General features: G+C 66.3%; 49 protein-coding genes, 1 tRNA gene and 2 pseudogenes (1 of these 52 running past the window's edge). 22 read left to right on the plus strand and 30 right to left on the minus strand.

Annotation, left to right across the window (positions count from 1 at the left end):
* Window positions 1–66 precede the first annotated feature (66 nt).
* The 4 genes from EXQ71_03870 (at window position 67) to EXQ71_03885 (ending at window position 2,719) form a co-directional block, all read left to right on the plus strand.
* Window positions 67–1,569 (plus strand): hypothetical protein, encoded by a 1,503-nt coding sequence (locus EXQ71_03870; protein ID MSO86645.1) that lies wholly within the window; start codon window positions 67–69, stop codon window positions 1,567–1,569.
* A gap of 15 nt (window positions 1,570–1,584) precedes the next feature.
* Entirely contained in the window at window positions 1,585–1,728 is a 144-nt protein-coding gene (locus tag EXQ71_03875) for a hypothetical protein (GenBank protein ID MSO86646.1), read from the plus strand.
* Between the two features lie 127 nt (window positions 1,729–1,855).
* Window positions 1,856–2,212: a hypothetical protein gene (locus tag EXQ71_03880; protein ID MSO86647.1), complete on the plus strand. Its 357-nt coding sequence runs from the start codon at window positions 1,856–1,858 to the stop codon at window positions 2,210–2,212.
* A 51-nt stretch (window positions 2,213–2,263) separates the two neighbouring features.
* Window positions 2,264–2,719 (plus strand): pentapeptide repeat-containing protein, encoded by a 456-nt coding sequence (locus EXQ71_03885; GenBank protein MSO86648.1) that lies wholly within the window; start codon window positions 2,264–2,266, stop codon window positions 2,717–2,719.
* 138 nt (window positions 2,720–2,857) lie between these two features.
* Here the strand turns inward: EXQ71_03885 and EXQ71_03890 are convergent, their stop codons facing one another.
* Window positions 2,858–3,424, minus strand: coding sequence for a hypothetical protein (locus tag EXQ71_03890; protein ID MSO86649.1), 567 nt, complete (start codon window positions 3,422–3,424; stop codon window positions 2,858–2,860).
* A 47-nt stretch (window positions 3,425–3,471) separates the two neighbouring features.
* Between EXQ71_03890 and EXQ71_03895 the strand changes: the two genes are divergently transcribed.
* Window positions 3,472–4,254 carry a hypothetical protein gene (locus EXQ71_03895; protein MSO86650.1) on the plus strand — a complete coding sequence of 261 codons (783 nt, stop codon included), beginning with the start codon at window positions 3,472–3,474 and terminating at the stop codon, window positions 4,252–4,254.
* A 4-nt stretch (window positions 4,255–4,258) separates the two neighbouring features.
* Entirely contained in the window at window positions 4,259–4,804 is a 546-nt protein-coding gene (locus EXQ71_03900) for an NUDIX domain-containing protein (GenBank protein MSO86651.1), read from the plus strand.
* Here EXQ71_03900 and EXQ71_03905 read toward each other — a convergent pair.
* The gene (locus EXQ71_03905; protein MSO86652.1) at window positions 4,740–5,684 is read right to left on the minus strand and encodes a sigma-70 family RNA polymerase sigma factor; all 945 of its coding nucleotides are present in this window, start codon (window positions 5,682–5,684) and stop codon (window positions 4,740–4,742) included. The two genes, EXQ71_03900 and EXQ71_03905, sit on opposite strands and share 65 nt — an antisense overlap.
* Window positions 5,685–8,218: 2,534 nt before the next feature.
* Here EXQ71_03905 and EXQ71_03910 point away from each other — a divergent pair.
* The 3 genes and pseudogenes from EXQ71_03910 to EXQ71_03920 all read left to right on the plus strand — a co-directional run bounded on the left by EXQ71_03910 (window position 8,219) and on the right by EXQ71_03920 (window position 9,571).
* Window positions 8,219–8,344: pseudogene (locus EXQ71_03910) on the plus strand (RNA-binding S4 domain-containing protein).
* Between the two features lie 97 nt (window positions 8,345–8,441).
* Window positions 8,442–9,392, plus strand: a complete 951-nt coding sequence (locus EXQ71_03915) for an ATP-binding protein (GenBank protein MSO86653.1) — start codon at window positions 8,442–8,444, stop codon at window positions 9,390–9,392.
* 103 nt (window positions 9,393–9,495) lie between these two features.
* Window positions 9,496–9,571 (plus strand) — tRNA-Val (locus tag EXQ71_03920).
* A 42-nt stretch (window positions 9,572–9,613) separates the two neighbouring features.
* Here the strand turns inward: EXQ71_03920 and EXQ71_03925 are convergent.
* Entirely contained in the window at window positions 9,614–10,591 is a 978-nt protein-coding gene (locus tag EXQ71_03925; GenBank protein MSO86654.1) for an enoyl-CoA hydratase/isomerase family protein, read from the minus strand.
* A 635-nt stretch (window positions 10,592–11,226) separates the two neighbouring features.
* Entirely contained in the window at window positions 11,227–12,270 is a 1,044-nt protein-coding gene (locus EXQ71_03930) for a hypothetical protein (GenBank protein ID MSO86655.1), read from the minus strand.
* Between the two features lie 156 nt (window positions 12,271–12,426).
* Between EXQ71_03930 and typA the strand changes: the two genes are divergently transcribed.
* Window positions 12,427–14,274 carry a translational GTPase TypA gene (typA, locus tag EXQ71_03935; protein ID MSO86656.1) on the plus strand — a complete coding sequence of 616 codons (1,848 nt, stop codon included), beginning with the start codon at window positions 12,427–12,429 and terminating at the stop codon, window positions 14,272–14,274.
* A gap of 6 nt (window positions 14,275–14,280) precedes the next feature.
* On the opposite strand, the gene EXQ71_03940 is transcribed toward typA, so the two are convergent.
* A complete protein-coding gene (locus EXQ71_03940; GenBank protein ID MSO86657.1) occupies window positions 14,281–15,180 on the minus strand; it encodes a 1,4-dihydroxy-2-naphthoyl-CoA synthase in 900 nt (299 codons plus the stop codon).
* Between the two features lie 29 nt (window positions 15,181–15,209).
* Between EXQ71_03940 and EXQ71_03945 the strand changes: the two genes are divergently transcribed.
* A complete protein-coding gene (locus tag EXQ71_03945) occupies window positions 15,210–16,169 on the plus strand; it encodes an aldo/keto reductase (GenBank protein MSO86658.1) in 960 nt (319 codons plus the stop codon).
* Window positions 16,170–16,190: 21 nt separating this feature from the next.
* The gene (locus EXQ71_03950; GenBank protein MSO86659.1) at window positions 16,191–16,616 is read left to right on the plus strand and encodes a hypothetical protein; all 426 of its coding nucleotides are present in this window, start codon (window positions 16,191–16,193) and stop codon (window positions 16,614–16,616) included.
* A gap of 82 nt (window positions 16,617–16,698) precedes the next feature.
* On the opposite strand, the gene EXQ71_03955 is transcribed toward EXQ71_03950, so the two are convergent.
* A complete protein-coding gene (locus EXQ71_03955) occupies window positions 16,699–17,214 on the minus strand; it encodes a PadR family transcriptional regulator (protein ID MSO86660.1) in 516 nt (171 codons plus the stop codon).
* 55 nt (window positions 17,215–17,269) lie between these two features.
* Here EXQ71_03955 and modB point away from each other — a divergent pair, with 55 nt between their 5' ends.
* Window positions 17,270–18,094, plus strand: coding sequence for a molybdate ABC transporter permease subunit (modB, locus tag EXQ71_03960; GenBank protein ID MSO86661.1), 825 nt, complete (start codon window positions 17,270–17,272; stop codon window positions 18,092–18,094).
* Window positions 18,091–19,146, plus strand: coding sequence for an ABC transporter ATP-binding protein (locus EXQ71_03965; protein MSO86662.1), 1,056 nt, complete (start codon window positions 18,091–18,093; stop codon window positions 19,144–19,146). Before modB ends, EXQ71_03965 begins: the two co-directional genes overlap by 4 nt.
* Window positions 19,147–19,153: 7 nt before the next feature.
* Here the strand turns inward: EXQ71_03965 and EXQ71_03970 are convergent, their stop codons facing one another.
* Complete coding sequence (locus EXQ71_03970; protein ID MSO86663.1) at window positions 19,154–20,083, minus strand: LytR family transcriptional regulator; 930 nt, start codon at window positions 20,081–20,083, stop codon at window positions 19,154–19,156.
* An 88-nt stretch (window positions 20,084–20,171) separates the two neighbouring features.
* On the opposite strand from EXQ71_03970, the pseudogene EXQ71_03975 reads away from it, so the two are divergent.
* Window positions 20,172–20,262 (plus strand): annotated as a pseudogene (locus EXQ71_03975) (chitin-binding protein).
* 139 nt (window positions 20,263–20,401) lie between these two features.
* Here the strand turns inward: EXQ71_03975 and EXQ71_03980 are convergent.
* The 4 genes from EXQ71_03980 to EXQ71_03995 all read right to left on the minus strand — a co-directional run bounded on the left by EXQ71_03980 (window position 20,402) and on the right by EXQ71_03995 (window position 24,415).
* Window positions 20,402–22,393 carry an ATP-dependent helicase gene (locus EXQ71_03980; protein ID MSO86664.1) on the minus strand — a complete coding sequence of 664 codons (1,992 nt, stop codon included), beginning with the start codon at window positions 22,391–22,393 and terminating at the stop codon, window positions 20,402–20,404.
* Window positions 22,394–22,425: 32 nt separating this feature from the next.
* The gene (msrB, locus tag EXQ71_03985) at window positions 22,426–22,833 is read right to left on the minus strand and encodes a peptide-methionine (R)-S-oxide reductase (protein MSO86665.1); all 408 of its coding nucleotides are present in this window, start codon (window positions 22,831–22,833) and stop codon (window positions 22,426–22,428) included.
* Between the two features lie 17 nt (window positions 22,834–22,850).
* Complete coding sequence (locus tag EXQ71_03990) at window positions 22,851–23,039, minus strand: hypothetical protein (protein ID MSO86666.1); 189 nt, start codon at window positions 23,037–23,039, stop codon at window positions 22,851–22,853.
* Between the two features lie 92 nt (window positions 23,040–23,131).
* Window positions 23,132–24,415 carry a M18 family aminopeptidase gene (locus EXQ71_03995; protein ID MSO86667.1) on the minus strand — a complete coding sequence of 428 codons (1,284 nt, stop codon included), beginning with the start codon at window positions 24,413–24,415 and terminating at the stop codon, window positions 23,132–23,134.
* Between the two features lie 196 nt (window positions 24,416–24,611).
* Here EXQ71_03995 and EXQ71_04000 point away from each other — a divergent pair, with 196 nt between their 5' ends.
* The gene (locus EXQ71_04000) at window positions 24,612–25,391 is read left to right on the plus strand and encodes an SDR family oxidoreductase (GenBank protein MSO86668.1); all 780 of its coding nucleotides are present in this window, start codon (window positions 24,612–24,614) and stop codon (window positions 25,389–25,391) included.
* Window positions 25,363–26,436, plus strand: coding sequence for a Gfo/Idh/MocA family oxidoreductase (locus EXQ71_04005; protein MSO86669.1), 1,074 nt, complete (start codon window positions 25,363–25,365; stop codon window positions 26,434–26,436). The genes EXQ71_04000 and EXQ71_04005 overlap by 29 nt, the downstream gene beginning before the upstream one ends.
* Here the strand turns inward: EXQ71_04005 and EXQ71_04010 are convergent.
* Genes EXQ71_04010 through EXQ71_04020 form a run of 3 tightly spaced genes read right to left on the minus strand, consistent with a single transcriptional unit; the run spans window position 26,433 to window position 29,323 of the window.
* Window positions 26,433–27,092, minus strand: a complete 660-nt coding sequence (locus EXQ71_04010) for a hypothetical protein (protein MSO86670.1) — start codon at window positions 27,090–27,092, stop codon at window positions 26,433–26,435. The two genes, EXQ71_04005 and EXQ71_04010, sit on opposite strands and share 4 nt — an antisense overlap.
* A gap of 7 nt (window positions 27,093–27,099) precedes the next feature.
* Entirely contained in the window at window positions 27,100–27,774 is a 675-nt protein-coding gene (locus tag EXQ71_04015) for an alpha/beta fold hydrolase (protein MSO86671.1), read from the minus strand.
* Window positions 27,775–27,793: 19 nt separating this feature from the next.
* The gene (locus tag EXQ71_04020) at window positions 27,794–29,323 is read right to left on the minus strand and encodes a hypothetical protein (GenBank protein MSO86672.1); all 1,530 of its coding nucleotides are present in this window, start codon (window positions 29,321–29,323) and stop codon (window positions 27,794–27,796) included.
* Window positions 29,324–29,412: 89 nt separating this feature from the next.
* Here EXQ71_04020 and EXQ71_04025 point away from each other — a divergent pair, with 89 nt between their 5' ends.
* Complete coding sequence (locus EXQ71_04025; protein MSO86673.1) at window positions 29,413–30,858, plus strand: glycosyltransferase; 1,446 nt, start codon at window positions 29,413–29,415, stop codon at window positions 30,856–30,858.
* 6 nt (window positions 30,859–30,864) lie between these two features.
* Here the strand turns inward: EXQ71_04025 and EXQ71_04030 are convergent, their stop codons facing one another.
* Entirely contained in the window at window positions 30,865–33,015 is a 2,151-nt protein-coding gene (locus tag EXQ71_04030) for a hypothetical protein (GenBank protein ID MSO86674.1), read from the minus strand.
* Window positions 33,003–34,160 carry a glycosyltransferase family 1 protein gene (locus tag EXQ71_04035; protein ID MSO86675.1) on the minus strand — a complete coding sequence of 386 codons (1,158 nt, stop codon included), beginning with the start codon at window positions 34,158–34,160 and terminating at the stop codon, window positions 33,003–33,005. The genes EXQ71_04030 and EXQ71_04035 overlap by 13 nt, the downstream gene beginning before the upstream one ends.
* Before the next feature lie 60 nt (window positions 34,161–34,220).
* On the opposite strand from EXQ71_04035, the gene EXQ71_04040 reads away from it, so the two are divergent.
* On the plus strand, window positions 34,221–34,955 hold the full coding sequence (locus EXQ71_04040) for a polyprenol monophosphomannose synthase (protein ID MSO86676.1): 735 nt from the start codon (window positions 34,221–34,223) through the stop codon (window positions 34,953–34,955).
* Here the strand turns inward: EXQ71_04040 and EXQ71_04045 are convergent.
* Window positions 34,952–36,451 (minus strand): NAD(P)/FAD-dependent oxidoreductase, encoded by a 1,500-nt coding sequence (locus EXQ71_04045; protein ID MSO86677.1) that lies wholly within the window; start codon window positions 36,449–36,451, stop codon window positions 34,952–34,954. The genes EXQ71_04040 and EXQ71_04045 overlap by 4 nt on opposite strands.
* Here EXQ71_04045 and EXQ71_04050 point away from each other — a divergent pair.
* Complete coding sequence (locus EXQ71_04050; protein MSO86678.1) at window positions 36,338–40,117, plus strand: DUF3367 domain-containing protein; 3,780 nt, start codon at window positions 36,338–36,340, stop codon at window positions 40,115–40,117. The genes EXQ71_04045 and EXQ71_04050 overlap by 114 nt on opposite strands.
* On the opposite strand, the gene EXQ71_04055 is transcribed toward EXQ71_04050, so the two are convergent.
* The 4 genes from EXQ71_04055 to EXQ71_04070 all read right to left on the minus strand — a co-directional run bounded on the left by EXQ71_04055 (window position 40,101) and on the right by EXQ71_04070 (window position 46,891).
* Window positions 40,101–42,023: a hypothetical protein gene (locus tag EXQ71_04055; protein MSO86679.1), complete on the minus strand. Its 1,923-nt coding sequence runs from the start codon at window positions 42,021–42,023 to the stop codon at window positions 40,101–40,103. The genes EXQ71_04050 and EXQ71_04055 overlap by 17 nt on opposite strands.
* 218 nt (window positions 42,024–42,241) lie before the next feature.
* A complete protein-coding gene (locus tag EXQ71_04060; protein MSO86680.1) occupies window positions 42,242–43,138 on the minus strand; it encodes a DNA-3-methyladenine glycosylase 2 family protein in 897 nt (298 codons plus the stop codon).
* Window positions 43,139–43,144: 6 nt separating this feature from the next.
* On the minus strand, window positions 43,145–44,764 hold the full coding sequence (locus EXQ71_04065; GenBank protein MSO86681.1) for an acyl-CoA synthetase: 1,620 nt from the start codon (window positions 44,762–44,764) through the stop codon (window positions 43,145–43,147).
* Between the two features lie 48 nt (window positions 44,765–44,812).
* Window positions 44,813–46,891, minus strand: coding sequence for a hypothetical protein (locus EXQ71_04070; GenBank protein MSO86682.1), 2,079 nt, complete (start codon window positions 46,889–46,891; stop codon window positions 44,813–44,815).
* 83 nt (window positions 46,892–46,974) lie between these two features.
* Here EXQ71_04070 and EXQ71_04075 point away from each other — a divergent pair, with 83 nt between their 5' ends.
* Window positions 46,975–47,865 carry a 2OG-Fe(II) oxygenase gene (locus tag EXQ71_04075; GenBank protein ID MSO86683.1) on the plus strand — a complete coding sequence of 297 codons (891 nt, stop codon included), beginning with the start codon at window positions 46,975–46,977 and terminating at the stop codon, window positions 47,863–47,865.
* Here EXQ71_04075 and EXQ71_04080 read toward each other — a convergent pair.
* The 8 genes from EXQ71_04080 to EXQ71_04115 form a co-directional block, all read right to left on the minus strand.
* Window positions 47,852–48,976 carry an acyltransferase gene (locus EXQ71_04080; GenBank protein MSO86684.1) on the minus strand — a complete coding sequence of 375 codons (1,125 nt, stop codon included), beginning with the start codon at window positions 48,974–48,976 and terminating at the stop codon, window positions 47,852–47,854. The two genes, EXQ71_04075 and EXQ71_04080, sit on opposite strands and share 14 nt — an antisense overlap.
* A gap of 14 nt (window positions 48,977–48,990) precedes the next feature.
* On the minus strand, window positions 48,991–49,464 hold the full coding sequence (locus tag EXQ71_04085) for a peptidylprolyl isomerase (GenBank protein ID MSO86685.1): 474 nt from the start codon (window positions 49,462–49,464) through the stop codon (window positions 48,991–48,993).
* Window positions 49,465–49,538: 74 nt separating this feature from the next.
* On the minus strand, window positions 49,539–50,543 hold the full coding sequence (locus EXQ71_04090; protein ID MSO86686.1) for an ATP-binding cassette domain-containing protein: 1,005 nt from the start codon (window positions 50,541–50,543) through the stop codon (window positions 49,539–49,541).
* Entirely contained in the window at window positions 50,543–51,640 is a 1,098-nt protein-coding gene (locus EXQ71_04095; protein MSO86687.1) for an ABC transporter ATP-binding protein, read from the minus strand. The genes EXQ71_04090 and EXQ71_04095 overlap by 1 nt, the downstream gene beginning before the upstream one ends.
* A gap of 23 nt (window positions 51,641–51,663) precedes the next feature.
* Complete coding sequence (locus tag EXQ71_04100; GenBank protein ID MSO86688.1) at window positions 51,664–52,584, minus strand: ABC transporter permease; 921 nt, start codon at window positions 52,582–52,584, stop codon at window positions 51,664–51,666.
* Window positions 52,584–53,543: an ABC transporter permease gene (locus tag EXQ71_04105; protein MSO86689.1), complete on the minus strand. Its 960-nt coding sequence runs from the start codon at window positions 53,541–53,543 to the stop codon at window positions 52,584–52,586. The genes EXQ71_04100 and EXQ71_04105 overlap by 1 nt, the downstream gene beginning before the upstream one ends.
* A gap of 52 nt (window positions 53,544–53,595) precedes the next feature.
* Complete coding sequence (locus EXQ71_04110; protein ID MSO86690.1) at window positions 53,596–55,209, minus strand: hypothetical protein; 1,614 nt, start codon at window positions 55,207–55,209, stop codon at window positions 53,596–53,598.
* Between the two features lie 180 nt (window positions 55,210–55,389).
* Window positions 55,390–56,805 carry a hypothetical protein gene (locus tag EXQ71_04115; protein ID MSO86691.1) on the minus strand — a complete coding sequence of 472 codons (1,416 nt, stop codon included), beginning with the start codon at window positions 56,803–56,805 and terminating at the stop codon, window positions 55,390–55,392.
* Here EXQ71_04115 and EXQ71_04120 point away from each other — a divergent pair.
* Complete coding sequence (locus EXQ71_04120) at window positions 56,804–57,610, plus strand: crotonase/enoyl-CoA hydratase family protein (GenBank protein MSO86692.1); 807 nt, start codon at window positions 56,804–56,806, stop codon at window positions 57,608–57,610. The genes EXQ71_04115 and EXQ71_04120 overlap by 2 nt on opposite strands.
* A 29-nt stretch (window positions 57,611–57,639) precedes the next feature.
* On the opposite strand, the gene EXQ71_04125 is transcribed toward EXQ71_04120, so the two are convergent.
* Window positions 57,640–57,671, minus strand: partial view of a glycerophosphodiester phosphodiesterase gene (locus EXQ71_04125; GenBank protein MSO86693.1) — the 3' portion only. The gene runs 736 nt beyond the window's last position; only the last 32 of its 768 coding nucleotides appear in the window; its start codon lies off the right edge, out of view — the gene reads right to left on this strand; the stop codon is at window positions 57,640–57,642.

Genomic DNA, 57,671 nt, shown 5'->3' on the forward strand with positions numbered 1-57,671 from the left:
TAGGGTTCGGTCGACAGTTTTCGTGGTCGATCCGGGGGAGTTCAATCGAAACGGTTTTGTGCGGTAGTGGTTGTTGCCGGGTTGGCGTTGTTGAGCGGTGTCGTTGCATTGTCGGGTTCAAACCCGGCCGGTGCCGGTCAGTTCCCCGGTAGCAACGGCAAAATCGCCTACACCGCTTATGGGCCTTTCGGTTACCACAACATTTATGTGATGAACGCGGATGGCACCGATCAAACCCGGGTCACCAACACCCTCGCCGGTGGCGAGTTGCCGTCGTGGTCGCCGGATGGCACCCGCATCGCATTCACCAAAATATCGATCGAGGACGACAGCGCAGCTATTTGGGTGATGAACGCGGATGGCAGCGGACAAACCCAGCTCACCGGTCGCTTGGACGCGTCCAGTCGCCCGTCGTGGTCGCCGGATGGCAACCGCATCGCATTCGACAGCCTTCGGGACGGCAATTTCGAGGTTTATGTGATGGGCGCGGATGGCAGCGGACAAACCCGCCTCACCAACAACCCCTACGACGACTTGGAACCGTCGTGGTCGCCGGATGGCACCCGCATCGCATTCACCAGCGCCCGGAACGGCTACTACGAGGTTTATGTGATGGGCGCGGATGGCAGCGGACAAACCCGCCTCACCAACAGCCCCGGTACCGACTTTGGCCCGTCGTGGTCGCCGGATGGCACCCGCATCGCATTCACCAGCGGCCGGGACGGCAACTACAACTACGAGGTTTATGTGATGAACGCGGATGGCAGCGGACAAACCCGCCTCACCAACAACCCCGTATGGGACTTTGAACCGTCGTGGTCGCCGGATGGCACCCGCATCGCATTTAGTTACGGCTCGTACAGCTGGTCCCAGGTTTATGTGATGAACGCTGATGGCACTGATCAAACTCTGGTGACGGACCCTGAAGCCGTGCCCGGGAGCGTCCACGATGGCAACCCGGCTTGGCAATCGGTCCCGGTTGCGCCGCTCTTGGCTGTTGCGCCCACAATCCAGCGCAACGCCACCGCAGGCAACGGCAGCGCGACGGTCAACTGGAGCGCGCCGTCGCCGAACGGCTCGCTGGCCGTCACCGGGTACGTGGTGACCCCGTACATCGGGTACTACGCGCTGGCTCCGCAGACGTTCACCTCGGCGGCGACCACCCAGACCGTCACTGGGCTCATGAACGGCGCCACGTACCGGTTCAAGGTGGCGGCTAGGAACGCCTTCGGCACCGGACCGATGTCGAGGATCAGCAACCCGGTCACACCAGCCGCGACCGCGCCTGGGGCGCCGACCATAGGTGCCGCGGTGGCTGGGGCCGGTGCGGCGACGGTGTCGTGGACGGCTCCGGTGTCCGATGGTGGTTCGCCGATCACGGGTTACGTGGTGACCCCGTACATCGGGTACTACGCGCTGGCGCCGCAGACGTTCACCTCGACGGCGACCACCCAGACCGTCACTGGGCTCATGAACGGCACCACGTACCGGTTCCGGGTCCGGGCCATCAATGCGGTCGGGACTGGTGGCTACTCGAAGGTGACCAACACCGTCACCCCGACGCCCTGAACCCCCCTCACCGCTATCGCCGTCACCGCCGGCGCCTTCCATTCGTGTGCTTTGATGTTGGGCGGGACCGTCAGATGCTGGGGCTACAACAACTCCGGGCAGCTCGGTAACGGGACCACATACCGCTCGTCGGTCGCGCAGCCGGTCATCGGGTTATAGGTCGTCGAGCCTCACCACCGTCGGCCCGGTCGACGGGGCCACCAGCGAAACCGGAAGCCGTTACCTGGCTGCCTACGAAACGCTCGCCTGGGCGGAGAGCCGCCGGGGTGACCTGGCTGCCTATGCGGTGGCTGTTGTGGAAGTGACCGCCGAGTACGAAACCGCCGAACACACACTGTTCGACGTGTACGAAGTGGACCGACTGGCGGTGGTCGGCGAGGTGGGCCGCAACGTGGCCCGCACGAAATGGTTGCGGGATCACGAGAGGATCACGCTCGACCTCATCGAACGGAAACGGCACCAGTGGCTCGACCTCGAACTCGACACGTTCGACGATCGGATCACTGGGGCGCTCACGCCGGATCAGGTGCCGGCAGGGTTAAGGCTGGCGAAAACGTGGGGCCGGGTAGTGCCACTGGTCGCCACGGATCGCCTTAGGGGGCAACGGGGCGGCCAGGAACCCAGTCATCAGCGGAGACGGTAGAGGCTAGGTTCGCCGATAGCAGTTACTAGCAATGAGGGGCTAGAGGTCGAAATGCTCGTGAATGGCTACACGATCGAACCCAACGCCAACCTGGCTGGCGCCGACCTGTCCGGTGCCGACCTGGCCGGCGCCGACCTGCAAGGCGCCAATCTGTTCGTCACCAACCTGTCCCGGGCCAACCTGTCCAACGCCATCCTGTCCGGCGCCGACCTGAGCCAAGCCGATCTGTCCGGCGCCAACCTGTCCGGCTTCGAACTGTCCGGGGCCGACCTGTCCGGCGCCAACCTGTCCGGCGCCAACCTGACCAACGCCAACCTGTGGGGCGCCACCCTGTCCGAGGCCACCCTGTCCGGCGCCAACCTGTCCGGCGCCAACCTGTCCGGCGCCAACCTGTACTACGCCCGCCTTTTCGGCGCCAACCTGTCCGGCGCCACCCTGTCCGGCGCCAACCTGACCGGATCCGAATGGGATGCGGTCACTATCTGGCCTCAAGGGTTCACGCCGTAGCGATAGGGCCACTGGTCGCCGGTGGGGCAAACGCCACCCAGCGGTGGTCACAGAATGGTCACGAGGAGTCCCCCTACGTCGAATCTAGGGCGAAGGCGTCTTTGGCTGGGCCGGGGCACCTACGTTGCCTGCCGGTGTCTAGGCGTCGTCGCCGAGCCAGCCGGGAGCCCGGTCGAGGAGGTGGTGGCTCACCTCGGCGCAGCGATCCAACACCACACACAGTTGTTCCTGACCGCTGAACACATGCGAGAGAGACACCTCGATACGAGCCACGACGGTGAGGCTGCGTTCCGAGGGGTCGGTGGCCGACGGGTAGGAATCGATGGCCGACACCTCCAGGGGGAACTCGGCTCCTCCCACACCGGCGAGGTCGGTGGCTAGCAAGAGGAGATCGGGACCGTGCGGAAGCGGTGGTAGCGACCAGGTGAACAAGAGAGGGAACCAAAATCCCTCGGGCGGATCGTCGTCCTCGGGCAGGGTCACGATGAGGTCCTCAAAGGACAGCAGCACGCGCGGGTCGACCTCTAAGGACAGATGGAGATCGAGCGGGCCACCACAGGCCTCTTCGGGGTGCAGGTCCACTTCCCAGGCCTGGCGCAGCGAGTACGTCTCTACGAAATGGCGTTCGTCATGCACATGGAAGCCGTGGTCCACGGCATGGTCCTTGAGGTCGGCGACGAATCCGGCAATATCGATGGCAGCCATGGCCCCCCACATTGCCACGCGCCCGGGAACCCGTACGCTAAAGAGCGATGAAAGACGAGATTCTCCTCGAGGTACTCCACGAAGCCGCCTCGGCGGTGAAGGTTGCGCTTTCGGGCTTGGCGGACTGGGGGAGTGCGGGTACCCACCCGGGGCAGTACCTCTCGGATCTGGCCGCCGATACCGCCGCTCTCGCCGTGATTGATCGTGCCGGACTCGGAGCCATGAGTGAGGAGTCGGGTCTGCATCACGCCGAGCGCTCGATCATCGTGGTGGTGGACCCGGTGGATGGCAGCACCAACGCCAGCCGAGGCCTGCCGTGGTACGCCACCAGTCTCTGCGCGGTGGATGGCGACGGCGCCCGAGTGGCGGTAGTGGTTGATCACTCCAGCGGCACCCGGTTTGAAGCCGTGCGGGGCGCGGGAGCCCGGGCCGATGGCGTGGCCCTGCGGCCCAGCGCCTGCCGCAGCCTCGGCGAGGCCATGGTGGGACTGTCGGGGTATCCGCCCGTCTGGTTCGGCTGGAAGCAGTTCCGGGCCCTCGGTGCCATTGCGCTCGATCTCTGTGCGGTGGCCGGCGGCCGCCTCGATGCCTATGTCGACTGCAGCCCCAGCGCCCACGGGGCCTGGGATTACCTCGGTGGTCTCCTCATCTGTGCCGAAGCCGGCGCGACCGTGGTGGACGCCTACGATCGGCCCCTCATCACCATCGATCATGCCGTTCGGCGCACCCCCGTGGCGGCGGCCACCCCGGCATTATTGACTGAGGCCGTGGTGGCCCGCCGTCGCTTCGCTGATCATGGGCCGTGGGCGGCGGAACGCCTCGTAACCTGACCCCGTGATCGCTTCCCTGCATCGTGGTGCCCTCGCCGTGTTCCGTCGGCTTCCCGTCCGTCTGCGCCGCCGGGTGGTCCGCACCATTGCCCCGTCGTTCACCGTGGGCGCCATCTGCATCATCGAGCGGACCGACGGAGCTCTCCTGCTGGTGCGCCTCAGTTACCGGGACCGTTGGGGTCTTCCCGGTGGGCTTCTCAAACGGGGCGAGACCACCGCCGAAGCGGCCCGACGGGAGGTGGCCGAGGAGGTCGGGGTGACGGTTCGATTGATCCGGGAGCCCCAGGTGGTGGTGGACGCCGACGCCCAACGTGTTGACGTGATCTTTCGGGCCGTGCTGGCCGAGGGGGTGGACCCAACGTTGGCCCGCCCCATGTCGCCCGAAATCTTGGAAGTGGGCTGGTTCCAACCCGACGCGCTTCCCGAGCTACAGACCGAGGCCAGTGGGGCGCTCGTGGTCGCCGCCCGAGTGGATGCCGACGGGCTCAGTTCCTCAGCGAGGAGACCAGGCGACGATGCTGGGCGGAACACGGATGGCGCAACTTCGTGAGTGCCTTCGCCTCAATCTGGCGAATGCGCTCACGAGTGACGTTGTAGCGACGCCCGACCTCATCCAGGGTGAGCGGGTGCCCGCCCTCCAGCCCAAAGCGGAGCGAGAGGATTTCCCGCTCTCGGGGATTAAGGAAATCGAGAAGGTTGTGGAGGTCGGACTTGGCCAGGGAAAGCGCGGCGGCGTCAAAGGGAGCCTCGGCGTTATCGTCGGCCAGCATGTCGCCCAGTTCGGCATCGTCTTCGCCGATGGGCACCGACAACGAGATGAGATCAGGAGACGCCTGGAGGGCCAACTCCACTCGATCAAGGCGCATCCCGGTGTCCTCCGCCAACTCGGCGGGTGTGGGTTCGCGCCCGAGCGTTTTGAGCAGGGTGGCCGAGGCCTTCGAGAGCACCGACATCGTGTCCACGAGGTGGGAAGGAAGCCGGATGGTGCGGGCCTTGTCGGCGATACCTCGGCCGATGGACTGGCGAATCCACCAGGTGGCGTAGGTGGAGAACTTGAAACCTTTGCGGTAGTCAAACTTCTCTACGGCTCGCATCAGCCCGAGGTTTCCCTCCTGGATCAGGTCTAGAAGCGTCATTCCCGTGCCCTGATATCGCTTGGCGATCGACACCACTAGCCGCAGGTTGGATTGGATGAAGGTGCTGCGAGCCAACTCGGCGGCCGCCACGTGCTTCTCGAGTCGCGTCTTGTGTGCCCGCGAGGGGGTGGTGGTGGCCAGTTCTTCCTCGGCCAGCCGACCGGCTTCGATGGCCTGCGCGAGTTCTACCTCTTGCTCGGCGGTGAGGAGCGGGAAATTACCTAATTCGCTGAGATACCGACGAGTTAGGTCGACCGTACCCTCACCCTCGGTGGGACGATTTCTCACCGACACGGGATCCTCCGTTAGCTGTGGCCCCTACCTTGGGGCTGTGGTCCTTCATCGACTGTAGAGGGCGGTTTCTGAACCAGTAGGGATGGTCTCAAGTGTTGGTTGTTCCCGGTCGATACCAAGCCAACGCCCGCTTTCGGCAACACGGACTGTGTTGGGAGTCGGGAACCCAACAACATGTCGACGAACTTGCCCTCTCGCCCTCGCCTCCGCAGCCTCCATCAGCGACTCACCATCACCCTCTCCAGCCGTGCGGAACGCGCGGCGTTGTTGCAACTCTTCGCCGCGCCATCTGGGGAGGCGAGCGGCGCGGTTTCGGCGGTGGTGCTGGACTCGGCCGATCTGCGGACGGCGACGGTGGGATTCACGCAGCGCCGGGCCGCCGACCGAGCGCAGCGCCAAGTGCGCCTGGCCGCGGAGGTGACCGCCGCGGGCGAGCAGCATGAAACGGCCTCGCGTGAACTGGTGGCGCTGAGCAGTCGACAGAAGGCTCTGCTCGACGGGGCGATATGGGTAGAGGAGACCGAAGCCACCGTCAGGAGCGGCCAGGAGGCACTCCAGGATGCCGAGGCCCTCCTGGACCGGCGGCGGCAGGAGCAGGCCGCGGCCAACCACGAAGTGGCCCAGGTCCTCCAGCAGCGCGAGGCATTGGAGGAGGCCATTAGCCGAGCCGATCGCCACCTGGATCACACACCAGAGGTGGGGATGGACGAAGGAGCCCTGCGGAGCGAACTCACAGCCGCCGGTCGGGCCGTCGAACAGGCCATCCGGGCCCACCACGATGCGGAGGTCTGTCTAGCGGATCGTCAGGCCACGGCCCCAAGAGGCACCCCGTTGGTGATCCTCGCATCCCCAGTAGTGGAGGCAACCTCGGCTCCGGTTGAACGAAGGGACGATCCCGTACTGACGGCGGTGGTGGATGCCCTCGTGGCGTTGCGTTCGGTTTCAGCGGGCTTTGACGAGGTGGATCCGACGGCCACGGCCCTCGCCGAGGCCTGGCGGGACCTAGAGGCCGACTTCGCAGAGCTGCCGGTGGCTGGTGTTGCTCCCAGCGAGGAGGAACTCCTCAGCGCCCGCACTCGACTGGCCGTGGCAGAAGCAGAGTTTGTTGAGATTGAGCGAGCCATGCGGGCCAACACCCTCAGTGCCCCAGAGCGTGCGGCACTAGACGCAGCTCATGCCGCGGTGGTGGAGGCCGAGGACCGGTTGGGTCGTCGCTGGGGGGCGACGGCTACGAGAATGCGGGTGGCTGAAGTGCGGGCCGCCGAACGGGCGCTGTTGGCCCACCACGGGTTCGCGGGCTACATCGATGTGGTCATCTCCGGCGGCCGCTCGGGCGTGGTGGATCCCCGCCACGCTGGCCTGAATCGCGAGCGCCAGAGCGCCGCCGCCGCCTTAGGTGCTCTCACGGAGGCCTCGGCGGGCTCGCCCGAGCACCAACACCTTGAGTCCGAGCGCCAGCGGTTGTACGCCATGGTGGTTGAGCTCCTCGGGGTGGACCCACTTGGCCGCACGCAGGAACTCCTCAAAGCACACCGACGGGTGGCCCCGAGCCTGCAGACCGACCTCCTGGAGGCCCTCGTCGCGGCAGGCATCCACCCCGCCGGGATCGATCTCGGATCGGCGGCCGCCGCCTATGTGGAGAGCCAAGGGGTGGTGCTCGACGGGGAGGCAGAGACCGACGGTGCGCGCCACGCGGCGGGGAGTAGTCAGAGCCATTCCGGGGCGGACGATCGGGATGAGATGACCTACGAGGTAGATCTTCGTTCAGCCGAGTGGGAGGTGGACCGCCTGGCCGAGGAACTCCAGTTGGCACGGGGCTCGGTGGCAGCGGTGGAGAGTGAACTCAGCCAACGCGCCAGCCAGGATGCGGCTCGCGCCGAGGAAGTGGAAGCCCTGGCGCTGATGCGTCGCCAACTTGACGGAGCCACCGGCTCCCTCGTGCTGGCCCAACAGGCCAGCGAACGCGAGATGGATCGCACCACGGAGGGTTTTGCCTCGGCTGAAGGGAATCTCGAAGCAGCGGCGTTGGTGGTTCGTGGCGTAGCCCGGAAGGTCCGGCAACTCGCCGAGGAACTACCCAGCGGCGAGCGGTTCGCGGGGGATCCGATGGAGGACCTCACCGGGTTGGTGGGCCGCCTCAAGCATCACGCCAGTTCATTCGACCCCGCCCGGAGCCAGGCCGAGACCGACGTTGCGACCACCTCGCGGCGCCTCGCTGACGCGCGTGCGGCTGCCCTCCTGGCCGACACGGTGGCCGATGAGGTGGTGGGCGAGGACCTGATCGCAGGATTCGAGACGGTGCTGCAGACCGCCAATCCCGATCTACTGGTGGTGCTCGACGAGCCGTTTGGCCATCTCGACGCTGCCGCCACCGAAGCGTTGCTCCACACCCTCGTACAGGCCGCCGACGACCGTCAGATCGTGATGCTCTCCGAGGACCCCACCATCCTGGCCTGGGCGATCGAACTGCCTGCCTCGGTGGGGACGGCGATTCCGGCGGCGATGCTCTGGCGAGATCTGGAGCACACCGCTCCTCCGGAGGTTCCGGCGGCCGTTGTTGTTCCGGTGGCCCCGGCGGCCGTTGTTGTTCCGGTGGCCCCGGCGGCCGTTGTTGTTCCGGTGGCTGTTGTTGTTCCGGCGGCCCCGCTGGCCCCGGTGGCCGCTCTCGCCCCCGCTGCCACCAACCGCCGCTGGGCGGGGCAACGGTCAGCTCTCGTCCAGTCCGACTAGGAGAATCCCGGGTTTCCCGTCATGCCGATGCTCACCCCCTCACCGATGCCCGTCCCACTGTCGTGGAACATGGTGTTGGCGATTAGCGCGGTTCTCCTGCTGCTGGCCCTCGTTCAGAGGTTCGGCCGATTGACCATGGTCAAGACGGACACGACAACGACCGGCGCATCGACGCTGGCCGTGCATCGGCCCATGCCAACCGCCGAGCCGGAAGGGACCAGCGCCGCTCCGCCGCGCCACACACCCGACCCCGGCGGCAGGGCCGACCAATCCGGAAAGGGCGACCCCACGCCTGGGCAGCGCCGAAGGGCCGAGTCGCGACGGGTGCTGGCCGGTAGCGATCTCCCGTCATCGCGTACGCAACCGATGCGACTGTCCGATGCCATGCACGAAGCCCGGGGGGAGGTTGAAGGGCACGAACGGGTAGAGGTGGGTCATTTCGACCCGGCGTCCATCCACGGCGTCGAGGCCCCGGCCCTGGTGCATGTGATGGCCGAACTCATCGAGAATGCCTTGTCGTACTCGCCGCCGCAACGGCCCGTCGAGGTGAGCGGGTGCCGCACCTCAGCGGGCTACACGATCCTGGTGACGGACCACGGTGGGGGCATGCTCGATAACGACATTGAGCGGGCCAACCATCGCCTCGCCGGTGAAGACTCCCAACGCGTAGTGCCCACTTGTTACCTGGGTCACCATGTGACGGGGCACCTCGCCCGTCGCATCGGCGTGGTGGTGGCGCTGAGCAAGGCTCCCGACGGGGGCATCACGGCTTGTATCGATGTGCCTGTATCCCTTCTCGAGGTGGAGCAGATCGCCAGTGCGATGATCCTGAAGTCACCTCGGACGCCCGTCGCGGTGGGTGATCGCTGCGCTGGCCATACGGCTCTGTTTCCGGTGGGTCCGTCGATGTACGCCATCGTGGCGGCCGGTCGACCCCGGAGGGACATTGACCCTGTGCGGGACCTGGCGGCTCGCTGAGTGAGGGCCTAACACCGTCTCGTTCCGAACCGGGGCGGCGTGGAGCGCGCGTGAACCCGCTACGGTGCCGTGACCACGGTCGGACCTCAATGGTTCGGTTCCCGGGCGTTTAGCTCAGCTGGTAGAGCAGCTCGTTTACACCGAGCAGGTCGTCGGTTCGAACCCGGCAGCGCCCACCACTTATGGCGATGGCGGCATGGGGCGCGAGGGGGTGGGAGGGGTTATCCGTCGCGCCGCAGGGCCTGTTGCCGGTGGGCGAGAAGCATCATCTCGGCATCGCTCCAGCTCACCTCTTTGGGCACCATGGCGTTGGCTAGGGCGGCACAGGCCCGTTTGGTGGATGAGAGGCTGAGCGGGTCCATCGACAGGAGCCGAGCCGCCATGGTGTGCACGGCCATGGGGAACTCGGCGTCGGGGTGGACATAGTTGACCAAGCCCCAGGCCGCCGCCTCGGCGCTCGTGAAGCGCTCGCAGAGCATCGCTACCTCCCGCGTGCGGGCCGGCCCCAACTCGCGCATCAAACGGGGCAGGGCCTGCCAGGTCAGGGGGAGGTCGAGTTCCACCTCGGGAATCGAGAACCAGGCGGAGGCGGCGGCGAGCCGAAGGTCGCAGCAGGTCAACAGCACCACACCACCACCGATGGCGAGGCCGTTGGCGGCCCCGATAGTGACTTGGGGGAGGCGATCGAGCATCTCGCAGGTTCGTCCCCCGAGGTGCGTCCGGGCCTGGCGGTCAAGGTCATTGACCGGGGGCAGCGGTCGACGGTCGGATAGGTCAGCCCCGGCGGAGAACGCTCGGCCGGCCCCGGTGAGTACCACCACCCGCACGGTGGGGTCGGTTTCGAGGCCTGCACACAGATCCTGCAATTCGTCGTGCAGGGCGATGGTCAGGGCGTTGAGTTTGGCCGGTCGGTTGAGCGTGATGGTGAGCAGGCCGTCCAATTCGGCATCCCGTTCCACCCGCAGTGTTTCGTAGTCGCCGGCTCGATACATCGGGGAGTGGACCATCCCGTGAGTCTGGTCGATGGAGGCCACCGGATGCGGCGGGAGTGTTTTGGGCGGTGCCACCTGTGGGTGTTGCTGTGGGTAGAAGGTGGAGAACCGTCGTCTTTGTGTGGACAAGTAAAAGGGTTGGGGGATAACCCTGGGGATGTTCTGAAAGTTGTTGACGACGGCACCGACGAGGTTCATCATCGGCATTACCGCAGCGAAATGGAGCGGTGCGAGAGCGAGAAGTGGTCAGAGGCTTCGGCCGATGGAGAACCCTCAGGAACGCACCGAAACCGTCGCTGTGGGAGGACGAGTTATCCACCGTCCGTTCAATTTGAGAGGCGCAAGCCGCTTGGGTTGAACGGTCCGTCAGGCAACTGGGGCAACCCGGCACGCCAGCGGGAGGGAGTCGGAGCGCTTCGGCGATCTGGCCCCCAACGGGCATCGCCCGCCAGAGCCTTGGCTCCGACGGGCGATGTGGGTGATCCACGAGAACCTACGGGTTCGCAACGATCGCTCGGTGGATGCCAGTCCGACTGGCGGCCCCGGGCCGCCTCCCGCTTCGGCAGGAGGCGCCTGGGGCCGTCCCCCTTTGGAGGCTCGGACTACCCAGCGGGTAGCTAGCGGGTCCTCGCCCGGTTGCTCTGGCAGGGCCCGCCAGGAACAACCGCCTCGCTGGCCCTTGTTCACAGATCCTCACCATCAAGGGCATCTCGGCTCCATGGACCGGCGCGGCGGGTGGAGTTCGGTCACGACGGCCGTGTCTCGGGCAGCTCGGCGTCCCACCGGCGGCGCCGCCGGAGGCCCCGCCAGCGGGTTGGCGGGAGCGAAGGCGGTGGCGGGTGTTATGCCGGGTCCGCTAGGGCGTGGAACGCCCCCAGCGTGGCCGTGCCGTGGGGGTGTTTCCCGCACCAATGCTCCACCTCGGCCAGCACCGAGGCGCGCGTCTGTTCCCGTTCCGCCCCGAGGGACTGTTCGAGGCCAAGTTGCCACAGCGTTCCGATCATCTCGGTGCCGGGGTGCTTCGATCCACCCGATCCGATCCAGGTGTAGTCACGCATCTCACTGAGCGCCGTCCGGAGGTAATCGACGTGGGGGGTCTCATCGGCGCGAATGTACGACACCAGGGCGGCGGCGCGGCCCTCGCCAGCCACCAGATTCGGATCCGATAGCCATTCCTCGGCCCAGGCAAAGGTGTGGAAGGCCTGCACCTCAATGAGCAGGACCCTGATCATGAGCCGAGCGATCATCTCGAGGTTGGGGTCGATGTCGGCGGGGAGGGCACGGGTGGGCTCTGGGGAGGACCCAGACCCCGCCGGGCCGAAGCCCATGCGGGCCAGCATGCCATCCACATCGATCTCGGTAGCGGGGGATTGGAAGGCGATGTCTCGGGCGGCGAACCACATGTCGCGGTGCCCGGCCTCTTCCTCCCAGCCGGCTTCGTCGCGGCCATGAGCTTCGAACAGGCCCCGGCCGAGGTGGTCGAGGGCGGTGCCGCGCACGTCCTGTTCGAAGTGTGGCTGCAGGTCACCAGGCTGCAGGAACCGAATGTTGGCGCCGAACCCTTCTACCGTGCCGATGCGGGTGAGGGTGGCGATGAGCGGCTCGGGGACTCCGGCGGTGATGAGGTGGCGGGCTTGGGCCACATTGGGGAAGTGGGCGGGCCAGGTATCGAGCGGCACAAGGAGTGGCTCTGTGCCGAAGGTCTGAGCGTTTTGGGCCTGCCAGGCGGCGATGGCGGGTATCCGGAACCGGGTGCGGGGCGAAAGGTAGGTGCCATCGGTATCAAAACCGCCATGGCAGCGCACGCCGCCCTCGATGAGCGGCTCGGCAATGGGGTGGTCTAGGAGGAGTTCGGCTTCGGTGAAGGTGACTTGGTCGGTGAGCATGCCATTGTAGTGAACTCGGTGAAATCGCAGGGGGCAAGCAGGCCCCCCAGGGTTGGCCGCCCGAGGGCAGGGCCGTTAGGGCCGTAGGTCAATGAGGGTCCGAACCAGGGCAACCCGTAGTCTGATCAACCCCCCGCAGACCGAAGGAACCTTCCCATGGCGACTCGCGCCGACCTCCGCAACGTGGCCATTGTGGCTCACGTTGATCACGGCAAGACCACCCTGGTGGACAAGATGCTCTGGCAATCGGGCGCCTTCCGATCGAACCAGGACGTGAACGAGCGTGTCATGGACTCGATGGACCTCGAGCGTGAGAAAGGGATCACCATTCTCGCCAAGAACACCTCGGTGGCCTACGGCGACGTGAAGATCAACATCATCGACACTCCCGGTCACGCCGATTTTGGTGGCGAGGTGGAGCGGGGTCTGTCGATGGTGGATGGGGTGTTGCTCCTGGTGGACGCCTCGGAAGGTCCGCTGCCCCAGACGCGCTTCGTGCTGCGCAAGGCGCTGGAGGCCAAGTTGCCGGTGGTCTTAGTGGTCAACAAGGTGGACCGGGCCGACGCCCGCATCGCCGAGGTGGTGCACGAGGTGGAGGAACTCTTCCTCGACCTCGAAGCCGACCTCGACCAACTTGACTTCCCGATCGTCTACTGCGTTTCCCGGGAGGGAAAAGCGTCCATGGAACGGCCCGCCGACGGCGCCGGACTCCCCGAGGGTGCCACCCTGAAGCCGCTCCTCGACCTCCTGCTCGAGCGGATTCCCGCCCCTGAGTTCGATCCCGAAGCCCCCTTCCAGGCCCTCGTGACGAACCTGGACTCCTCCCCGTACCTGGGTCGGGTGGCGTTGTGTCGAATCATGAACGGTCATCTGCACAAGGGCGACACGGTGGCGTGGTGCCGGGCCGATGGCACCACTGAACGAGCCAAGATCACCGAATTGTTCATCACCGAAGAACTGGAGCGCGTGGCGGCCGAGGAGGCGGGCCCGGGGGAGATCATCGCCATCGCCGGGATCCCCGAGATCACCATCGGCGAGACCCTCACCGATGTGAACGATCCACGACCCCTGCCGGTGATCCACATCGACGAGCCGAGCTTGTCGATGACCATCGGCATCAATACTTCGCCCCTCGCCGGCAAGGAGGGCAAACTCCTCACCGCCCGCCTCGTGAAGGCCCGCCTCGATCGTGAACTGGTGGGCAATGTGAGCATCCGGGTGCTGCCCACCGAGCGGCCCGACACCTGGGAGGTGCAGGGTCGCGGCGAGTTGCAACTGGCAGTATTGGTGGAGATGATGCGCCGCGAGGGCTTCGAACTCACGGTGGGTAAGCCCCAGGTGCTCATCAAGGAGATCGACGGAAAGATTCACGAGCCCGTCGACCGGCTCACGATCGACGTGCCGGAAGACTTCCTCGGGGTGGTCACCCAGTTGCTGGCCCTGCGCAAGGGGCGCATGGAGCAGATCATCAACCACGGCACGGGCTGGGTGCGCATGGAGTACCTCGTGCCGGCCCGAGGTTTGATCGGGTTCCGCACCGAGTTCATCACCGAGACACGCGGCACGGGGCTCTTGCACCACGTGTTCGAGCGCATGGAGCCGTGGGCCGGGGAGATCAAGGGGCGGCCCAACGGATCGTTGGTGGCCGACCGGCTTGGCCCCACCACCGGCTTCGCCCTGACCGCGCTCCAGGAGCGGGGAGTGATGTTTGTGGGCCCGGGGGTGCCGGTCTACGAGGGGATGATCGTGGGGGAGAACTCCCGAGCCGACGACATGGACATCAACCCGACCAAAGAGAAGAAACTCAACAATATTCGCTCCTCCACGGCCGAGGCGTTCGAGAAACTCATTCCACCGCGAGCGCTGTCGCTGGAGCAGGCCCTCGAACTGATTGCCGAAGACGAGTGTGTTGAGGTGACCCCCACCAGCGTGCGGCTGCGGAAGGTGATCCTCGACCAAACCACCCGGGCCCGTAGCGCCAAGCGGGCCAAGTCGGCGGACTGACCCGACCTAGTAGTGCCAGGGGTACGGGGCCCAGTTGGGCTTCCGCTTTTCGAGAAAACTGTCGCGGCCTTCGGTGGCTTCTTCGGTCATGTACGCCAGGCGGGTGGCCTCCCCGGCGAAGAGTTGCTGGCCCACCAGGCCGTCGTCGATGAGGTTGAAGCTGTACTTCAGCATTCGCTGGGCGGTGGGGCTCTTGGCGTTCACCTTGGCCCCCCATTCCAACGCCACCCGCTCGAGGTCGGCGTGGGGAACCACGGCGTTCACCATGCCCATCCGGTGGGCATCAGCGGCGCTGTACTCCTCGCCCAGGAAGAAGATCTCCCGGGCAAACTTCTGCCCTACTTGGCGGGCGAGGTAGGCCGAGCCAAACCCGCCGTCGAAACTGGCCACATCGGCGTCGGTCTGTTTGAACCGCGCATGCTCCTGGGAGGCCAGGGTGAGGTCGGCCACCACATGCAGGCTGTGGCCACCCCCGGCGGCCCAGCCGGGAACCACGGCGATCACGATCTTGGGCATGAAGCGGATGAGGCGCTGCACCTCCAAGATGTGCAGACGGCCGGTCTGGGTGGGGTCGATGGTGCTAGCCGTATCGCCCTGCGCGTAGCGATACCCGTCGGCACCCCGGATGCGTTGGTCGCCGCCCGAGCAAAACGCCCAGCCCCCGTCTTTGGGCGACGGGCCGTTGCCCGTGAGCAGCACGCAGCCCACGTCGGGGCTCTGGCGGGCATGGTCCAGCACCCGGTACAACTCATCGACCGTGCCTGGTCGAAAGGCGTTGCGTACCTCGGGTCGGTTGAAGGCCACGCGCACGGTGCCGTGGTGCTTGGACCGGTGGTAGGTGATATCGGTGAGGTCGAAGCCTTCCACGGAAGCCCAGACATCGGCATCGAACAGCTCGGAAACCATATCGGCAGGGTAAGCGGTAGAAAGGGACAATGGAATATCGACGACTGGGCCGTTCCGGCCTGAAGGTAAGTGTCCTCTCCTTCGGATCCTGGGTTTCCTTCGGACCCCAACTCGACGTAGGAAAGGCCCGGGACTGTATCGAAGCCGCCCAGGAAGGCGGTGTGAACTTCTTCGACAACGCAGAGGCCTACGCCGGGGGCGAATCCGAACGGATCATGGGGGAGGCCATTGCCCAACTCGGTTGGGCGCGGGAGACCTACGTGGTGTCCACCAAGGTGTTTTGGGGGCTTACCGAAGGGGTGAACACTCGCAACACGCTGAACCGCAAGTACCTCATGCATTCGGTGGACGGGTCGCTCCAGCGCTTCGGTCTCGATTTCGTGGATCTGCTGTTCTGCCACCGCCCCGACCCGCAGACACCGATTGAAGAGACGGTGTGGGCGATGTCGGACATCATCGACCAAGGAAAAGCCCTCTACTGGGGTACTTCGGAATGGTCGGCGGATGAGATCCGGGCGGCGTGGGCCATCGCCGACAAATACCACCTCCGCAAGCCAGTGATGGAACAACCTCAGTACAACATTCTCGAACGCAAGCGGGTGGAGCGGGAGTACGCCCGTCTCTACGAGGACATCGGGCTCGGGCTCACCACCTGGAGTCCGCTGGCTTCCGGGCTCCTGTCGGGCAAGTACCTGAACGGCATTCCCGAGGGGAGCCGGGCCACGCTGCCGGGCTATGAGTGGCTCCGGGACATGCTCATCGACGAAGGCCGCAACGCGAAGGTGAAGGCGCTGGCCCAGATCGCCGAGGAACTCGATTGCACCCTGTCGCAACTTTCCCTGGCCTGGTGCGCCAAGAACCCTCATGTCTCCACGGTGATCACCGGGGCGAGTTGTGTGGAACAGGTGCAGGAGAACATGGTGGCCCTCGAGGTGATGCCCCAACTCACCGATGACGTCATGGCCCGCATCAAACAAGCCGCCCGCTGAGCAGGGACGAGAAAGGGAGCTATGGAAGCCGTCGTGATCTTTGAGAGCCTCACCGGGAACACGGCCAAGGCTGGCTATGCCATCGCCGCGGGCCTGAGCGAGCGGGGGCTTCCCACCACGGCGTTCCCCACGACCCAGATCGATTACCAGGCGCTGTCCAACGCGGACGTGGTGATTCTGGGCAGTTGGGTGGATGGGCTCCTTCTCGTAGGACAGCGGCCCGGTCGCCTGGGTCGGATCCGCGCCCTGCCGGCCCTGGCCGGAAAGCGAACCATCGTGTTTCTTACCTACGCCATCGATCCGGGGCGGGCCCTCACCAAAATGTCCGATGCCGCCACCGCGTTGGGGGCTGAGGTGCTCGGCGGCCAAGTGATTCGGCGCGACAAGCGGGCGGATGGCGTCGCCGATTTCGTCGACCGGGTCCTCCAGGTGACCGTGGACGCTTGAGTATCGGTTCGCTCCGGCCGGTGGGCGGTTTCGCCCCTGATGCCTGCCCCCAATCATCAGGGCAACGCCGACAGCAGCCGGGCTAACCGAACGGGGCGGGCCCTGATTCGAGGAAACGCTCGATGGCGTGGGCCTGGCTGCGGCGCCAGCGACTCACGGCATCGGTTTCGACGGTGCCCTGGGCGAGGGCCAATGCATCGGCGAAGGCCGTTCGCTGATCCCTGAGCAAGGTGGCGGTGGACCGATCGGATCGCTCCAGCAGCAGCAGTTTCACTATCAACTCGGCTCGGACATCCCGGAAGCGGGCTACTGGGGTCGCCAGCCACTGACGTACCGCTCGTCGACCCGCCGGACGGAGTCGATACACCGTGCGCACCGGTCCGTCGCCAGCTTCGGTGCGGGCTGGGGTGATCAGATCGGCGGCCACCAGTTGCTCGATGGCCCGGTAGGTGAGGGGCCGACTGGCCGCCCACACCCGTCCAATCTCCCCGCCTCGCCCCAGGAGGCGAGCAAGGGCAAAGCCGTGGTTGGGGCTTTCATCGAGCAGGCCGAGGAGCACCCATTCGGTGAGGCGGCGCGTCTCAGGGGCGCGGTCCATCCCCCTATCCAACCACCGTCCCCCCGGTAGTCAAATCCTGACTACCCTGGGACCGATGGCACCGAACCCCCCCGCTGGGCATCCCCGCCGTTCCCGCCGAGGCCTGAGTACCGGACTGCTCGCAGCGGTGGGGGGGGCAGCCTTGCTGGTCTTGGTGGTGATTCCCGTGGTGGCCCTCGTGGCCCGGGCTCCGTGGTCCTCCGCCGGTGAGATCCTGGCCCAACCGGCCAACCGCCGGGCGCTACGGCTATCGCTCGTGGTCTCCGGTTGGGCTCTCCTTCTCAGTGTGGGCTTCGGGTTTCCCATCGCCTGGCTGCTGGCGCGCGTGGCTTTTCCTGGGCGTCGGGTGGCTCGGGCGCTCGTGACCCTGCCGATGGTGGTGCCGCCGGTGGTGGGCGGGGTGGCGCTCCTCCTGGCCTTCGGCCCGGACGGGTTGGTGGGCCAGTGGCTCGACCGCTGGTTCGGTATCCAGCTGGCCTTTACGACCACCGCGGCGGTGGTAGCGGCCACCTTCGTGAGCCTGCCCTTCTTTGTGATCACCGTGGAGTCGGCGTTGCGGGGAGTGGACCGTCGCTACGAGGACGCCGCCCTCACCCTCGGTGCTTCTCGGGGCATGGTGTTGACGCGCCTGACGTTGCCATCGATACGCGGCGCCTTGGGCGCGGGAGCGGCCTTGTCGTGGGCACGGGCACTCGGCGAATTCGGGGCCACCATCACCTTCGCCGGGAGTTTTGAGGGCCGCACCCGAACGATGCCGTTGGCCATCAACCAAGCCCTCAAGACCGACGAACAAACAGCCATTTTGCTCAGCCTCGTGCTGCTCGGCGTGTCGGTCACTGTCCTCGCCTCCTTGCGGGATCATTGGCTGGGGGGAACATGAGGTTGGCCCTGGCGGGAGGGGCGCCCATGGGTGACGGGCACCTGCAGGTGGATCTGATGGTGGAGCCGGGTGAAACCGTGGCGGTGCTGGGACCCAATGGGGCGGGGAAGACGACCCTGCTGCGGGTGTTGTGCGGTCTGTCGCCGCTCACCGAGGGCCGCCTCTGTTTGGGAGAGGAGGTACTCGACGAGCCCGCCGCCTCCACCTTCGTACCTCCCGAGGACCGGTCCATCGGCGTGGTGTTCCAGGACCTGCGGCTCTTCGATGCTCTTGACGTAGCCGACAACGTGGCCTTCGGTCTGCGCGCCGGTGGCACCGCCCGTCGCGCCGCTCGCCGAGAGGCACTCGACTGGCTGGCGCGCATCGGACTAGAGGAGCGGGCCAACGATGCGGTGGCCGAGTTGTCCGGGGGGGAAGCCCAGCGGGTGGCCTTGGCCCGCTCATTGGCCCCGGCGCCGATGGTGTTACTCCTCGACGAACCCCTGGCGGCCCTCGACTCTCACCGTCGTGCGGCGGTGCGCCGAGAGCTGCGCGACCACCTCGCCCATCACCACGGTCCGTGCGTGATGGTGACCCACGACCCCCTCGATGCCGCCGTGTTGGCCGACCGGGTCGTGGTGATCGAGAACGGGGAGGTGAGCGACCGTGGCGTGCTGAGCGATCTGGTGGCGCGCCCGCGGACCACCTGGGCGGCGGAGTTGGGGGGCACCAACCTGCTCCCGGCCCAGGCCCGCGGTGTGGCCCTGGCCGTGCCGGGGGGAGGGGTCATTCGGGCGGCGGAGGCCCCGGGCGATGGCCCGGTATTCGTGGCTATCCGGCCCGGCGCGGTGGCGCTCTACCGTCATCGCCCCGACGGCAGTCCCCGAAACATCTGGGGCGGCACCGTCGCGGCCATCGAAGGATACGGAGAACGAGTGCGGGTACAGGTGGCGGGGCCGGTGCCTCTGGTGGCCGAGGTAACGGCGGCGGCTGTAGCGGAGATGGCGCTGGGCATCGGCGCCGCTGTCTGGGTCAGTGTCAAAGCCACTGAGGTCGCTGCCTACCCCGCGTGAGGGCTGGTCACCGAAACTGAGCGAGGGCGGCATCGGCTGCCGGTTGCGACAAGAAGAGCACCGAGCCCGACCCGTTGCGGCCACTGGTCACCGGCAACTCCACCGAGGTGGGGTTGAGGGAGCGGAGTTGCCAACCCAGTCGGATCGCCTCGATCAGGCCCAGCGAGTCGTCGATCCGCAGACCGTCGCTGGCATCGTTGGCGGCCCCGGTCAACACGAACGGGTTTTTGGTGGCCCCCAGTTTGGCGAAGACGGTGGTCAAGAACCGCTGTTGGCGCAACACCCGGCCGAGATCGCTGGCCACCTCGATGGGCTTCACCGTTCCGTTGCCGTCCACCACCTCATAGTGCCGTGAGCGCACATAGGAAAGAGCCTGGGGCCCGTCGAGCAGGTTCGGTCCGGCCTGGGTGATGTTCAACCCCGAATTGGTATCGATGGCCGGATTCGGGAACTCGATCACGATGCCCCCGAGGCTGTCCACCAGGCGGGAGAAGCTAACGAAGTCCACCTCCATGTAATGGTTGATCGGGATACCCAGGGAAGACTGGATTGTTTTCACCAACCGGGCTGGACCTCCGTTATAGGCCGCATTGATCTTTTGGGAGCCGCCGGTATCAGCGATGGGAAGGTAGAGATCACGAGGTATCGACATCATCGTGGCGGTCGAACCCTTCATCCGGAGGATGAGCATGGTGTCGGAGCGACTGCCGCCACCGTCCTCGAAGGCGGCGGGATCGAGCCCCGCATCGAGGATTGCTTGGGGGTCGCGCGAGTCGGAACCCACGATCAAATAGTTGGTGCCCGTTCCGCCGGTGGCCAGGACGTTGGAGAGCGGGATCTTTTCGATGTTGTCGTAGACCGATGCCGCGTAGCGGTATCCGAGGAGCAGGCCCAGCAGCAACACGATCGGCAGGAACAGCGACGTGAGGAGAAGCACCCGACGCAGTTTGGGGTGACGCGGACGGCGAGGCGACTGCTTGGTGGGGCGCGGTTTCTTCGGAGGTGGTGGAGTTGCCCGGCCCGTTGCGGGGGGTCTGGGCGGGGCCCCCGTTGCGGCGGGTGCTCCGAAGACCGAGCGGCCGGGGCTGGCCCGGCGGGGCGGGGCGACCGGGGGCGCCGCGGGCGACGCGGAGGGGGCAACCGGGGCGGGGGCGGGTACATGGACCCGACGTTGATCTCGGCGAAGAGGCGGTTCGTTCACGAAGGATCAAACGATACGCGCTTCGCTCCCGCTCGGCCGCGATAGGCGCTGAGATCAGGCCTCGAGGAGTCCGGCCAGGAAGTCCTGCACCTCGGCCACTGCTGGTGCCACCGCAACCTCCTGCGTCTCCGTCGGGGGGGCGGGAGGCGTGGCGAAGGTCTCGTCGCATTCGGAGGCCACGGCAGGGGAGATGAACCGCGAGCGTTGGGCATAACTGTGGGCATCCCGCCCGCGGCTGTTCTGGCGGTGGTGGTGGTACCGCAATGGCACATGGAGCCAGAGATCGTCACGGGCCCGGGTCATGGCCACATGGAGGAGGCGCCGCTCCTCCTCGATCTCCTCGGGATGTCCGGTGGCCATATCCGACGGCAGGCATCCGTCGGCCAGGTGGATGAGGTGCACGACATCCCACTCGGCCCCCTTGGCTGAGTGGATGGTGGACAAGGTGAGGTAATCGTCGTCCAGATGAGGCGGGCCGGCGAGGTCGCCGGTGGAGGAGGGGGGATCGAGGGTGAGGTCGGTGAGGAATCGCTCCAGGCTGGGAGCGGTACCCGCGGCCTGTTCGAGCCGGTCGAGATCGGCGGTGCGGGCGGCGCCGTTGCGGTGGCGGCGCTCCACCCGGGCGTCGAGCCAGCGGCGCACCTCGGCCACCTGAGCCCCCGGGGTGGCGCGCAGGGCGGGAGCGCGCGCCGTGTTGAGGGCAGTGAGAAGGGGGTTGAGGTGGGGGTTGTCGATGGCTTGGTGGTTGTGCAGGGCGGCGGTGATGGCGCGGGCATGGGTGGGGCCGATGCCGTCGATCAACTGCAGCACCCGGAACCAGGCCAGATCATCGGCCGGGTTTTCTACCAGGCGGAGCGCACAGACGAGGTCTTTCACATGGGATGCCTCCAAGAACTTGAGGCCGCCATAGAGGACGAAGGGGATGTTGCGGAGGGTCAGTTCCACCTGGAGGACCTGGCTGTGATGGCTGGTGCGGAACAGGACGGCCTGCTGGAGCAAGGCCACGCCGGCTTCCATGCGCTCCACGACGGCGTCGCACACCCCGGTGGCCTGCGCGTGCTCATCGTGGGCGGTTACGAGCCGAGGCCGGGCGCCGGAGGAACGTTCGGCGCGGAGATCCTTCGGGTGCCGCTCGAGGGCATCGGCCATCACGGCGTTGGCGGCGGCGAGCACCTCGGGGGTGGAGCGGTGATTCCGGGTCAGGGTGACCACATCGGCCCCGAAACGGGTGGGAAAATCCAGGATGTTTCGCACGGTGGCGGCTCGGAATCCGTAGATGGCCTGGGCATCGTCGCCGACGGCGGTCATCGTGGCGCCCAGGGCCGCCAACTCGGCGAGGATGTCGCCCTGGAGGGCGTTGGTGTCCTGCACTTCGTCCACCAGGACATGGGTGATCTGCTCGGCCACCAACGGCCGGATGCTGGGTGTGCGCAGCAATGCCCACCAGTGGAGGAGGAGGTCGTCGTAGTCGAGGACGCGGTGGGTGTGCTTGCGCTGGAGGTAGGCCGCGTAGACGACGCGTAACTCCTCGGCGTCGTCGAGGCACCACGGGTACCAGCGCTCGAGCACCTCCACGAGGGGGCGACGGGTGTTGACACAGCGGCTCCAGATGGCCGCCAGCGCGTCTTTGTTGGTGCGACGGCGACGTCGCGCATCCGGTGGTTGATGCTCATCTCGTACGTAGGCCAGGAGGTCGGCGGTATCGGCCTGATCAAGCACGGTAAAGGTTGGCTCCAGGCCGATGGCGCGCCCGTAACGGCGGAGGAAGCGATTGGCCATGGCGTGAAACGTGCCGCTCCAACAGGCGGCGGCGATACGCGCCCCCATCACCACTTCGGCCCGCTGGGTGAGTTCGGCGGCCGCCCGACGGCTGAAGGTGAGCAGCAGGATCTGTTCGGGGGCCACGCCGGTGTCCACCAGGTGGGCCAGACGGGCAGCCAGGGTGGTGGTCTTGCCGGTACCCGCACCGGCCACGATCAACAGGTGCCCTCCCGCGTGGGTGGCGGCCTGTTCCTGTTCATCGGTAAGAGCGGGAGGCGCGAACATACGTTCGATCCTACCGCCGGACGCGCCGGTTGTCAGTCTTCGGGCAGCAACACGAGGGAGGCGCTGTTCATGCAGTAGCGCTCGCCCGTAGGGCCAGGTCCATCGGGGAACACGTGACCAAGGTGGGCATCGCAGCGCGCACAACGCACCTCGGTGCGCGTCATGCCATGACTGGAGTCGGTGAGCAAGCGCACGGCGTCGCGCTGGGCGGGGTCGGTAAAGCTGGGCCAACCACTGTGCGAGTCGTACTTGGTATCGGAGTGGAACAGGGTGGCATCGCACACGATGCACCGGTAGGTGCCGGGATCCTTGGTATGGCAGTAGGCACCACTGAACGCTCGTTCGGTGCCGCCCTTCTGGGTGACGTTGTATTGCTCCCGGGTGAGCCGAGCGCGCAGCTCATCGTCGGTAGGAAGCGGTAGGGCGGGTTCGTCGGGCATAGGCACAGTCTGCCCGATCACGGCCACCGTGGAGGCTTACTGGTGAGGTGCCACTGGTGGCAGTAGTCGCAGGGGTAGCACGACAGAGCCGCACCATCCCGGCCTTGGTCCCAGGCGCGACGCTTGATGGCCTCCTCGGCCGCCGCCTGGTTCCGATGGCGGGCCTTGTTGCCGCACATCCGCTGTTCCCGATCGTGGCTATCCACCCCACCAGTGTGCCCCAACCCCCCAGGATCCACTCAGGTGGCTCGGTGGCCTCCGCCCCGAGGGAACGCCGACCGGAACGCGCCCCCATGGCCTATGCGGGGGCGAGGAATGCCGTCATGGCTCGGGCATAACGGATCGGCTCATCGGCGGCACACAGTTCTCGGGCCGAATGCATAGCCAACTGCGGTGCTCCCACATCGAAGGTGGCGATCCCCATACGGGTGGCGGTGATCGGTCCGATGGTGGAGCCGCAGGGCAAATCGCCACGGTGGGCGTATCGCTGGAGCGGCACATTGGCCTGCTCGCAGGCCACCACAAACACCGCTCCGGAGAGGGCATCGGTGGCGTAGCGCTGATTGCTATTGATCTTGAGTACGGGGCCTCCGTCGAGGTCGATGATGTGGCCCGGTTCGTGACGCTCCGGATAGTTCGGATGGGTGGCATGGGCCATGTCGGCTGAGCAGCACCACGAGGCCGCCAGGGCCCGCCGGTGTTCGTCACGACCGCCCCCCAAGGCCAGCCCGATGCGCTCGGTCACCGCTTCCAGGAGGGGGGAGGCGGCCCCGCGATCCGATGACGAGCCCACCTCTTCGTGGTCGAACAAGGCGAGGATGGGAATCTGGGCGGTGGTGGGGGCGGCGGGGTCGGTGGCGGCGACGAGGGCCTCCATCCCGGCCCAGGAAGAACAGAGGTTGTCGAGACGGGGGGCGCTGATCAGATCTTGGTGCTCCCCTATGAAGGTGCTGGGGGTGAGGTCGTGAAGCATCAGGTCCAGCCCGAGAATGCTGTCGACACTCAGCCCAGCTTCGGCGGCCACAAAATGCGCCACCTCCCCCTGGTGGTGGTCGCCGAGGCCCCAAATGGGACGAAGGTGCTCCTGGGGGTTGAGCAGCAGACCCCTGGTGGACACCTCGCGGTCGAGATGGATGGCGAGTTGCGGCACCCGGGCGATGGGGCGGTCGATGAGGATGAGTTGGGTCACCGGGCCGTGGGGCCCGCGCACCACAATTCGCCCCGACAGCCCGAGGTCGCGGTCGAGCCACGAGTTGACCAGGGCCTCGCCGTACACTTCCACCGCCAACTGCCGGTACCCGTAACCGCCGGTGTCGGGGTGGGGCCGCAGTCGCAGATTGGGCGAATCCGTGTGGGCCCCGATGATGCGAAAGCCGTCAGCGGCCTGGTGCTGGGGCGCCATCGCCCACGCCACCAGGCTGCCGCCCCGCCGCAGGAGATAGCGCCCCGGGTCGGTAGGGAAGGCGGATTGGTCGGAAACTTCCCGGTACCCCTCCGCCTCAAGCCGGGCGGCGACCGTGGCGCACGCGTGAAACGGCGAGGGGGAGGCATCGATGAAACTGAGGAGGGCACGAGCGTCCATCCCCACAGCCTGCCACTCGTGGCCCGATGGAGTGGATTGGGCCGATGAGCGGCGCCAGCCTTCGGGGCCAGCGGGCACCACCTCGGGCGCGATGCGCGCCAGGGGAGTCGGGGCGGGTTCGAACGGGGTGGCACCGGAAGTACCCCCCTCCGGGTCGGTGACCTCGGGTGCATCCCTTCGTTCTAGGGTGCGGCCTATGGCTCGCCTCACCCAACTCAGTCGCTCGATCGCCGGCCAGGTGGCGGTGGTCACCGGTGCCGCCAGCGGTATGGGGCGTTCCACCGCCTACCTCCTGGCCGATGAAGGCGCCTCGGTAGCGGTCCTGGACCGCAGTCGGGAGGGCGCAGAGGCGGTGGCGCAGGCCATCGTGGCCAACGGGGGTCAGGCCGTAGCCGTGGTGGTAGACCTGGCGGAGGGTCCGGCCATCGAAGCCGCCGTGGAGGAGGCCCGGGTGGCTCTGGGGCCGATCGATCTCTTGGTGAACAACGCCGGCATCAGCATCCCGGCCCCGATCGATCACGACGATTTCGACGAGGCCTGGGGACAGACCATGGCCGTGAACCTCACCGCCTATGCCGGCATGATTCGTGCCTCGCTGGCGGATCTGTGCCGCCACGGGGCCGGCCGGGTGGTGAATGTTGCCTCCACCGAGGGGCTCGGAGCCACGGCGTTCATCGCCCCCTACACCAGTGCCAAACACGGTGTGGTGGGCCTCACGCGGTCGCTGTCGGTGGAACTCGGGCCCCGGGGGGTCACGGTGAATTGTGTGTGCCCCGGGCCGATTCGCACCGGCATGACCGAGGCGATCCCCGATGCAGACAAGGTCAAGTTCGCTCGGCGGCGGGTGCCGATGCGGCGCTACGGCGACCCCGAGGAAGTGGCCCAGATCACCCTGTCGCTCTTGCTGCCGGCGGCCTCGTTCATCACGGGGGCGGTGATCGCGGTGGATGGTGGCCTCACCGTGCAAAACACATGAAGCGAGAGCGGGGTCGGTCGTGACGGTGAAGGTTGGGTTCATCGGAGCGGGGCACATCGCCACCTACCACGGGAAGAGCTTGCGGCGCTCCGGGGCCGATCACGTGATCGCCGCCGTGTACGACGTGGATCCGTCGCGCGCTCGGGCTTTCGCCCAGGCCTCCGGGGCCGAGGCGATGGGCAGCGAGGCGGCGGTGATGGCGGCGGTGGACGCGCTCTACGTGTGTACCTGGACCAGTGAGCACCCTCGGGTGGTGATGGCCGCCGCGGCCCGCGGTTTGCCGCTGTTTTGTGAAAAGCCGTTGGCGATCACCCTGGATCAGGCCCGGTCGGCGGCGGCGGCGGTGGTGGAGGCCGGTGTGATCAATCAGGTGGGTTTGGTGCTGCGCAGCAGTCCCGCTTTCCTCGAACTTGAGCACCAGTTGGCCGATCCCGCCAACGGGCGCGTGCAGGCCGTGGTGCTGCGCGACGATCAGTACTTGCCGGTGCAGGGGATGTACGGCTCGAGTTGGCGGGCGGACCAGACCAAGGCCGGGGCCGGGACATTGCTCGAGCACTCGATCCACGACGTTGATGCACTCGAGTGGCTGATCGGTCCTATGCGATCCGTGAGTGCTCGCTCCTCCACCTTTCATGGCCATCCGGGCATCGAAGACACCATGGTGGGTTCGATGGAATTTGCCGGTGGGGCTCAGGGCACGCTGGTCAGTGTCTGGCACCAACTCTTAGAGCGGCCGAGCCTGCGACGGCTCGAGGTGATCTGCGAACATGCCTTCATCACGCTTGAGCACGACGCCCACGGTCCGGTGACCTGGATCCGTTCCGATGGCTCGTCGGGATCACTGGAGGGCCAGGAACTACTAGCGGCGGTCAGTGAACGCAGTGGGGGTCGAGTACCCAACCAGGATCGAGGATTCGTGGAGGCCGTGGCCACCGGCGCGGCGGGTGATCACCCCGACCTGCTCACCGCCGTGCGGGCGCACGAGGTGGTGGACGCGATGTATCGCTCCGCCGCCAGCGGCGGCAACGCCGTGCCGGTGGGCTAGCCCCAGGGGTGCGTGACGCGATGAGTGAGGCGATCGGCACCCTCGTCTAGGCCGGGCAAGGTGGATTGCAGGGGTATCCCGCGTTCACTGACCCAGTCGAGCACCAACGCCTCCACCTCCGCCCAGGTAGACGCCCGGGGGCCTTCGACCGCTTGGTTGTAGGGGGCATCAAAGACAATCACGGGGTTGCCGGCCGCTCGCAAGGCCTGCACGTTGTGGGTGGCGTCGTCGACGTAGGCATCGGCTTCCACCTCCGGTTTTGCCCCCAGGAAGCAGATGTCCCGGTAGGGGATGCCTTTGTCGTCGAGCCAGGCCACGGTGTCGGCCACGGCGATGGCATGACCCCAGTTCACGCAGAGACGATGCGTGATGATGCGGATCCATACCCCCGCATCGGAGAGCCGCCAGAGGCTCTCGGCTACTCCTGGCAACGTGGGCATCGTGCGGAACATGTGGTGTTCGAGCACCGCCAGACGGTGGAGGCGGTCGAACTCTTCGGGACCATGGATGCCCCATTCGGCGAAGTCCCAGGTGCGGGCGTCGACGAGTGTCTCCGGGGCCACCTGACGGTCGGCGGCAACCACGGCTCGGAAGGCGGCGGTGTAGTCGCCGCAGACGCCGTCGAGGTCTACCCCCAGGATGAATTCGCGGGTCATGGCGGCCTCACAGGGATGCCCCGAGGAACGTGAGGGCGGCATCGATGCAGCCAAAATCTTTCGGCGTGGCGAAGTGGTCGATGTTGCGCAAGGTGACCAGTTCGGCGTGAGGAAGCAGCTCTACCAGTGGCTCGCCGGGGCCGGCGAAGTCTTGGTCGCCAAGGATCACCAGGACTGGGATGTTCACCCGGGCCAGGCTCTGCGCACTTAGGGCGGGGCGCGACGACTGGAGGCAGGCGGCGAGGGCGAGCGGATCCACGTCGGGGTGCTGGGCCAGGCCGGCGAAGTAGGCCACGACGGGATTGGCGGGATCACCTTCGCCCTGGATGGCCCGCAACACCAGATCACTGCCGTCGCTGCGCAACAGGTTGGCGCCGACGGCAGTGAGCACAAGGCGCTCGAAGCGCTCGGGCACCTCGCTGGCGAGGCTGAGCAGCACCCGGGCACCGAGTGAGAAGCCGATGGCGTCGACCGGTTCGGCGGGGAGTTGGGCCAGCACCAATTGCTCCATGGCGTCGTAGGCCGCCGGGTCGTGGGGCTTGGCGGCGGTGCCGTGGCCGAGCAGATCGATCGGCCACGCGCGACGGCCGGCATCGGCGAGGAGGTCGAGCCATCCGTTGTCGCCCCAGGTGCGCGCACTAGAGGTGGCGAACCCGTGCACGAGCGCAACAGAAGTGGACATCTCCAGATCCTAGGAGAGGTCAGTCCTCGGCCCGCAGGATGGCGCCATCGGCAAAGGGTTCGGCTACCAAACCGGGTACCAACGCCTCCAGTTCGTCCCGGCTCAGTAAACGCGGATAGGTGAACCCCTCCACGTACACCACCGCCCCCCCGGCGGCCAGGCCATCGCGCAGGGCGGCCAGATTGGCCTCGAACCCGGGATCGGTGAGGCCGCTGTAGCCGTTGGTGCGGGCGGGCACTGGGAATGCTTGTCGTTCGGCCCGCAGCGACAGCAGCGTTACGTCGTTGGTCCACAGCGACGTGGCGGCGGGTAGGGCGCGCACGGCGGCGAGGGTGGGTGAGGTGGCGAAGCGGCGCTGGCTGTATTCGATGCCATCGCCTCGGGACTGGTGGATCCAGTCGGCGGTGCGGGCGAGTTGGGCACAGAGCACCACAACAACCAGCGAGAGCCCGATGGCACGAAGCCGGGGTTGGTGGGTGGTGTCGACCGGCCACGCTGCGCCGAGCATCAGGATCACCAGGGGTACCACGGGCAGGACCAGGCGGTCGTCCGCCACGATGGCCTGATCGAGCCACGTCTTGCTGACCGCCAACATGATGATCTGGGCGAGAGCCATCCCGCCGGCCAACACGACCAACGGCGGGCGAGGGGTGCGCCCTCCTCCGGCTCCAGTCGCCGCCCGCCCGATGACCACCACCGCCACTATCCCCGCCCCCAACACCAACGCCCGGGTCAGGGCGGGCCCTAGGCCACTCGGCAGCCAATAGGCACCGAGGGTGTCCACGAGGGTGCGCAGGTCGCCCACCCCGGGGGGATGCCACACGATCGCCCTAGTGGATTGTGGCGCTGCATCGAGCAGGAGGCGCGTGCTGAAGTACCAGGTGGCGGCGCCCCCGAGCGCGATGGTGGCCCCGGCTCGTACCTGCGCCCGTCGTCCGTGTACCAGGACGGGTACCAGGACCGCTAAGACGGGGACGGTGACCAGCGCCCCATGGCGGGCCAGTCCTGCGGCTCCAGCCGCCGCGGCGGTCACCACCAACCACCGTGGCCGCGTGACGGCTATGGCCGCAGAAGTCACGGCGGCGACGACTGCGGTGATGGACAGGACCTCGGCCATGACGTAGCCCGTCCAGCGCAGCATGGCGGCCGAGGTGGCTAGGAGTAGCGCCGCCGTTACGGGCACGGCGATGGCATCGGCCCCGCGTCGGGGCCGGGCGGCGGCCACGGCGGCGGCCACCATGACGATGATGGCCATGAGGCAGGCAATGTTCACCGCCCGGGCCGCCTCGCGGGCGGTGGCGGTGCCGAATCGAGCCCCGGCGATGGTGGCGGAGTAACCGGGCGGGAACACCCCGTTGAGTACGAGAGGAACCCGCCACGGGTCGTCGCGGTAGGCGGTGGCCGCCAGTTCGTAGGAGGCTGAATCCACGCTGAGGCCGGGCCCGTTGGGAGCCGTGGCGAAGGCCACCACCCCACCCGCCGTCACCGCCACGAGGACCACCAGGACAGCCACGATCCGGCGGGGGACGTGAACGGGGCGGCGACTCATGGCACTAGAGCATGACTCGTTGGGCCCGACGCACTGAGTCATGCCTCGCCCGGTCCAGGATCCTTCCGGGTTCCCGGCCGGCCAGTAAGATGCTAAGGATGAAAAAAGTTGGGATTCTCGTGGTGGCCTACAACGCGGCCAGCACGCTCGCGCAAACCCTCGATCGCATCCCCTTGGATTTCCGGGGGGAAATCCACGAGATCCTCATCGGCGACGACTACAGCCAAGACTCCACCCACCTCGTGGCGCTCGGATACCAGCAGATTGCCCCGGAACTACCGCTGCGGATCGTCCGTCATGAACACAACCTCGGTTACGGCGGCAACCAGAAGTGGGGCTACCAGTACGCCATCGAGCACGGGTGGGACGTGGTGGTGCTGCTCCATGGCGACGGTCAGTACGCCCCCGAGTTGCTGCCTTCCATGATCAAGCCCATTGTGGACGGCCGGGCGGAGGCAGTCTTCGGGTCGCGGATCATGAACCAGGGTGAAGCCCGTCGCGGCGGCATGCCAGCCTACAAATACGTGGGCAACCGGATTCTCACCACCTTCCAAAACGCGGTGGTGGGTACCGAACTCACGGAGTGGCACTCCGGTTACCGGGCCTACGACGTGAAGGCACTAGAGGCACTCCCGCTCGACGTCAACGCCGACGGCTTCAACTTTGACACGGAGATCATCATTCAGCTCCATGAGGCCGGGTACCGGATCCACGAGATCCCCATCCCCACCTACTACGGCGACGAGATCTGTTACGTCGACGGCCTGGGCTACGCCAAAGACGTCGTGAAGGATGTGCTGCGGTATCGCGCCCACAAGATGGGCTTCGGCACCGGGGCGAAGGCGTTTTCCTCCACTGCCTATGACATCAAAGCGGGTGATGATTCGTCCCACGGTCGGATCCAACGGTGGATGAGTCTGCGACCGCCCTCGCGTATTTTGGATCTCGGCTGCTCCGACGGGGAGTTGGGGGCTCGGCTGATCGAGATGGGGCATGAAGTCATCGGGGTGGACCTCGAGGAACACAAGGGCGTGCGGGGGCGACTTACCGATTTCTTCCAGGCCGATCTTGAGCAGGGAATCCCCGAGGGAGTCGGGGAAAATTTTGACGTGGTGCTGTGCGCGGATGTTCTCGAGCACGTTCGTTCGCCGGAAGATGTCCTGGAATCGGCCCGGTCGGTGCTTCGCTCCGGGGGGAGTGTGATCACCAGTATCCCCAACTTCGGCCATTGGTATCCGCGTGTTCGGGTGGCGGTGGGTCGCTTCGACTACGACGCTCGGGGCATCCTGGATCGCGGGCACCTGCGGTTCTTCACCAAGAGGAGTTTCGGCCATCTGGTGTATTCGAACGGCTGGGAAATCCGTCGCGAGGAAGCGATCGGTCTCCCCTTGGAGGTAGCCGATCGCGGAGCGTCCGGGCCGGGTGGCGGAAGCGGGGTGCGCGACACACTGCGCCGCCTCGACGGCGCGCTGGTGGCGATCCGCCCGCAACTGTTCAGCTATCAGTTCGTGTACGAGTTGTGTTCGCGGGATTGAAGAGGCTCAGCGAGCCGCCTCTTGGCGCAGTTCCTCGCAACGACGAAGATTGCGTTCCGGCAGCGGGTCGAACCGGCCCGTGTAGGTATCGGCTAGCAACGGATCGTCGATAATATCCGCGCCTGCGGTGATGGCGGCGTCGGCAGGGGTCGTATAGAAACTCTGAAAGGCCAATACGTCATCGAGCCAGATCTGGACGAACTCGAGCCGGGGATCTACCACGAGATCGAGGGTGTACGTGCGCTCAGGCGGCAGAAATAACGTGGGGCTGCGATAGCCACTGCCGGGGCCTTGATAGTTGAACCGTACCCCGGCGCCGCCCATCCATTCGGCATAGAGCTGTCCGTCGCCGGCCGAACTGGTGAGCGTGAACAGCGGGAGTCGGGTGCCGGGCGCTTCAGCCGGAAACGTGATGCTGCGCAGGTAGCGGCCACCGGCTTCAGAGCGCACCAGGGGGTTCCAGGCATGATGCTTCGAGGCGTTCAGGGGCATGCCGTCGGCCAGGTACATGGCCTCGCAATCGCCGATGATGGTGACCTCACCGCGACGGGCGTCGTTGGGGAGTCCCTCGCCCGGTCGAAGCGGGATAAACGGTTCGCCTCCGAGCGACTGGGCTATGTCGTAGCGCGTATCCAGGAAGCCTATGGCTACATCGTCTTTCACGTCGGAGCTGTAGAGCCGACCGAAGATCAGGCCAAGGGAGAAGTTCACCCACACCCCCGCCAGCAGCAAAACCCCCAGGGTGGCCCACACCGGAACGACCCAGCGGGGGCGATGATCAGCCACCGCGGTGCTGCGGGCCAGCAGGTGGTGAACCCCGATGAGGCTGAGGATCACCAGGGCAGGAATGAGGTCGGTGAGGTAGCGGTTGGCGACGTAGGCGAAGGGGAGGATGGTGATCCCCCCGGCCAGGGCGCCGAGGGCGGGCCCGCGCAGGGCGGCCACGCCGGTGCCCGATGCCCCGCGCGGGGCTCGGAGCAGCGCCCACCCCCCGATCGCCGCTAACACCGCCAGCACCGGCATGGATGACGGCAGGCTGCTGGCGTAGTCGACCAGGTCGAACTCCACGCCACCGAAGGGACGGGCGGGTGGGGGGAAATCGATGAAGGGGAAGGCCGAGGTGAACCGCAGGGCATCGGGTCGGATGTACTGGACCACGGTGGTGGGAACCCACTTGAAGCCGAACAGCGTGCCGTTGTTGGCATCCAGGAATTGGCGCCGTTGGGCATCTTCGATGCTGAAGCCCTGGCTATAGAACGGGATGGAGAACAGGGTGGCGAACTTGATGTAGTTCACCGCCGCGTACACGGCCACGGGAATGACGGCGGCCAGGGCGGGAGCCACCACGGGCACACGGCCATCGGGACGGCTGGCGCTGCCCGCCCAGGCGAACCATGCGTGGCTCCGACCGCGCCGTCGGGTCATCGCGACGATGAGGTTCCCGCCAGCCAGGATGGCCATGGCGGCCACAGCCCCCAGGGCCACCGAACTGCGAGAGCACATAGCCAAGGTGATGACCAGTCCCGCCCACGCGAAGCGGCGCCGACTCGGCCGCTGCACACATCCCACTACGGCGTCGATGCCCACGATTGTCCAGGCCGCGCCCCATAACGATGCCTCGTGGTAGACCCACGCCCGACTGGCTTCGAACAGGAACGTGGAGCCACCGCCCACCGCAAAGGTGATGAGGGCGGCGATGGCGAGATCGCCGCGCCCGAGCGGCGTGGCCGGGCGCACCAGGGCCCTGATGCGCCAGTGGAGACGGGTGGTGCCTGCCATCGCCACGAGGGTGGCGAGAATCATCGAGAGTTGTGTGAGGCGGGAGTCGAAGCGGGTGGTCAGCGCCGCTAGGGGGAGGCGAGCTAAGGCAGGCCAGGGTCCTTGATACATGTAGGCGCGGCCGTCATGCAGGAACTTTTCGATGCTCAAGATCCCATCGGGAATGCTCCAGCGGCCTGCCAGCCAGGCGTGCGCTTGCGCATCGTAGAAATCCCCGCTGCGTTGCCACTGGAGGAGATCGGCACGCCCGCGGGTAATCACGAAGGTGAACAGCGCGAGCGCTACGGTGGCGCCGGCGCCGCTGGCCAAGAGGAAACGACCTTGGGCGCCAGTGGTCCAGGCCGGTTGCCATCGACGGCGTGGTATTACCGGAGACATTGGTCCGCCACGCTCTGTAAGACCTCTAGGGCGGTGCGATCCCAGGTGAGCCCGTCGGCCTGTGTTTGGGCGGCGGCTCCCAGCGCGGTCCGGAGATCGCAATCGGTGAGGACCTGCTCGATAGCGGCGGTGAGTTCGTGCTGGTTGTCGACGAGCAGTCCGGTGCGCTGGTCCTGCACCACATCCACGTGGCCATCGATTCGAGTGGCCACCGCCGGGGTGCCGCAGGCGGCGCCCTCGGTGAGGGTCATGCCCCATCCCTCGTGCGACGAGGCGCTGGCGACGAGCCACGCGGATCGGTAGTGATCCACCAGCGCCTCCGGGGAGATTCGACCCTCGAAATGCACGAAGGCGTCGGCTTGTTGGTCGTGCACGAGGCGGGCCAACGCGCTGCGCTCGTAACCTTCCCCGACAATGACCAACTGCACCTCAGGGAGACGAGGTCGGATCGCCGACACGGCGGCGATGATCCACTCGAGGCGCTTGTGGGGGACGAGTCGACCTACCACCAGTACTCGGGGATGGGCACTGCGTGTGCCGCCCGGGGAGAAGCGCGGGTCGATGCCGTTGGGCACCGCGGTGATCTGGTCGGCGGGGATGCCCAAGCGGTGAATGATTTGCTGCCGTGACGACGGCGATGGCGTGAGGATGCGCGAATGTCGATACAGGCGGGGGGCCACGCGCAGTTCGAGCACCTCACCGAGGCGGGCGAGGTGCGGCGTCATCACCTGCCGCCACATGTCGCCGTGGACATGGTGAATGAAGGTGGTCCGCGGACCCCGGGCCCACAGGGGGGTGAAAAAAGGGAGGCCGTTCCACACTTCCAACAGCCCGTCGCGGCGACCGCCCGATCGGCGGAGTTCCTGTAGGGGGGCATCCAGGAATACGAGGTGCCGCCCCCGGCGACGGATCACCCGGTAGCCGTCGCGCTCGATCTGGTTGGGATGGCCCTGGGCATGGGAGGTGCGCATCACCACCTCGATGCCGGCGGCCGCCCAGCGCAAGGCAATCTCCGCTGCGTGCACCTCTGATCCGCCGGCTTCGATGTCGTCGAGGTCACGCCAGGCGAGTATGTGCATCCGGCGTAGGCCCGCGGCGGTGGCTACGTCGCCCAGCTTCTGGCGATCAGGGGTGGTCTCGGGCATCGGAACTCCCGACCCTAGTGGTGGTTCCAGTGAGGGAATGGGCACCGCTAAGGTTCAGCGGTGCCCCGCTCGACGCGCCCGTTGGTGGTGATTCCGACCTACCAAGAGGCGGAAAACATTGTGACGGTTCTCGAGCAGGTGCGCGCGGTGGCCCCCGAGTTGTCGGTGCTCGTGGTGGACGACGGCAGTCCCGACGGGACGGCGGACCTCGCTGAGTCGGCGGGGGTGGCGTTGGGTCAGATTTCGGTGTTGCGCCGCACCCACAAGTCGGGGCTGGGCGGCGCCTATCGGGCCGGCTTCGAGTGGGGTATCGAGATGGGCTACGACGTGTTGGTGGAGATGGATGCCGACCTGTCCCACAACCCCGCCGATGTGCCGCGTCTGCTGGACGCAGTGGACAACGGTGCGTCGTTGGCGGTGGGCTCTCGCTACGTAAGTGGTGGCGGCACCCCGCATTGGCCCCTGCGGCGGCGCCTTCTGTCGCGTTGGGGAAACCGATATGCCGGCATGGTGTTAGGTCTCGGCGTGCGGGATGCCACCGCAGGGTTTCGTGCCTACCGGGCCGAATTGCTCCAGGCCATCGACTACCAGACCACCAGTGCCGATGGCTACGCCTTCCAGGTGGAGATGGCCTACCGCGTCCGGCGGGCGGGGGGGTTGATCACAGAGGTGCCGATCATCTTCTCCGACCGGGTGCGCGGCACCTCCAAAATGTCGTCACGGATCGTGGCCGAAGCCATGCTCCTGGTTACCTGGTGGGCCCTGCGAGATCGAGTGTTTCGGCGGGGCCGCTAAGCGCGCTTGGGGAGGATGGGAGCATCGCGCCCGGTGCCGCCCTTGCCGGATGACTCCTCGTGGTACTCCTCCTCCACGTTGACGTCCCAGATGTCGTGGGAGGCACCGAGCAGGTTCTCCACGGTCAGCATCGCCGTGTACATCGAGTGGTCCTGGTTGTTGTACTTGTGCATGCCGTTACGTCCCACCGGATGCACATTGGAGGCGTTCTGGCGGAGCCAGTCCCTCAGTGTCTCGACGTTGGCCTTGTAGGTGGCGTCGTAGAGGGGGTACGCCTTGGGCATGCGCACCACGTAGCCCGCCTCGACATCACTGGCCTGCATGAGTCCGAGCGCTTCTAACTCCGTTTTGCCCTTCTCGATGAGTTCCTCGTCGCTGGCGTTCCACCACTCGTCGCCCTGCTCCACGGTGTACTCCAGGCCGAGGACGTTGTGGCCGTCTTTGACCATGTGGGGCGACCAGGAACCGAAGTTCTGCACGCGCATCGTCTTGACCTCAGGGGCATGGATGTAGATCCAGTTGTCGGTCCAGGCCACCTTGTCGGCGGGGACCACCAGGGCCACCGAGAGGAAATCTCGGAAGCCGAGATCATTGGCGGCGGCCAGCACCGGTGCCGGTACCGGGGGGTCCATGGCGCGCAGCAGCGCGTTGAAGGGCATGGAGGAAATCACATGGTCGACCTCGTGGAGATCGTCGGGGGTGGAGACCGACACGGCGAGTCCATCTCGATGCCGGATGCTCGTCACCGGCGCGTGGAACAGGATCGTCGATCCTTGCTCGACCACGAGATCTTGGCAGCGTTCCCACATCATCCCAGGACCAAACTTGGGGTACTGAAATTCCTCGATGAGGCTGGTGACCTGTTGGCGGCCGGCGCGTCGGCCGGCGAGGCGGGCGCGTAGGGGTTCCCATACGGCCTTGAACAGCGACATCCCCTTGATGCGCTGGGCGCCCCACTCGGCGGAGATCTGCGACGGCGGTACTCCCCACACCTTCTCGCTGTACGTCCGAAAGAAATGCCCGTAGAGGCGCCATCCGTAGTTGGTGGCGATGTAGCCCTCCAGGGTGCTCTGATCGGCGGGCGGGTGGATCCGCACCCAACCGTAAGAAAGCACGCAGCGAGTGGCCTCGATGAGGCCGAGGTTGCGGAGGGCGTTCAAGGGTTTGATCGGGTAGGCGTAAAACTTTCCCTGGTAGTAGATGCGGCTCGCCCGTGGTCGCAGCATGAAATCTTCCTCGGGCAGGATTTCGTGCCACAGCGCTTCCACCTCGGGCACCTTGGTGAAGAAGCGATGACCGCCGATGTCGAATCGCCAACCGTCGCGCACCACGGTCTGGCTGATGCCGCCCACCACGCTCGTGCCCTCCAGGATGGTGCAGGGGTGTCCGGCCTTACCCAACTGATAGGCAGCGGTGAGCCCAGCCGGACCAGCGCCGATGACCACCACGCGGCCAGGGTCTTGGGTGGGGGCGGACGAGTCGGTAGGCGCGGGCATGGGCAGCGATGCTTTCGGGCAGGCGATGCGAGGGGTGTGGGGCAACTACCGTGGCTCGTTGTGCGTCGCCGGTGCAAACCCGAACTGGTAGTGGTGGCGGCTCTGGTGTATCTCCCGTTTTTGTGGTCTTCGCCGGGGCGGGTGAGCGCCGACAGTAAGCAGTACCTGTACCTCGATCCTGGAGCGTTCCTTCGCCGCACCCTGCAGCTCTGGGATCCGAGTATCGGGGCGGGCACGGTGCCCCACCAGCACCTCGGTTACGCCTTCCCGGTCGCCCCCATCTTTTGGGGTTTGGACCGGTTGGGGATGCCGGACTGGATTGCGCAGCGACTGTGGCTCGGCACGCTCACGTTCCTGGCGGTGGTGGGCGCCCGCTGGCTGTTCTTGCAACTTGGCCCGGGCCGGGCGGGGGCGTTGGCGGGGGCGCTTATCTACGGGTTCACCCCGTACCAACTGGCCTTCACGGCGCGCATGTCGGTGCTATTGGTGCCCTGGGTGGCCCTCCCGTGGATCGTGGGCCTTACGATGCGCGCTACCCGCGACCGGGATTGGCGGGCTCCCGCCGGGCTCGGAGTGGTGTTATTGCTGGCCGGCGGGATCAACGCGTCGTCGCTGTTGCTGGTAGGCGTGGCGCCATTGCTTTGGCTCGTGCTCGAAGGGTTCCGGGGTAGTCCACGGGCGGTGCTGGCGAGCGCCGGACGTTTGGTGCTCGTCAGCGTCGGGGTGTCGGCCTGGTGGCTGGTTGGTTTGCGCCTGCAGGGTCGTTACGGGCTTCCGGTGCTACAACTCACGGAAAATCTGGCCACCGTGGCGGAGTGGTCGACCCCCGGGGACGTGCTGCGCGGTCTCGGCAACTGGTTCTTTTACGGTCGAGATCTCTCCGGGTTCTCTCTCGAACAGGCATCGGTCTACCTACGAGACCCCCTGGTGCTGGTCCTGACCTACGCCGTCCCGGTGGTGGGCCTGGTGGTGGCCCTGCTCCTGCGCTGGTCCTACCGGGTGTATTTCAGCCTCCTGGTGCTCGTGGGCACCGTGATCTCTGTGGGCTCCTGGCCCTTTGAGGATCCCACACCCTACGGGCGGGCCTGGAAGGTATTCACCACCGAAACCTCGCTCGGGTTGGCCTTTCGCAACAGTCCGCGAGCGGTTCCCCTCATCGTCTTGGGCTTGGCCGGCCTGTGCGCCGCCGGCGTGGCGGCAATCCCGCGCCGCAGTTGGACTCGGGCGGGTGCGGCGGCCGTGGCGGTCCTGGCGGTGGGCGTGTTGTTGCCGGTGGGCCAGGGCGGGTACCTCTCGGCGGGGCAGGATCGACCCGAGGAGATCCCGTCCTACTGGATCGAGGCGGTGAAGGCCCTCGATGCCGGCGACCACACCACCAGAATCCTCGAACTACCCGGGTCCAACTTCGCCGGCTATCGCTGGGGCAATCTGGTGGACCCGCTTACGCCGGGTCTTACTGATCGCCCCTATTTGGCCCGGGAGGTGTTGCCCTACGGCACCCCGGCCTCGGTGAACCTGCTCGATGCGCTTGACCGTCAGGCTCAACTCGGGGTGCTCGACCCGCTCTCGATCGCCCCGCTGGCCCGCTTGTTGGGTGTGGGTACGGTTTCCTTGCGGGCCGACCTCGAAGATCCGGCGCGTGGCTTTTCGCCTCCGCCGGGGCCCGTCTGGGAGGCCCTGATTCAGGCCCCCGGATTGGCCCCCCCGCAGCGGTATGGCCCTCCGGGCGGGGATGGTCAGAACCCGGATCTGCCGTCGGTGGCGCTGTTTGGGGTGGAGTCGCCCCGGCGCATTGTGCGGACGGCCCCCACGGTGGGGCCGGTGGTTCTCGATGGTGATGGGAGCGGCATCGTGGATGCCGCCACGGCCGGATTACTGGACGGCAATTCGCTAGTGCTTGAGTCGGCGGCGCTGAGTGACGAACAGGTGGGCGAGGCCCTGGCCGCATCGGCCCATCTGGTGCTCACCGATTCCAATCGGCGTCGTATCCAGACCTGGTTCTACGCCTTGCGAGATAGTCGCGGTCACACCGAACGAGCGGGTGAGACCGCCGCTGACCCCACCGGCTACGACTTCCGCCTCGACCCCTTCCCGGGCTCCACTGACAATGACCGCTCGGTGGTGGAGCAGGTGGGAGGCCGCGTGGAGGTAAGTGGTGATGGCGGGCCCGAGCGCCCCGAGGATCGGGGGGCCAACGCCGTCGATGGCGACCCCGCCACCTCGTGGCGCGTGGGGGGCATCGATCCGCGCGGCCAGTTCATTGTGGTGGCTCCCGATCCGGCGCCGAGGGTGGATGGGGTGCGGCTTCGTCAGCCGTCGTCGGCTCGCCTGGGTCGGGCGGTGCGCACCGCCCGAATCACCGTGGGTGACGAGACCCCTTTCACTGTGGTGTTGGGTCCGGAGTCGTTGGAGGGGTCCGGGCAGGTGGTGGCGATCCCGCCCCAGTCGGTAGCCCGTCTACGGGTGGAGATCACCGGGACGACCGATGTGGGCGGCGGTGACCCGCAGGCGCCGGTGGGCTTCGCCGAGATCGGCATCGGCAACACGGTGGTGTCTGAAGTGGTGCGCCTCCCAGTGGATCTGCTCAATCGCGTGGGCGACGATCTCGAAGGTCACAGCCTCGATGTGGTGCTCACTCGCCTCCGGCTGTTCTTGCCCGGTACGGATCGCCTCGATGATGAAGCCAGCCTGGATCGTCGCTTCGAACTCCCCCTGGCCCGATCCTTTGCCATCCAGGGCACGGCTCGAACCACTTCAGGGGCGGTGGCGGCAGCGGACGGGGAGTGCCGGGACGATCTGGTAGAGATCGACGGGCAGGCCGTGGCGGTGCGCCTCGATACTGGGCCCGCTGCGTCGGTGGCCTTTACCGGCTGTGGCCCGAGAGACCTCGCCGCCGGGAGCCACCGGGTTACGGCCGCGCCCGGTTGGCGTACCGGTTGGAACCTCGATCAGATGGTGTTCTCGACCGATGCCGATGGAGAGGCCACCACCGTCGCCCCCCGCGGGCCGGGGGTAGCCACCGCCCCCGCGGTGCAGGTCACCGAGTTGGGGTCGGCCACGGTGAAGGCGGTGGTCGACGCGGAGGGCACCCCGTTCTGGTTCGTGCTGGGCCAAAGCGCCAGTGATGGATGGACCGTTGCGGTGGACAACGCCACCGTCGGCGAACGCACCTTGGTGGACGGGTACGCCAATGGGTGGGTCCTTACCCCCAGCGGTCCCGGCCCGGTCACCGTTTCGCTGCGGTGGGCTCCCCAGCGTCTCATCGGGATTGGCCTGGGTATTTCTGGGCTCGCCGCTCTCGGGTGCGGCATCGTTCTCTTCCGCCGGCGGGGTGGCGTGGTGGCCTCGGGCCGGGCCTTACCGGTGCTGCGCTCGCCCTTCAGCGTGCCCACCCAACCCTGGACCCGGGTGGCGGGCACGGCGCTGCTGGTGAGCGGGGGTGCGTTACTGCTGGCCACTCCGGCGCTGCCGATGGTGGTAGCCGCGGGCGTGCTCGCTGCGGTGGCGGGAGGGGTGAGGCGGGGCCGGGTGGTGCTCGTGGTGGTGGCGCCCGCAGCGCTGGTGGCCAGCCGTGTGTTGGAGCGGCCCTCACTGGCGTGGTTGTCCTTGGTGGTCCTCGCCGTTGAACTTCTACTCAGCCGAGACGAGGTCAATCGCTCGCAGTGATCTTCACGGCGAGGTCAGGCGTGGTCAATCGGTGTCTCCACTCCGAGCGGTCCGGGAGTTGCTCGTACACAAATCGATTGGCGGGCACCAACACCTCCACCTCAGAATCCACCTGTCGGAACACCATGCGGTGTTGGGCTCGCGGTGATGCGAGCGCGGCTTCTTCGCTCGCCCCGTACCCGAGGGTGATGACCAGTACCCCTCTCGGCGGCAGGATGAGATCGCTCTCGCCGCCCGGGGGCCCGATGGTGAGCGGAGGCAGTGGCGTACCGGCTGGCGCGTGGCGTCGGATGGACTGGCCATCCACCCGCACCTCGATCGCCACCACCGACTCACCGTGGGGGTCGCCGGCGGTCACCTGGAGGTTCAGGGTGGCCCCGCGCGCCACGGTGACCGGCTCGAGCACCACATCGAAGGAGACGGGTTTCTCTTTCGGGCCGAGGTCCTCTTGGGAGGCGCTGGCCCACTGGAGGTAGGGGCGACGGTCAGGCTCGTCGGCGATGAGGTCGAGCATGTCGGGGCGTTGATCCACGGCGTAGAGGATGCGGTCGTTCAGCTGGGGGCCGTTGGCGCTGAAGGGGTTGAGGAACAACAGGTGACCCTTCGTGTCGCCGACGAAAACGATGGCGGGGCCGTCGATGGCCTCAACGCTGCGCAGCCATGCCTGCTGGGGGGTGCTCAGGTGGTTGTTGAGGTGAAGTCGACTGATCGCCGGGGGGAGGGTGGCCAGCACGAGGGCCACTCCGAGGGCGCTCACCCCGGCACGGTGGCGTGGATACCACTCGACGAGAGCAATAGCGATGAGCACGACGATGCTCGTGTAGAGAGGGAGGTAGTAGATCGGTCCACTCACCCGGGTGAACTGCCCCGACACCCACGTCCCCCAAAAGGGCAGGTAGCCGAGGGGAAACATCAGCCCCATCATCACAATGAGCAGGGTGGTCTGGCGGTGACGGGCCCTCCAGAGACCGGCGGCCGCCACCCCGATTCCGAGATAACTCCCGAGGAGGAACCAGGGGAAGAAGAAGGCGTGCTTGGCTAGGGCGTAGAGCCCGGCGGGGAGTGAGTACTGGGTGCTGCCGGAGCCCGGCATCATCCGGCGCAGCCCGAATCCGAAGGTGTCCAGCGGATCAACAGCAGTGATCGGGAAGGCCAGCGGCGCCCCGGTAGTACTCAGGTTGTAGGCCATGGTGGCCAGGACCAACGGAGTGGCTCCGATGGCTACGAGCAGGAAGGGACGCACGAGCTGTCGCCACTGATGGCGCGTGGCGATGATGGCGTAGAGCCCGAAGGTGATCCCCCAGAGCAGTCCGTCATAGGGGCGGGTGAAAAAGATCCATCCCAGCAGGGCGCCGGCGATCACCACGCGCCCGGGGCGGCCCGTGCGGATCCCCGAGAGCAGGCCCACGCCGAAGAGCAACCCCAGTCCGAGCGTGAAGAGGTAACTGAGATAGATCCCGCCCTGGATCGCCACGATGGGCGAGGCGACCATACAAGTGGCCGCCAGGATGGCGGTGGCTCGTCGCTGGGTGACCTCCCAGGCCAAGGCATAGGTGCCGATCACCGCCAGGCTGGCCCCGGCATACAAAGCAGAGGCGACGGAACCGGTGAGGACTTTGGCCGCCAGCAGAACCAGGGGCCATCCGAGGGTGTACTGGGTGAACAGCGATCCATCTCGGGCCCCGGAGAGCCAGGGCAGGAACAGGCCGGGGCGACCGCCATCGGTTGACTTCAGGAATCCCTGGTCGAGGGTCTCCACCTGCCAGAGGTACACGGCCTCGTCCCGGTTGAAGGACAGCCCGGGATAGATCCGGTAGCGCGCCCAGGCCGCCACCGCGGCGGCGAGTGCCGCCAGCACCAGTGCGGGCCAGTGGCGGCGGAGCAACGGGGGGATGGCGGCGGACATGGCGTAGCAAGGTACCCCCTCGTGGGAACCTGGCGGGTATGACCATGACCTGCCCGCGTTGTGCCCAACCCTCCGATGGCCCGTACTACGGCCCGTGCCCGGCGTGCCGAAGGGATCTACGGGCCACGGTTCGCGGTGAAGCCCGGGTGGTGGAACCGGTGGCCTTCGAGCCGGTCATGCATGTGACGCCGAATGCGGTGGCGCAGAAGGAGTGAGCTTCAGCGCGGGGCGGGGAACGATGTCCGGGGTTCACCGAGGCTTAGGGGAGATGAGAGAGCGGCCCACTCGATGAGGACGCACACCCGTCCTCGCTGACCCGTGAACTCTTCGAGGAGTTCAAGCAACTGCTCGTCAGAGGGTTCGGGGCCGCCCCGGAGGGTGTGGCCGATGAGCTTCCGCTGGGCAGGGTCGCCCAGGCCGATGGCATCGCTATCGCCCGCCGCCACGCGAGCGGACTCCGCGGCGGTCCAGGCCGTGATGCCAGGGATCAGTTCCAAGGCGGCGCGCATCTCCGGCCCGGGAAGGGCTGCGGTGGCCTCGATACGGCTGGCATGGGCACTGGCCCGCTTGAGGGCGTCGGCGCGATGGGCCTCGACCCCGGCCGCGTGTAACTCGTACTCGCCGAGGGCGGCCAGCACATGAGCATCGGGACGCAAGCGCAGGCCACCGGGTCCGGGGGCGGGCTCGCCCCAGCGTTCCACGAGTTGCTGGAAAGAGCGCCGGGCCTCGAAACGTGTCACCTGGTGGCGAAGGAGGGCAGAGAGCACCGCATCGAACACGAGGGCGGTGCGGGGTAGGCGCAGGCCATTCGCCGCCTCGTGTAGTTGGCGCACGACCGGGTGGGAGGGATGAAAATCGGCCGGGTCGTCGAGCACCCCCAGGGCGGCAGGGGCCTGCGCCAGGGCCCATTCCGCTCCGTCACCCCAGGCCTCAACCTCGATCGCATCGTCGCAGTGTTGGACTTCGACGGTCGCAGGACCATCGGGGGTGCGGGTGGCCAGCAGTACCCTCGTCGGCGAGAGCACCATGGTGGGGTCCGACTGTCCTAGGCGAAGCGGCGCCAGGGTTTGCTCTAGCGCCAGCGGCGAAGCCAGGGGGATGGTCCGTCGGAACATGAGGGGCTACACGTTACTGCGGGCTATGGAATCTGCCCAGCCATAGTCGGGCTTACCACTGGGACTCCGCTCGATCTGCTCCACCCGCACGAACGCCTTGGGAACTTTGTAGGCAGCCAGGTAGCTCCGGACCACCGTGGCTAACTCTGCATCGGCGGGGGAGGTGCCCGGGCGCAGTTGCACCACCGCGATCACCTCTTGGCCCCAGCGTTCACTCGGTCGACCCACTACCAACACGTCGAACACCGCGGGGTGCTGCTTGAGGACCTGCTCCACTTCTTCGGCGAACACCTTCTCACCACCGGTGTTGATGGTCACCGAATCCCGTCCGCACAGTTCGATGGACCCATCGGCGTGGATGCGGGCTCGGTCGCCGGCTACGGCATGGCGAATCCCATCGATCATCGGAAAGGTGGCCAGCGTTTTGGGCCCATCCCCGAGGTAACCGAGCGGCACCCGCCCGGTCTGGGTGAGCCAGCCCACTTCGGGATCGCCGGGGGGGAGCACGCGTTGGCGATCGGCGGAGAGGACGGCGGTGGTGGGGGAGGGCTGGAACATCGAGGCGGTGGCCGGGTGTCGTTGGTCGGACCGCGCCACGCCCTGCCGTCCTGTTTCCGACGAGCCCAACACATCCACGATCCGCAACTGGGGGAGGAGGTTGAGGAGCTGGGTCTTGACCGACGGCGACAGGATGGCGCCACCGGTGAGGAGAAAACGGAACTGCGGCAGGGGTCGGGGGCGGACCTCGAGTTCGTCCACCAGTGGCCGGGCAAAGGCGTCACCCACGATGAGTAACGAGGAAACCTCTTCGCGTTCGATGGTGTCCAGGATGTCTACCGGGTCGAACCGACGGGGGTCGGACTGAATCACTACCGTGCCACCGGAGATCCAGGCGCTGATCGCGTTCCAGTGGGCGGCACCGTGCATGAACGGGGGCGAGGGGAGCGCACGAAGGCGGGCAGTGGCGGCGGCGGTGACCAGATCAGTCTTGGTGCTCGCCACCCCGAGACAGGCGGCCAGAAAATCGGCCTGGCGCCAGAGCACCCCCTTGGGCATGCCCGTGGTGCCGCCGGTGTAGAGGATGTACAGGTCGTCGGGGGACAAGCCGGTGGGGGCGACGGGGACGGCGGCGGCCAACGCCGCTTCATAGCGTCGGGCGCCCGGCAACAGCGGGGCATCGGAGCCGTCCTCCACCTGCAGGAGCAACCGCACGTCGGGCAGATCGGGCAGCACCTCGGCCAGCGTGGCGGCGAAGGTGCCGTGGTAGACGATGGCCTTGGCCCGGCAGTCGTTGAGGACGTAGCGGAGTTCTTCCGCGACGTACCGGAAGTTGATGTTCACTCCGGCGGCGCGAGCCTTGGCGGCACCAAGTAGTACTTCCAGGTACTCGTTGCCGTTGTGGAGATAAATGGCAACGTGATCGTGGGGGGATTCCCACCCCTTGCGTTCCGCCGCCGGGGCGTCGATCCCCAGTCCCGCCTCCTGGAGAACGGCGGCCATCCGTCGTGTCCGGTCGGTGACCTCGGCCCAACTCCAGTGGCGGTGGCGCCAGACGATGCAGTCTCGATCAGGAACGGTGGCGGCAATGGCTTCGTGTACGGCGGCCAGGTTCAGTTCCTCAGGCACCGTTACGACCGCCACAGCACAGATCGTAGGCGATAGTGCTCGGGGGCCTCAGCCGCCTCCCGGACCGATTCGTTCCCGCAGCGTCGGACACAACGGTGGTGGGGGCAATTCCCGTTGGGTGAGGGTGAGGCCACTGGGCGCTGGATCGTCATCGCTGGTGGGGTGGAAGTTCAACTGCTGGCGGTACGGCGTCTGATCGAGTTGGCCTAAGGGCAGGTCGACGAGGCCCCGGGCGGGCCGGTCCACATCGATGAGGATGTAGAGGCCTTCGGTGAGGTACGCGAAGAGACGCAAATGCACCCCGCCGGGGGGGACGGGCCGCCAGCGACCCACCGCGACCTCGGTGGTGGAGGTGAAGGTGCCCCGGTAGCGCCCGGTACCATCGAATTCGAGTTGGAGGCCGTCACCAGCGGCTCCGTCGGCCTGGGCTAGGTCGAGGGTCGTTGGTGTCGTTGGTGCCGTGCTCAGATCGAGGTCCCACTCGAGGGGTTGGATTTCGAAGGGAATCCACGGGGCGAGGGGGTCGCCGCTTCCGATGTAGACGGCGCGGCAGGCGCCCACGATCTGGACGCGGTCGGTGGGACCGGAGCGAGGGAGGGTAGGGGCCTGGCGAATGAGGCGGTCTAAGGGGCGTCCGGGGGTGCGGTCGCTGAGGATGGTCTGCAGCCGGACGTACTGCGTGAGGGGGGTGCCAGGGTTGGCCAGGCGCGCCGACGTGACCGACACGGCGAGGTTGGCGGCGAAGCCGAAGACCACCAGCACCGCAAGGATCCCGAACGCCAGGCGGGCACGCTTCGGGTGGGGTCCGCCGCGACGGGCGATGTCTACGAAGCCAATGCTGCCGGCGAGGGCGAACAACGGGATGAACTCCGCCGTGTAGCGCATGGCGATGTAGCCGTAGAACATGATGGGAAGCGGAATGGCCAGAACCGCGAGCAGGGGGATGCGGAGGTTCCGGATCTCTCGTTTGACGCCGCGTCGAAAGGTGGTGATGAGGCCCCAGACGCTCAGGAGCACCAGCACCGGCATGAACGCCACCACACTGCCGGTGCGGTACATCTGGTCCAGGAACGACCCGCCATAGTTTTGGGGGACCTCGGCGGGCAGGGTGATGTAGGGAAAGAGCGTGCTGAAGCGGATACCGTCCGGCCGGAAGTACCCCATCACGGTGGCCGGGAGGATGTTCGGAGACACGAGGTCCCCACCGTTGGCCGCGAGGGCGGCGCGTCGCTGCGCACTCATGCCGGTCCAGATCTGATCCTGGAGGGGGAAGAAGTAGGGGTGGCGGAACTTGGCCCAGTTCAGAATGATGCCTACGGCCAACGGCACAAAGGCGGCGGCGAGCAGAGTGGCCACCCAGCGGCGCGGAAGCACCTGGTGGCTGCGACCCGACGCAAACCACAGCGCCGCCAAGATCAGACCCCCGGCGCAGGCCCAGCCCGAGGTGGTGCGGCTGAGAATGGCCCCGAGGGTGAAGGCGCCGGCGGCGAGTGCCCCGCGGGTGGAGGGTTGCTGCAGGAGGCCGATGGTGCTGAAGGTGGCCCCGAGGGCCATGGCGATAGCCCAGGCGTAGGCCTCGTGATACACGAAGGGCAGCGACCCCAGGTAGAGCACGACCGACCCCGCCATGAGCGAGAACAGCAGGAGGCCGAACCCAACCGCCTCCGCCCGTCCCAGACCGGTGCGTCCTCGCAGGAGAAGCCGCACGCGCCACATCAGCAGGGCGATGAGGACGGCCGCAACAATCCAGGCCGCCAGCATCGAAAAGGCAGTGAGCTTGCTGTCTAAGCGATCGGTGAAGAGAAAAAACGGGGCCCGGAGCAAGGAGGGTCCCGGGGGGAAGTAGATGAATTCCTTGCCGCGCACGGCGAAGGCTTCCAAGCCGAGGATACCCCGAGGCACGTCGAGGTGCCCGTGGAACAACTGGCGGGTTTGGAGGTCGTAGAAGCCGGAGAAGTCGGCGCCCCCAATGGCCGTGCGCAAGGGATGCCAGCCGAAGTCCCAGAGCACCAATAGGTACGCGATGACGCCCAGGCCACCCGCCACGGCGACGCTGCGGGTGTATCGGCGCAAATCGGGCTCGGCCTGTTCCCACCGGGCACGGGTGGTGGCGAAGGGGTGAATCAAATGACTGGCGCAGGCCAGGGGCGTAGCCGGCGAAGTCGGTCCAGGGGGGGCACCGCCGGTACAGTAACCTAACTTTGCCGGGGTTGGAATCCCCCCGCGACGACGTTGGAGCCATGCACCCCACCACCTCAGACCTCCTCTGCATCGACAAGTTAGAGGAAGCACTGCCGGAGCTCTCAGAGCGCTATGCCGCCGCCAGTCCGTACCCCCATATCGTGCTCGATGATGTGTTGCATCGCGATGTCATTGCTCGGGTGTACGAGGAGTTCGGGCGCATTGAGGAAGATTCATGGACGAACTACCTCCATCTCAATGAGCGGAAATACGCCAACACCACCAAGTCCTCCTGGGGACCCACGCTGGAGGCAGTGTCGGCCGTCCTTACCTCGGAGCGCTTCGTGGCCTTCCTGGGCGAGCTCACCGGATTCGCCAACCTCCAGGCCGACGATGTCATGGACGGTGGCGGGCTTCATCGGTCCGTGGCCGGTGGCTTCTTGAACGTCCACGCCGACTTCACCGCCCACCACAGTAAGCCAGGGTGGCGTCGTCGCGTGAACCTCCTCCTCTATCTGAATCCCACCTGGGACTCGGCCTGGGGCGGACAATTGCAACTGTGGTCCAAGGACATGCAACGAGCGGTTACCCGGGTGGAGCCCACGGGCAACCGACTCTTCATTTTCACCACCGATGAGCACTCCTACCACGGGCATCCCGAACCCCTCGCGGTTCCGCCCGGCCTGGCTCGACAGTCGCTGGCTCTCTACTACTTCACCAAAGAAGACCATGTGCTTACCCGCTCCACCACCTACCGGGCTCGGCCCACCGATGGCTGGCGGAGCATCTCCATTTACCTGGATACGAAAGCGCTGGCTGGCTACGACGTGGTCAAGCGCCGCCTGCGTCTTTCCGATGGGGCGATCAGCCGCACCCTGGGATTGTTCAGCCGCGCCGCCCGGCCGTTCAGAAGGCACTAGGCGGGGAATCCACCGGCGACGCGCCTCGGGCCCCGAACCGGCGTGCGAATCGCTGCGCCGGCTGTTCCACGAGGAACCAGGAGAGCGTGGCGGTAATGGCGATTCCCACGAGGCACAGGATGATGCGTCGGACCGAGGCGTTGGGATTTCCCTGTCGACTCACGGCATAGATCACCGGGACCTGCCATAGGTAGATGGCGTAGGAGCCCTTGCCGACGATCTCGGCCCCCCGGGCGGGCCACGAGCGCAGCGGCCGCGGATCGCTCACGACGTAGAGGATCATGATGGCGGAGGCGACGATCCAGAGGGTGATGCCGCCCTGGTAGGCGAAGGAGCCGTCGGCTTTCACGGTGAGCATCAGACCGAACCAGGCTGCCCCCACCACCCACGGTGTCCAGCGGGGGAGGCGGGCTGGTGTGAGTCCCCGCACGAACAGGGTGGCGGTAAGGGCGCCGATGAGGAGCCCATCCACCCGGGTGTCGGTGCGCAGATAGGCCGCTTCCCAGCCCCACCAGTGGTACACCAGCACCCGCCATGCGGTGACGGCGATGATCAGACCCGCCAGGGCCGGGATCACGAGGCGGACGTTGCGGCGGATCCCGAAGATCACCGACAGGATTACCGGCCACACGAGATAGAACTGCGCCTCAATGGCCAGCGACCACATCGCCACGAGGTCGCCGGCGGCCAAGGGGTTCGACAAGGCCCGCCAGTTCATGGCGAACACGACGGTGGCACCGGCACTGCCCACCACCCACCTCCGGTTTTCCAACGGTGGCCAACCGGCGAGCCAGGCGTAGAGCAAGTAGCCCGCGAGCATGGCGATCAGCGCTGGGAGCAGTCGAACGGCTCGACGCAGATAGAAGCGACGGAAGCGGATCCGGCCCCGGTCGTGGTGCTCCTGTAAGAGCAGGGCGGTGATGAGGAAGCCGCTCAACACGAAGAAAAGGTCGACCCCCAAAAAGCCGGCCTGCGAAAAAATCTCGCGGTAATAGAAGTACGGGGCGACCACCCAGATGTGGGACATCACCACCAGGCTCACGGCGAAGGCCCGCAGAATGTCGAGGGCTGGCACGTGCACCAGCCGCCGGAGCGGGGCGGGATCGTGCATGGCCGCCAGCGAACTCAGGCGGGGCTGTCGGTGATGTTGACCTTGGTCATCTTGTCGCCCACGGCGATCCGCTGGGCGATCTCGATACCGGAGGTGACGTAGCCGAACAGGTTGTAGAGCGGGCCCAAACTTTTCTGGCAGTCGTCGATGCAAATGAAGAACTGCGAGCCGTTGGTATGGGGACCGGCATTAGCCATGGCCACCGCGCCGAGAGTGTAAGCGCTGAGGACCGGTTCATCGGCAAACTTGTACCCCGGCCCACCGCGTCCACTGCCTTCGGGATCACCGCCTTGGATCACGAAGCCGGGCACCACACGGTGAAAGGTGAGGCCGTCGTAGAAGCCTGCTCGCGCCTGGACCACAAAGTGGTTCACGGTGATCGGGGCCAGGGCGGCATCCAAGGCCAGGACGATGTCACCCTTTTCGGTGGCAATAGTCACGGTGAAGGTGTCGGTGGGCTGGATCTGAATGGTGGGGGCGTCGGGCATGGACGCAGACGTTACCGCTTCATCGGGCGCTCACGAGCCGGACGGGGTCAACGAGATCACCGTGCCCATCGTGATCAGGCGGCTGTGGTGCCGATCGAGGGGAAGTGGCAGGCCACGAAGTGGTCCTCGGCTACGGCGCGGATCTGGGGTTCTTCCAGCGAGCAACGCTCCTGGGCGGCCGGACAGCGCGTGCGGAAACGACAGCCGGCCGGCGGATCGATAGGGGAGGGAAGATCGCCGAGGAGGAGCCCACTGCTGGACGGCACCACGGTGGGGTCGGGCACGGGGATGGAACGCAGGAGGGCGGCGGTGTAGGGATGGGCGGGGGTGGAGTAGAGGGCGTCGGGGGAGCCAACTTCACAGATCTTGCCGAGATACATGACCGCCACGCGATCACTGATGTTCTTCACCACGGCGAGGTCGTGGGCGATGAAGATGAGGGTGATGCCGTAGCGGGCCTTCATATCCTCCAGCAGGTTGAGGATCTGGGCCTGCACGGACACATCCAGCGCCGACACGGGCTCGTCGCAGATCAACAGTTTGGGTTCGAGTACCAGGGATCGGGCAATGGAGATCCGCTGGCACTGACCGCCGGAGAACTGGTGAGGGCGCTTCTCGCCGGCCACCTCGGGATCGAGACCCACGGCGTCGAGCACTTCGGTCACTCGGTCCCGGCGTTCCTTCTCGGTGCCCCGTTTCCAGATGCGCAGCGGCTCGGCCACGATGTCCTTCACTTTGCGGCGCGGGTTGAGCGACGAAATCGGGTCCTGAAAGATGAATTGCAATTGGGTCCGGACCTCGCGGAGGTGCTTGCCCTCGATCTTGGCGAGGTCGATGCCCTCGAAGAGGACGCGGCCGCTGGTGGGAGCGGGAAGTTGCATGATGGCCCGACCGGTGGTGGATTTTCCGCACCCGGACTCACCCACCAAACCGAGGGTTTCGCCACGCCGCACGTCGAGGCTGATACCGGATACGGCGTGCACGAGCCCGGCGGAGGTAGGGAACTCAACGGTGAGGTCCTCAACGCGCATGAGCACATCGTCGGAATCGCGAAGGTGGGCGGTGCCGGTACCGGCCATCAGTGAGTACCTCCTGGTGGATCCGCCAGTATTTGGGTGATGGACACGGCGGCGGGCATGCCGGCCGCCGTGTTGTGAGCCAATGCCTCGCGACCGGCCTCGGTGCCTACCGGGAACCAACAGCGGTAGAGGTGGCCGGGTGTCTCGCTCTCTTGTAACGGCGGCATCTCGCTGTTGCACTTGGGCTGGACGTAGGGGCAGCGCGGCGCGAATCGGCAGCCGCTGGGTGGGTTGATGAGATCTGGCGGGCGACCAGCGATGGCCTGTAGTCGGGTGTGGCTGGGTTGGGCCAACTTGGGAATCGAGTGGAGCAGGGCCTGGGTATAGGGCATGCGTACGTTGGCGAAGAGATCGGTCGTGGGGGCGTGTTCCACGATTTGGCCGGCGTACATCACCGCGATGTGGTTGGTGCGTCCGGCTACTACCCCGAGGTCGTGCGTCACCAGGACCATGGCCATGTGGCGCTCCACCTGTTGCTGATGAAGTAGGTCGAGAATCTGCGCCTGCACCGTCACATCGAGGGCGGTAGTGGGCTCGTCGGCCAAGAGCAACTTGGGGCCGCAGGCCAGGGCGATGGCGATGGTGACCCGCTGACGCATCCCCCCTGATAGCTCGTGGGGGTACTGGGAGATCCGTCGCTTCGGGTCCGGGATGCCCACCGAATCGAGCAACTGCAGCGCCTGGGCGCGGGCTTCGGCCTTTGACAGTTTCAGGTGATAGCGCAGGCCCTCGGTGATCTGGCGGCCGACCTTCAGGACCGGATTCAATGACGTCATCGGATCCTGGAAGACCATGGCTATCTCGGTGCCCCAGAGATCCCGCAACTGGCTCTCGCTCGCCCCCACCAGTTCGGTGCCGTTGTACCGAACCGATCCCGAGCGGATCACGTTTTTTCCGGTGAGCAAACCCATGACGGAGCGCGCCAGCACCGTCTTGCCCGACCCCGACTCGCCCACGATGCCGAGGGTGTCACCGCGTTCGAGGGTGAAGCTGACACTATCCACGGCCTTGACGACGCCCGCGGGGGTATCGAAGTAGCTGCGGAAATCGTGGACCTGCAGGAGTGCACCATCGTGGACGGTGTCGGCGGTGAGCACGCGCCGAGTGGCTCGAGGTTTGGTCAAAGCATGGATTCCTTCACATCGAAGGCCGCCCGGAAGCGGTCACCCAGTACGTTGACCGCCAGCACGGTGAGGAACATCGTGACCGCAGGGATCATGGCGGTGTGAGCGATGTTGTCCTGTTGGAGGGGTTTCTTGCCCCCGTTGATCATGCCGCCCCAACTGATCGTCTCGGTGGAGGTGAGGCCGAGGAACGCCAGACTGCCCTCGGCCACGATGGCGATGCCCACCACCAGCAGACCGAAGGCCAAGAGGGGAAGGATGACGTTGGGGAGAATCTCCCGCGCCAGGATCCGTTTCTGGCTGGCGCCGGCCGCCCGGGCGGCGAGGACGAACTCACGTTGGGCGTAGGTGAGGGTGGTGGCCCGGGAGATGCGGGCAAAGGCGGGGATCGAGACGAGTGAAATGCCGAGCACCACGTTCAGCAGGTCGGCGCCCAAGAAAGCCACGATGGCAATGAGCAGGATCAAGGCGGGGAAGGCGAGGAAGACATCCACCGAGGCCATGAGAAGGGTCTCGCTTTTGCCCCGGAAGAATCCGGCGAGGAGGCCGATGGTGCCGCCCACCAGCATCCCGATGATGAGCACACCGGCGGCCACCACCAGGGACACCCGCCCTCCCCAGACGATGCGAGCGAGGATGTCGTAGCCGTTGTTGTCCGTCCCGAGAAGGTGTCCGGCGGTGAAGGGCGACGAGTTGTTTTTGGGCACGGAGAAATCGGTCTTGGCGGGATCGTCGAGCGGCAGCCAGGGCGCGAACACGGCGGCGGCGGTCAAGGTGATGAGCCAGATGGTGGCGATCCAGCCGCCGATGCCCAAAGCGCCGGTTTTCTTGGCGGTCTTGATCTTCTTGTCGGAAGCGGGGGAAGCCGGCGGGGGGTTGGTGGCAATCCCGTCGGGTGGGGAAACGAGGTCAGTCATCAGGCTCCAGCCCGTCGGACTCGCGGATCGAGGATGGTGTAGAGGATGTCGATGAGGAAGTTGATGAGGACGAAGGAGATGGCGATGAGGAGCACTACCCCTTGTACCACCAGGTAATCCCGTTTGAGGATCGACTCAATGGCGAGGCTGCCGATGCCGGGGAGCACAAAAAACTGCTCGATGATGACCGCACCACCGATGAGGGTGCCGAATTGGATGCCAAACACGGTAATGAGTGAGAACGACGACGGTCGGAGGGCGTGGCGCGCCAGGATGTACCGGGTCGGCAATCCCTTGGACCGCGCCATGAGAATGAAGTCCTCCTGGAGGGTAGAAATCAGATCGCTGCGCAACAGACGGGTGTAGACGGCGGTGAGGCCTGCCACCAGCACAGCCAAGGGGAGGGCAATCGAACGTAGGTTGCCGACGATCCCTTCGCTGATGGGCTGATAGCCGATGGCCGGGAACCAGTTGAACCGCAGGGCAAACAACCACACCAAGAACACCGCGAAGGCGTAGCCGGGTATCGAAATCAGCCCGAAAGAGGCCGTAGTGATGGCTTTGTCGGTTCGGGAGTTGCTCCGGAAGGCGCTGAACAGGGCCAATGGAATAGCTAGGGTCAAGGAGACCAACTGGGCCAACAGCATCAATTCGATGGTGGCGGGCAACTTTTGCTTCAGTAGCTCAGTGGTCTCGAACTTACTGGTATACGAACGGCCTAGGTCGCCCTGGGCGACGTTGCCGAGGTACTGGACGTACTGCGTGAGGAAGGGCTTATTGAGCCCGAGGTCCTCTTGGACTGCCTCGCGCACTTCGACGTTGGAGTACTGGGGGCCGAGGAGCACAACAACGGGATCACCCGGAAGGAGTTTGGTCAGGCTGAACGTGAGGAAACTCACGACCAGTACCACGGCCAGCAGTTTGAGCAACCGCGTAACCGCACCTTTCAGGATTCCCATGTTGTGTCCTCGACCCCCTCTGCCAACGGACTATCAGACGTGGATTGGTCTCTTACTTGCTGGAGGCGACGAAGATATACCCGGGCTTGATGGCCCCGAGTGAGTTCACCTCGCCGGGGGGCAATCCACCGACCTTTTCGCTGTTGTACACATTGCCGAAGAGGTCGTACAAGGTGGTGATCAGCGGTACCTCTTCGCCGGTGATCTCCTGGACCTTGTCGTAGGCCGCCTTCCGCTTGTCGAAGTCCGCTGTCGCCTGGCCTTCTTTGAGAAGTTTATCCACCTCTTTGTTCGAGTAGAAGGTCAAGTTTCCGGCGTCATCGGTGGTCAGACCGGCCCGGATCGCATCCGGATCTTGGAACTGGCCGCTGCGGAAGCAGGCCCCTTCGTAATCGCCTCCCCGGGCAAACATCCGGGCGACGAACGCGCCCTGGTCCTGGGTTTCCAAGGTGATCTCCATCCCGCCCGCCTCGCCCATCTGCTTGACGAGCTGGAGAACATTGTCGGCCTCCGGGGTGGGGATGCACACGATGGAGAACTTCAGGCCGCCCAATTCCTTCACCAGGTCCTGGCACTTCTTCAGGTCGAACCTAGGCGTACCAGCGTCGGCATTGTAGTAGGCCGAGTCGGTGGCGAAGCCGGAGTAGGAGGGCTGACGAATGCCCTCATAGACCCGCTCGTTGATGAGGTCCTTGTTGGTGCAGTAGGCCACCGCCTGCCGAGCCCGCACGTCGTTGAACGGAGGCTTGGCGTTGTTCATCAGCAAGATGGTGGAACTGGAGCCGCTGATCTTCTGAGCTGAGAAGCCCTTTGCCTCGGCCGCCTTGACCGTGGGGGTGTCGGCTGTTTGGAACAGGTCGATGTCGCCACTTTCCAGAGCGGACACTCGCTGACCAGAATCCGGGATGGGCTTCACCGTGAACTTGTCGAGGTACGGCAGTTGAATGCCGTTCTCGTCCTTCCCCCAGTAGTCGGGGTTGGCCACGAGGACCACCCTGTCGCCGGGAACGAACTCGGCGAGCTTGAACGGGCCGGTACCTACCGGGTTGTTCTTGTACTCGTCGCCGTACTTCGCCACAGCGGCCGGGGACTCAATGTAACCAACCGAGCCAGCCAACGTGTCACCGAAAGCCACGTCGGGCGAGGCGAGGGTGAAGATCACCGTGTCGCCGGTCGGACCGTTGGGGAGTTCCATGTTGGTGATCTGCTTGACGGTGTCGAGGCACGGGCACGCGGTAGTCGGATCTTGCAGCCGTTCGAAGTGCTTCTTGACGGCTTCGGCATTGAGCGGGGTGCCGTCTTGGAATGTGACATCAGTTGGAAGGGTAAGGGTGTAAGTCGAAAGGTCCTTACCGCCGTCGCCGGCTTCAAGCGAGGTGGCGAGGAAGGGGACGAGTTCGCCATCCTCGTAGGTCATCAGCGGATCGTAGAGACCGAGCGTGACTACCTTGTCCGCCGGTTGGGCGGCGGCACCCACATCAAGCGTTGAGATGTCGGACTCGGCGCCGAAGACGAGTTCTCCACCCTTGGTGGGCTTGCTGGCGGTCTCGGTGGTCTCGGTGGTCGAGGCGCTGTCGTCGCTTCCGCCACAAGCGGCTGCTACGAAGACCAGCCCCGTCATCAGGGCGATCATCCGGCACCACGATCGGTGGCGGTAGTTGGTCATAGTTTTTCCCCCGTTTGGCAGCGTGGGTGTGGGAACTACGTCCCCGCGGGCGGCGACAATCGGTGACGCTGGTCACACCGATGGCTGGACGGTAGGAGCGGGGAAGCAGCGCTGTCAATAACACCCCCGCAGTGCGGGGCCGCTGTCGATTTCCTTGCGCAGGCCCGGTGCAGTCCCCACTCAGTCGGAGGGCGTGAGGACATCGATTTGTTGCTCGTAGCCCCGGGCGTAGCCAAGGACACGTTCGACGTACGGCTGGGAATGATTGTAGGAGAAGTAGGCCTGGCGAAGGCCGGCGTCGGCGGTCAGGTCACGTTGGCCGGTGCACAGGTAGCGGGCGGCAGCGAGGGTGGCGTCGTACATGTTGAACGGCGACATGACGCCATCACGATTGCCGTCGGATTGGTAGGCCCGCCAGGTGGAAGGAATGAACTGCATCGGTCCCACGGCGCGGTCGAAGATGGGATCACCGTCGAAGTCGCCGTTGTCGCTATCGGTGATGACAGCGGTGGATCGACTGCCGTCGAGTTGGATGCCGATGATGGGGCGACTGACATCGCCGTTGGGTCCCAGGGAGGCTCCGCCGTAGGTGCCGTGACGGCCCTCGATCTTGGCAATTCCCGCCACGCCCCACCACTGCACCCGACAGCCCGGACGGCTCACGCGTTCCGTGGCGGCCGCCCGGTAGTAGGCATCGAGCGCCACTAGGGGAAATTCCACCCCTTTGACGGTGGCGAGGACGCGGGCCTGTTCGTACGGCACCCGGGCGGTGGCGACCTGTTCGCCGGCAGTCGATTCATCCTTGCTGGCGCCGGTCCGTTGGAGGTGGGCCTTCAGCGCTACCGCTTCGGTAGCGCTGAGAGCGGTGGTCGTCTTGTCCACCCGCTGTTGGGCGGCAGCAATCTCGGTGCGGTAGCGCTGTTGTTCGGCGAGAAGCACGTCCATGGAGAGTTGGCCCAGCACGGCGCGCTGATCGGTCTCGTTGATGGCGGGGGTCGGTGAGGTGAGGGCTTCGGCCATCCGTTCCGTGCTGCGCCCCGACACGAACGCGCCGATGGCGATGTCGCGTATGGCCGCGTCGAGGACGTTGAGGCGCCGGGTGAGGCCCTCGACGCGAGCCACTGCCGCGCCGCGCTCGCCCTGAAGTCGGTAGCCCTCTACCCGCGCCGCGGTGGCTGAAGTATCGAGCGCGGTTCGGCGGTCCTGGAGGGCTGAGTGTGTGTTGACCACCGCCGCGTACGCAGTGGCGGCCCGGTCAAAGGCGGGGCTCGAAACGGGCACCTTGGCCAACTCGAGAGAGATCGACGGGAGGTCGGGGAGTTCGGGTGAAGGGGGGGCGATGCCGGCGGGGTCAAACGGGGGCTGAGGGGCCTGCTCGCCCTCCTTGGCGCTGACGTTGGGGGCCAAACTGAACGAGGCGAGGAGAATGCTGCAGACCACTGCGAGCGGCAGGTGGGGCAGGCGCGACATATGGCTGGAGACGGGGAGGGGCATGAGGGGGCGGCACGTGAGCGCCTGATGGCGCCGAGGGAACGACCGGGGGAGAGTGTGCCCCAAACCGACAGGCGTGCCTAGTGGGTGGCATGCTGCAGGCATGTCCGACCGAGTCTTGATTGACGTGGAAAACGGTATTGCTGATGTGCGGCTCAACCGCCCGGACAAACTCAACGCCCTGGATGTGGCGATGTTTCAGGGGATCGTGGCGGCGGGGGAGTCGCTGAAGGACGACCCGGCGGTGCGGGTGGTCGTGCTCTCGGGCCAGGGCCGGGGTTTCTGCGCGGGACTGGACTTCAGCAGTTTCCAGGCGATGGCCACCCCCGAGCCCGCCGGGGGCGAGGCTCCGGCAATGGCAATCGGGCAGACCAATGGTGGGATCACCCATCTTGGTCAACAGGCCGCGTGGGTGTGGCAGGAAATGGGGGTGCCGGTGATTGCCGCCTTGCATGGTGCCGTGCTGGGAGGCGGTCTGCAGATCGCCCTCGGAGCCGATCTCCGACTGGTGGCACCCGACGCGAAGTTGGCGGTGCTGGAGGCGCGGTGGGGTCTGATCCCGGATATGACCGGGACGGTCATCTTACCGAGGTTGGTGGGAATAGACGTGGCCAAGGAGCTCACCTTCACCGGACGCATGGTGTCGGGAACTGAAGCGGTGGCCTTGGGCCTCGCAACGCGCCTGGCGGAGGATCCCCATGGCGCCGCCATGGCGTTGGCGGCGGAGTTAGTGACAAAAAGTCCCGAGGCCCTGCGGGAGGGGAAGCGCCTCCTGAACCTGTCGGGGACGCGTTCGCTGGCCGATCAACTCCTCGACGAACGCGCCACCATGGCCTCGCTGATCGGGAGTCCAAACCAGGTGGAGGCCACCACCGCCTTTTTCGAGAAGCGGGAGCCCCGCTTCCACTGAACGGCCCGCAACCGCGGCGCCCGGTGAGGTCAGGACCAGGTGCCCCGACTGACGAGCAGGT

It is taken from the genome of Acidimicrobiia bacterium (genome assembly GCA_009694375.1).
Lineage (GTDB): Bacteria > Actinomycetota > Acidimicrobiia > Acidimicrobiales > VFJN01 > VFJN01.

Coding starts and splice junctions, on each gene's coding strand:
- EXQ71_04120 (MSO86692.1), top strand. CDS start 56,804: ATGTCCGACCGAGTCTTGATTGACGTGGAAAACGGTATTGCTGATGTG.
- EXQ71_04035 (MSO86675.1), bottom strand. CDS start 34,160: ATGCCCGAGACCACCCCTGATCGCCAGAAGCTGGGCGACGTAGCCACC.
- EXQ71_03940 (MSO86657.1), bottom strand. CDS start 15,180: ATGGTTTCCGAGCTGTTCGATGCCGATGTCTGGGCTTCCGTGGAAGGC.
- EXQ71_03980 (MSO86664.1), bottom strand. CDS start 22,393: ATGTTCGCGCCTCCCGCTCTTACCGATGAACAGGAACAGGCCGCCACC.
- EXQ71_03945 (MSO86658.1), top strand. CDS start 15,210: ATGGAATATCGACGACTGGGCCGTTCCGGCCTGAAGGTAAGTGTCCTC.
- EXQ71_04025 (MSO86673.1), top strand. CDS start 29,413: ATGCTAAGGATGAAAAAAGTTGGGATTCTCGTGGTGGCCTACAACGCG.
- EXQ71_03995 (MSO86667.1), bottom strand. CDS start 24,415: ATGGACGCTCGTGCCCTCCTCAGTTTCATCGATGCCTCCCCCTCGCCG.
- EXQ71_04115 (MSO86691.1), bottom strand. CDS start 56,805: ATGCCTGCAGCATGCCACCCACTAGGCACGCCTGTCGGTTTGGGGCAC.
- EXQ71_04100 (MSO86688.1), bottom strand. CDS start 52,584: ATGACTGACCTCGTTTCCCCACCCGACGGGATTGCCACCAACCCCCCG.
- EXQ71_04015 (MSO86671.1), bottom strand. CDS start 27,774: ATGTCCACTTCTGTTGCGCTCGTGCACGGGTTCGCCACCTCTAGTGCG.
- msrB (MSO86665.1), bottom strand. CDS start 22,833: ATGCCCGACGAACCCGCCCTACCGCTTCCTACCGACGATGAGCTGCGC.
- EXQ71_03885 (MSO86648.1), top strand. CDS start 2,264: ATGCTCGTGAATGGCTACACGATCGAACCCAACGCCAACCTGGCTGGC.
- EXQ71_04045 (MSO86677.1), bottom strand. CDS start 36,451: ATGCCCGCGCCTACCGACTCGTCCGCCCCCACCCAAGACCCTGGCCGC.
- EXQ71_04030 (MSO86674.1), bottom strand. CDS start 33,015: ATGTCTCCGGTAATACCACGCCGTCGATGGCAACCGGCCTGGACCACT.
- EXQ71_04080 (MSO86684.1), bottom strand. CDS start 48,976: ATGCACGATCCCGCCCCGCTCCGGCGGCTGGTGCACGTGCCAGCCCTC.
- EXQ71_04010 (MSO86670.1), bottom strand. CDS start 27,092: ATGACCCGCGAATTCATCCTGGGGGTAGACCTCGACGGCGTCTGCGGC.
- EXQ71_04055 (MSO86679.1), bottom strand. CDS start 42,023: ATGTCCGCCGCCATCCCCCCGTTGCTCCGCCGCCACTGGCCCGCACTG.
- EXQ71_03950 (MSO86659.1), top strand. CDS start 16,191: ATGGAAGCCGTCGTGATCTTTGAGAGCCTCACCGGGAACACGGCCAAG.
- EXQ71_04000 (MSO86668.1), top strand. CDS start 24,612: ATGGCTCGCCTCACCCAACTCAGTCGCTCGATCGCCGGCCAGGTGGCG.
- EXQ71_03925 (MSO86654.1), bottom strand. CDS start 10,591: ATGCCGATGATGAACCTCGTCGGTGCCGTCGTCAACAACTTTCAGAAC.
- EXQ71_03955 (MSO86660.1), bottom strand. CDS start 17,214: ATGGACCGCGCCCCTGAGACGCGCCGCCTCACCGAATGGGTGCTCCTC.
- EXQ71_04020 (MSO86672.1), bottom strand. CDS start 29,323: ATGAGTCGCCGCCCCGTTCACGTCCCCCGCCGGATCGTGGCTGTCCTG.
- modB (MSO86661.1), top strand. CDS start 17,270: ATGGCACCGAACCCCCCCGCTGGGCATCCCCGCCGTTCCCGCCGAGGC.
- EXQ71_03930 (MSO86655.1), bottom strand. CDS start 12,270: ATGCTCACCGACCAAGTCACCTTCACCGAAGCCGAACTCCTCCTAGAC.
- EXQ71_04085 (MSO86685.1), bottom strand. CDS start 49,464: ATGCCCGACGCCCCCACCATTCAGATCCAGCCCACCGACACCTTCACC.
- EXQ71_03890 (MSO86649.1), bottom strand. CDS start 3,424: ATGGCTGCCATCGATATTGCCGGATTCGTCGCCGACCTCAAGGACCAT.
- EXQ71_04110 (MSO86690.1), bottom strand. CDS start 55,209: ATGACCAACTACCGCCACCGATCGTGGTGCCGGATGATCGCCCTGATG.
- EXQ71_04005 (MSO86669.1), top strand. CDS start 25,363: ATGGTGGCCTCACCGTGCAAAACACATGAAGCGAGAGCGGGGTCGGTC.
- EXQ71_03915 (MSO86653.1), top strand. CDS start 8,442: ATGCTCACCCCCTCACCGATGCCCGTCCCACTGTCGTGGAACATGGTG.
- EXQ71_03895 (MSO86650.1), top strand. CDS start 3,472: ATGAAAGACGAGATTCTCCTCGAGGTACTCCACGAAGCCGCCTCGGCG.
- EXQ71_04105 (MSO86689.1), bottom strand. CDS start 53,543: ATGGGAATCCTGAAAGGTGCGGTTACGCGGTTGCTCAAACTGCTGGCC.
- EXQ71_04060 (MSO86680.1), bottom strand. CDS start 43,138: ATGTTCCGACGGACCATCCCCCTGGCTTCGCCGCTGGCGCTAGAGCAA.
- EXQ71_04090 (MSO86686.1), bottom strand. CDS start 50,543: ATGGCCGGTACCGGCACCGCCCACCTTCGCGATTCCGACGATGTGCTC.
- EXQ71_03965 (MSO86662.1), top strand. CDS start 18,091: ATGAGGTTGGCCCTGGCGGGAGGGGCGCCCATGGGTGACGGGCACCTG.
- typA (MSO86656.1), top strand. CDS start 12,427: ATGGCGACTCGCGCCGACCTCCGCAACGTGGCCATTGTGGCTCACGTT.